This is a genomic window from Bacillus sp. RIT 809 (assembly GCF_016892495.1).
Taxonomy (GTDB): domain Bacteria; phylum Bacillota; class Bacilli; order Bacillales; family Bacillaceae_G; genus Bacillus_A; species Bacillus_A cereus_U.
In genome coordinates this window covers 230,686-288,356 of the sequence record NZ_JAFEMR010000001.1, presented here as the reverse complement: position 1 = coordinate 288,356, position 57,671 = coordinate 230,686, and the positions used below count along the sequence as shown (strand labels likewise).

Genomic DNA, 57,671 nt, shown 5'->3' with positions numbered 1-57,671 from the left:
ATTGCGAATGATGAATCATCCATACAATGAAATTCAAAGTTTAGAAGCATTAATTTTTTCTATCATGAAAGAAAAAGAGCAGTATGTAAGAAAGGGAATGGAGCGAGAAACAGAATATTTACTGCAAGAACATTGTTCGTTTATTCTTTCTGAAAATGAAAAACATCTTATGAAATATGAAGAAGAATTAACATCACCACTGTCACTTTCAGAGATAGTTGAAAAAAAGGAAGAGTTAACTGAAAATAAAAATCGCGCGGCTAGTAAAGAATCTGATGTGAGAAATGAATTTATAAAAGGTTTACAAGCCATATTAGATAACGCGTATTTAATGCCATTTGAAATGAGAGAATTGGCAAATGAATATTTAGAAACGAAATTAACGAAGTTTAAAGTTGGTTTGTTATTTGCGAAAGGAAAGACGGAGCAAGAAAAACAGAGACGTGTAGATGCTTTTTATTCTGCTCTTCAAAAGACTGTTGAAACGCAACTTGATTTTCATGTGAAAGAATTTATTGTAGCCTTCTTAAAAGAAGAAGGGTTATTTACAGAAGAAATAGGGAAAGACATATATGCGTTAGAGATTGCTTTCGGACCGGAAGTGTTGGCTGAAACAATTAAACAAGGGGCTGGATTTACCGGTGATTACTTACTTCTTTATACTGCTGACGTTGCAAATGAGTTAAAGAAAAGATACTTTATGAAATCTCAGCAAATTTTCGGGAAAAGTACGGGTATATTGCAGAAGAAAGTGAAGATAGAGATTGCTCGTATTGAAGAAGAAATTGAAAAATACACGATGTTACAAACAGCAAAAGAAACGAAATTACAATACATTAAGAAGTATGAGGAATATGAGATCTATTTAGGAGATATTTGGAATGAACATGTTTCTATACCAGATGAATTACAAATAGACGAAATATTACAAAGTAAAAAACAAATTGTTAGTGAGAAGTTTACACTACAAGAGCAAGAAATTGTAAATGACAACGTAGCGGCTAGTGAAGAAGAGATTAAAGGAACGAAAGCTTTAAATATTCAGCGTATATTAGAAAAAGTGAAGAAAGCTGAAACGATATTAGATCCATTGCCTACAATGAAACATTTACAGCAAGAAGTAGTTGGAAAAAGACAGCGTGTAGAAACGAAGCAATTTACAGTAGCGTTATTTGGAGCTTTTAGTGCTGGGAAATCATCATTTGCTAACGCATTGCTTGGTGAAAAGGTACTTCCTGTATCGCCAAACCCAACGACAGCAACAATAAATCAAATTTTGCCAGTTACAGAAGAGAAACCACATGGAACGGTAATTGTCCAGTTTAAATCAGAGCAAGCGCTGTTAGAAGATATGAAAGCTGTTTATAAAATGTTTCACTATGAAATTGCTACATTGGAAGAAGCGTTAACGCAAATTGATAAAATTATGAAATATCCTTCACCAAGCGGGAAGCAAAAAACAACATTTAGCTTTTTACGAGCGGTACAAAAAGGATATGAGGCAGTTGCTAATCATTTAGGGGAACAAGTACAAGTTACGTTAGAGGAGTTCTCTGATTATGTAGCTAATGAAGAAAAATCATGCTTTGTTGAGCATATGGAGCTTTATTATGATTGTGCTTTAACAAGGCAAGGAGTAGCGCTTGTAGATACACCAGGGGCGGATTCTATTAACGCTCGTCATACGGATGTTGCATTTCAGTATATTAAAAACGCAGACGCTATTTTATTCGTAACATACTATAATCATGTTTTCTCTCGCGCAGATCGTGAGTTTTTAATTCAGCTCGGTCGTGTAAAGGATACATTTGCACTTGATAAAATGTTCTTCTTAATAAATGCTGCCGATTTAGCACAATCCGAAGAAGAACTTGAAATGGTAAAAGGTTATATTGCGGATCAGCTCTTACAATACGGTATTAGAAATCCACGTTTATTTGCAATTTCAAGTTTATGTGCACTTGAAGAAAAGCAAGGGAAAAGTATTGATAAAGAAAAGTATGGTATTTTACAAAACTCTGGGATTGCTAAGTTTGAAGAATCATTTACGTCCTTTATGATGAGGGATTTAATGCTTGTATCTGTGCACGCTTTATATAGTGCATTGCAAGGAGCGAATCAGCTTCTTGTAAATATGATAAATGGCGCGAAGCAGGGAAATGATGAGAAAGAGAAGCAAACAAAAAAATATGAAGCAGAGCGTGATCAGCTACTTCATATTATTTCATCATATAGTGTACTTGCTGAAGAGCAAGCAATGCAAAATGAAGTGAAAGAATTGCTTTATTATGTACACCAACGTCTATTTTTACGCTATAACGATGTGTTTACTGAATTTATTAATCCGGCGTCGTTACGAACAGACGGGAATGTAAAAATGCAGTTGCAACAATGTGTAATGGAATTAGTTTCATTTATTCAACATGATTTATTACAAGAAATGCGTGCGACATCATTACGTCTTGAAAAATGGATAGATGAAGCGATGAAGCGTGCAAAGGATGAAATTGTTGTGAATTGCAAAGTGGAAAATGAATCGATTTCTATGGGTGGAACAGTGGATTATGGATATAAAGTTATTACACATAAAGAGCCGTTTCCTTCAATAGAAATAAAAGATTTTAAAAAGGCACTGGCACATTTTAAAAATGAGAAAAGCTTTTTTGAAAAAAATGATAAAGCTTTTATGCAAGAAGACGCTAAAGGAGTGTTAGAACCTTTCGTATCAAACTATGTAGCTGATGAAGAAGATTTATTCGTTCATCACTATAAGCAAGAGTGGGATGCAAAATGGAACCTATTCCAAAAAGTGATGCAGCAAGATGTTGAGAATTATTATGAAAGTATATTATTCGCTTTAGCTGAAACAATTGATGTATCACTATATGAACAAAGTAAAGAAGAGCTACAAAAGCAGTTAGTAGAAATTGAAAAAGAAATTTATATTAAATAGCCGTTATGAAAAAAAGATTCGTTCAATTTTCTTTTGTAGTACAGTATCTAAAGATTTTACAAACCCTGCAAACTCATCAGTAGAAATCATATGGGTAAGAACTAAGCGTCTGCCGTCTGGTGTTTCACCGCATAAGACGAATGAAGAAAACTCATACGTTTTGTTTTCTACTACTAATTTTGGATAGGAATATGTGTCGCTCTTCTTTTTCTTTCCATCAATAGAGATGACGTTGCATTTTTTCTCATTGTTGTCCATGGTGAATCCCTCCTTTCTATTATCTATGGTAGACAAGGGGGGTTTAGAACAATAGGGAAGGGGGAATTTTTATGTCTGTTGTAGTAGAGCGTATTTCGAAAGAAGCTATACCGAAATCTTTATTGCTCCTTGCTGATCCAAGTGAACGCCAAATTGATGCATATGTACAGAGAGGGTTTACGTATATAGCTAAACAAGAAGAAAGCATTATCGGTGTATATGTGCTTTTGGAAACAAGACCAAAGACAATGGAAATTATGAATATTGCGGTTGTAGAACATATGCAAGGAAAAGGTATTGGTAAGGGGTTATTGTTGCATGCAATAGAAAAAGCTAAAGAATATAATATGTACAAACTTGAAGTTGGTACAGGTAATTCTAGCATTTCACAACTTGCGTTATATCAAAAATGTGGATTTCGTATTTTTTCTATTGATTTTGATTACTTTTCAAAGCATTATGAAGAAGAGATTATTGAAAATGGAATTGTATGTCGTGATATGATTCGGCTTGCAATGAAATTAAACAAATAAGTATAAATTATTAGGGGGAAGAGAAGATGGAAGTACATAAAGCAATTACAGCACATTCTCGTAAACAAAATGAGATTGTAAAAATATTTTTACAATTAGATGCGCAACGCGAAGCAGCAATTGAGGCTGCGATCGCACTTGCATCAAATGGAAAACATTTCTCAGTTGATGCAATTAATATGGTAACAAAGCAAATTAATGACCTTGCAAAACGCGGCGTTGCGCCGCAGCGTAAACTTGTTACAACAGATATGGTTATGGAGTATGTAGGTCGCGTGAACGAGAAAGAAGGGCGTTAAGGATGATTGTTACAGTCGAATGGTTGCGTGAGCATTTAGAAGATGAACATGTCCGTATAGTCGATTGTCGTTTTGATTTAGCGAATCCAAATTGGGGTAAAGAGAAGTATGAGGAAGAACATATTCCCCATGCGTTATATTTTGATTTAAATTTAGATTTATCAAGTTCTGTAATAGAGCATGGTGGTCGCCATCCATTACCAAATATAGAGCAGTTTGCAGACAAGCTTTCACAGGCTGGGATTGATGAACATACGACAGTAATTGCGTACGATAGTCAAGCTGGTGCAATGGCTTCTCGTTTATGGTGGTTATTAAACTATGTAGGACATGAGAAAGTGTATATATTAGACGGTGGATTTCCAGCTTGGAAAGAGAATGGATTACACACAACGCCGAATATCCCAGTTATTGCACGAAAACCTTTTATACCGGAAATACAAGAAAATATGCTTGTAACGATGGAAACGGTCAGAGAGAATATTCATGCAGGTATAGATATTACGTTAATTGATTCTAGAGAGCCGAAACGTTATGCAGGTGCGGAAGAGCTCGTTGATCCGAAGGCAGGGCATATTCCGACGGCAGTAAACTATTTTTGGAAAGATGGAATTGTAGAATCGGGACACTTTAAAAACGAAGAGGAACAGCAAGGGCGTTTCCAAAATCTTGATAAAGAGAAGGAAACAATCGTATATTGTGGTTCTGGTGTTACAGCGTGTCCGAACATAGTTGCATTAAAATTAGCTGGTTTTCAAAATGTTAAATTGTATACAGGTAGCTGGAGTGATTGGATTTCTTATCCAGAAAATCAAATTGCAAAAGAAGAAGATTAATCACTTGCATGCAAAAATAATTTGTATTAAAATAAGGTCACAAGCAAGAGATTGCTTCAAAAATATTATATTTTACACATTGGAAACAATGTGATAATATAACGACAAGTAAATAATACATCCTGCGGTGTGCGTAACTTATTTATGTCTAAAACCGATGTTAGTTTTACGGAAGCTCAATATTTAGTGACCATCATCAAGCCTTCCTTGTGGAGGAAGATGTACGGTAACTGTGAGGGCATCCACCTGCGAGTAGCGGGTTTTTGGACATTTACGAGGAACGGCACTTGCGGGGGTCTTATTTCAACTAACATTATATAAAATTCCTACGGTGTACGTAGCTTGTGTATGTCTTAAACCAATAAGTATAATATGGAAGTTCAATATTTAAATGTAGATAGCAGGCCATCTTTTTAAGAAGGAAGTTACAAACATTTGTGAGAACATCCACCTGTGAGAGCAGGTTTATGGACATCTATAGATAACGGCATATGTGGGACTATATAAAAAACCTTACGTTTTATACGTAAGGTTTTTTTGTTGAATAAATATGCTCATGTTATCTCGATTTACCTGTAAAGTTTCCATAATAAATATAGCACTTGCGGTCTTCATCAATTTCTCTTGAATCTAGGGTGAATTCCAAATGTATTCCATCCCGTTGAATATATATAATATCTGAATGGAGAGAGGGTAAGAGGTCCTCGTAATTCCACACATCTTTACTTTCTATCATAATTGAGCTTGCTTCCTTTAGTTCTCGAATTTCAAAACCTATGTGCGAGTATGTAGGATCTGAAGGGTCGTTGAAAAAAACTTCTTTTTGTATATATAACACTGCTGTCCCGTCTGGATCTACTGAAGTTGCAGTAACGACATATGTATTTCCATCTTTTATAAAATATTCACAAGTCATGCGCGCGACAATTTCAGAATTAGAAATATTTGCGTAGTTCCATAAAGCCGGATACCCGTTAGTTTCATCATTGAGCCGATATTCCAATCGCATTTTATCCCTCTTCTTCCTTTTTCTTCTACTTTATCATGACATCTTATATAATAGAAATATAATTTAAAAAGGGGAGTGCAAAGGTGACAAAAACGAAATGGCTAGTAGGTGGTGTTCTGACATCTTTAATGACGGGCACTTTATTTGGCTGTGCGCAAGATATTCCCCCCGAACCGAATGATAATAGTTGTTCTGATTGGGATTGGGATGATGAGCTTGGTGTTTGGCAGTGTGATGATAGTAGTTCAGGTTATCGTGGACATTACTTTTATGGTGGTAAATACTATCAAAATAAATCCACTTTCAAAAATTCATCAGCGTTTAAAACTTATCAATCTTCGGCCGAATTTAAAGGTGGAATTGGAAGCGGTTCAAAAGGTGGATTTGGAGGTTAAAATATGTCGCAATACATAAAGAAACGAAAAGGATTTTATTCGAATTATCCGCATTTCTGGTCGGATTTATATGAATGTGAGTATAGTTTGTTTCATGTTTTTCCAATAACAGAGCAAACGATGAAACAATTACAATTAGCAACTGAACGAATGGGGAAAATATTTTTTAAGACTGCTAGACTTCTTCGGGATTTATCTAATGAACAGCTTCTTGAACTTGGTTTTCCAGATGCAAGCTTGCCTTTTATTAGACTGAAAGGAATGTATCCTGAATCTGTTATTTCACGATTTGATTTTGCTTTAACAGATGATAATCGTATTAAAATGCTTGAGTTTAATAGTGACACTCCAACTTTTATTGTGGAATGCTTTCAAATGAATGGAAAAGTTTGTGGGAAATTAGGCTATGATGATCCAAATGCAAATCAAGAGCGCTTACTTTCTTCCGGTATTACAAAAGCCGTAATGGAGTTTACAAAAGGAATGGAAGATCCAAATGTTGTTTTCACAGCTCATCATGAACATATAGAAGATTGGAATACGACTATGTATTTGAGTGGGCTATGTCATGTTGAAAATAAAGTGATGCCAATGACAGAACTTAGAATTACAGATGATGCTTTAGTAGATAGAGATGGTGTACCGATTGATGTTTTGTATCGCCAAACATATCCAATTGAAGACTTAATTGAAGATCAAGATCCCGAAACGGGGGATTTGGTGGGAGTAGAACTTTTGCAACTTGTAAAAGAAGGAAAGCTTTTTATTATAAATCCTTTGTCGGCCTTTTTAATTCAGCCGAAATCAATTCAATGTCTTATTTGGGGATTAGCAGAAGAAGGTGCTTTTTACACAAGTGAGGAACAAAAGTGGATTAAAGAATATATGCTTCCTACATATTTTGAGCCAGATTTATTTTTGGGGAAAAGTCCTTTCGTTCAAAAACCTTCGTTTGGTAGGGAAGGTGACACGATTACGATTCGTGATAAGGATACAAATATTATGATTCGAAATGCACATGAAACGTATAAATCGTCACTTCCTATATTTCAGAAATATACAGAGCTTCCAGTTGTATTTTTGGAAACTGAAAAAGGAATTGAGAAGCTGTCGTACGTGTTTGGGGCTTTTTTAATTGCTGGAAAAGCGAGCAGCATCGGTATACGTGCCGGAGAAAAAATTACGGGAAATGAATCGTATTATTTACCGGTAGGTATTAAGAAGGAGGAAAATAAATGATTAATTTTTTACTATATTTAGCAGTATCACTTGCACTTTTATGTATCGGTCTTTTTCTTATGGAAGTGACAACGAAAGTTAAGGAATTTAAGTTAATGGCTCAAGGGAATAAAGCGGTAAGCTATGTACTTGGAGGAAGATTACTTGGTCTTGCTATCGTTTTATATTCAACGGCTGCTAATTCTATTTCAATTCTTGATATGGTTTCATGGGGAGCTGTTGGGATATTAGCTCAAATTATTGTCTTTTATTTAGCAGAATGGCTTACACCACGTTTTAATATTAATAAAAGCCTTGAAGAAGATAATCAAGCAGTTGGTCTTTTCCTTATGTTTTTATCACTTTCCATCGGAATTGTAATTGCTGGTTGTGTAACATATTAAAACCCTTACATTTTAACGTAAGGGTTTTATTTTTCATGTGCTAATTTTTTGCAATATGTGCTTAATTAATTTATCCCGCTATTTGTGGGCAGTAAAACTTCCACCTCAAAATTCAGCTGGAGCAAAGAAGTTAGTTGGGAGATTAACTGCCCGTAAAAGCCTGATTGGTGAAGGCTAATAATCAGTGGGCGATGAACAAAACCCCCACTGATTAAAGTTTCACTTTATGTAGCCGAACGCTGAGAAGGATGCGTATTAGTGTACTAAACTCGAGATAGTTGTTGTAATAAGGAAAAGTTTCCATACAAAGTGTTGACATCTATTTTAAATAGGAGTAACATTTTCTATATAATTAAAATAAGTCTCTGTTAGGTGAGGCTCCTGTATAGAGAAATGCTACTGCCCAAAAATGTCGAGAGACGCCAATGGGTCAACAGGAATGATCGAATTAAGGTTTTTCTTAACGTAGCTGGTAATGAACCTATGCTATACAGTGCTAAAACTCGGCGAGGGAGAGGTCCGTAGATTTCTAATTATATTATATTGGGAATCGCTTATTTGTGTATGCAATGACCTTTGCTCTCTTATGAGTAAGGGTCTTTTTTGTTACCAAGCTATGAGTAATTTCATAGTATAGATTATAACTAAAAAATTAAAGAGGAGGTGAGGAGCATGTCAAATTCTGACTCGGTTCCGTTACCCATATACTTCAAATCAAAAATATATGATGTAGGCAGGAAACGACTTGTTCCTCCCTTTATATTTATCATAATGTAGCGTTTATTCGAGGATTTAAGCGCTAGACACTTTCACGGTGAAGTGGATAAATTGAGAAACAAAGCGTTTCTTCCTATGTTGTAAAGGAGGAGACGATAATATGTTATATGTAAATAAAAGTGTGGGTAACACTCCGTATAAATTAAGTAAAAAAGCAATGAAAGAACAAACAATGCTTCAAAAAAATAAAGATTTATTAATTGAAATCGCAACAAGAGATGTAAAATCTGTATTTGCGTATTTTAAAACAACAAGAGACGGACTATCTATGAAAGAGGCACAAAAACGTATTCAAGTATACGGCCGAAATGAATTAACTTCAAAAAGGGCGCGTATTGCGGAAGTAATGATGAAGCTAAGTGGAATGATTCCAGGTCTTTCAAAACAAAATGTGCATGATGAATTACAATGTGAAACAGTTACTGTTTCTAGAGTAGTTGGCTGTAGCGTAACAGGACTAAACAGTGAACTAAAAATGATGAAATTACCAGTACAAGAGCTTGTACCTGGAGATATGATTTTTCTTGCAGAGGGCGATACAGTGCCAGCAGATGTACGTATTATTTATGCAAATGATTTATTAGTAAATGAATCTATGCTGACAGGAAACGATGCTAGTATTGAGAAATTTGAAAGTTGCTATCATCTTGAACGTAAACGATTTATTCCATTAAAACGGATGAAAGACTATAATCCACTTGAACTTGAAAATGTATGTTTCAAAGGTACGTATATTGTTGACGGAAATGCAAAGGCTGTAGTTGTTTCGACTGGTAAAAATACGTATTCAGGAATACTTCATACTTGTTGCGGTAGAATGTCTTAATGTGTTAATGATGCTAAATATACAAAAACAATGTATAATAGACAAAGTTGAACAAAAACGTAGAATGGTAATCTATATATAACCTTACGTGATAACGTGAGGTTATTATTTTTTGTTAGTAGGAGAGGAATTATGAAAAAAGTATTATTAGTTGATGGTATGGCACTATTATTTCGTGCTTTTTACGCAACAAGTGTATATGGACAATTTATGAAACGACAAGATGGTACCCCGACGAATGGGATTCATGGTTATATGAAGCATTTATTAACAGCAACACAAGCAATCGAACCAACGCACATTGTAACGTGCTGGGATATGGGAAGTACGACATTTAGAACGGAATCTTTCTCGAATTATAAAGCAAATCGTGCAGCACCGCCGGAAGAATTAATTCCGCAATTTGATTTAGTACAAGAAATGACTGCGAAATTATCTATGCCTGTAATCGGTATGAAAGGTTATGAAGCGGATGATTGCATCGGTACGCTTGCAAAACAATATTGCAATGAAGCGGAAGTTTATATTTTGACAGGTGATACAGATTTACTTCAACTTGTTGATACGAATGTTACAGTTATGCTTCTTCGTAAAGGAATTGGAAATTACGAGTATTACACACCGGAAAAAATCATGGAAGAGAAAGGTGTAGAACCTTGGCAAATCGTGCATGCGAAAGCTTTCATGGGAGATACAAGTGATAATTATCCAGGTGTAAAAGGTATTGGTGAAAAAACAGCGTATAAGCTTATTCAAGAATACGGCACAGTATCGGCAGTACTAGAAAATATAGCATCATTAACGAAAGGGCAGCGCACAAAAATTGAAAGTGATTTAGAGAATTTAAATATCTCTTTACAATTAGCGCAAATTCATTGTGAAGTTCCAATTTCATGTTCGTTAGAAGAAGGGTTACACACAATGAACGAAGAAAAACTACGATTCGTTTGCGGCGAAATGAATTGGGGAAGACCTGAAATATTGATTAATATGCTTTAAAGGGTATGGAAAGGTAGATCAAACATAATTTTGATCTATCTTTCTTTTTTTGTTCACAAAGTTGTCAGAATATAAACTCAGTTTTCATATGAAGTTCAAATGGATTTCACAACAATCAATTATTATAAGTCTACACAGATAATTACTTATCTTTTAAATAAACCATCCTTTGATAAGTTATTTGTAATCGTTAAGGAGGAAACTGACAATGCGAAAAAAAGTGAGAAAATCTTTTAAACAATTATTAATAGAAAATAAACAATCACTATTAAGTAATAAAGAAAATATGAAAGAAATTGAAGAACGGATTGAGAAACGGCATGTGTCGTATAGTGGTGCTAATAATTAAATAAAGTAAAAAAATTTAACTTTATTTAAATTAAAAATTTTCAAATCGCAATATATTTGAAAACAGAATATGTAGATGATATTAATACACCTTGTTGGATTAATGTAAATGTATTTCAATCTATTTTTATTGATGGTTGCTAGTATGGAATAGAAATCGATGGAAATAGCGATTTACCAAATGAAAGTTCAGGAAATACATTTCATGATATTCAAGTGCAATGTAGACAACAAACGAAAAAAGCGTAGCCTATGGCATGAAAAAGAGATTGTAGTTTGGTTTAAATCAAACTACAATCTCTTTTATTTATTTGAATTAATTCCACCAAATCCAAGGCCCGAAATATTTTCGTATGTTCCGAGGAGTAATTCGTATAAAGCGTTCACCGTCAAAGAAGCAACTTAAGTTTGGTAAAACACGCTCTATATTTGGTGGGAGGAAAGAGACGATGTTTTCGTTACTTACAATTGTTATTGTTATAGGTGGTTCGGCAGGAGATGTTTGAAGTTGTAAGGAAATATTAGCGGTGTTTATAAATTTATTGTTTACTGGCTGATCCATTACTTGTACTGTGAATGACACAATAATTACTTCATTTGGTTCAAAGTTAGTTGCAACTAGGAATCCGAAATTTGGATCAGCTAAAGGAAGTGATATGCCGTCAACTATAACGGATCTGCCAATAAATCGTAAACCTGCAGGAATGGTGTCTTGTAAAGAAATGTTTGTAATTGAAAATTCCGAGGTATTCGTAATATGCACCGTATAATCAAAATATTGGTTTAAATAAGCTGAGCTAACGGAAGCGTTTTTAAGCACAGTTGCAGTTATAAATTGAACTGGTATGCGAACAATGTTCGAATTAACGATGAAAGTAATAATCGGATCCTGTGGCGTCAGTTGGAAAGCAGCTGTAACTGTTGCAGAATTGATAATTGTACTGTTTGAAGGGATAGAAGTTACGAGAACTTTAAATGTTATAGTTGCTACTCCATCTGCAGGTAAAGCTCCGATATTAATACCAGTGTCTGGACGGATATTTGGGATTTGGGTACCGTTAATGGTTACGCTATTTTCTATAAATGTTGTACCAGCTGGAATCATATCTAAAACGGAAGTATTTACTGTAGGAATTGGGGAATGATTAAATACGTCTAGTGTGAATGTAATGATATCTCCTGTAATAGTAATAGATTTGTTAGCGATTTTTGCAATACCAACCATTGGATCCACTATTGTTGTTGTGACGACATTTGTTTGTTTGGTCATTGTAATAGGTGGTTCATTCGGATCAATGGTAACAGTATAGGAAACAGAAGCATCGTTATTGATTGCAGATTGAAGAGTCGAAGAAGATATTGTTATTTGGAACGTAATGATAACAGATTCATTAGGAGCAAGATTTCCTAATGTAATACCATTTTCGGGATTTGCATTAGGCTGATTGATTCCGTTAATTGTAACACTGCTAGTAACGAAGGTTGTATCTACTGGTACGGTGTCTATGGCAAGAAGATCTTCAATCGTCACATTACCGCTATTAGAAATTGTAATTGTATACGTTAAAGTTTGACTAGGTAATGCATTCGTGGCATTAACAGATTTTATGGCAACAACATTATCATTTTGGACAGTTGTTGTGACAGTATTTGTTGTAGTCGTATTTGTAACAGGTAAGTTATTTGGGTTGACTATATAGCTAAAAGTAGTAATTGCTTGGTTGTTGAGTTCATTTGGTGTTGGAATAGAAGTCACAGTTACTTGGAATGAAGCGATAGCACTTTCGCCTACAATTATAGTACCAATTGGTATGCCGCTTACTGGATTAACTCCCGGAAGAGTTTCTCCGTTTACAATGACGCTATTTTCTATAAACGTAGTACCTTGAGGAATAATATCTTGAATGATTACATCATTTGCTGAAACATTACCAGTTTGATTTAGTGTAATCGTATACGTTAACGTATCACCGACCGTTGCAAATGCAAGGTCAACAGCTTTGTTACTAGTCAAATTTGCGTGATTAATTTCTGTTACGGCAGCTGCTGAAATAATAGTTTCGGTAATAGGCGGTCGATTCGGTAACGTGTATTCATATTCAATTGTACTCGTGTTAGAGATTGGATTTATTTGCGGAATCGAAGTAACCCGTACTTGGAATAGAATAGTTGCTGTCGTATTAGGCGGAATGTTATCAATTTGTATACCGCTAAGTGGGTTGTCATTTGGACGAGCGTTGCCATTCACAATAACACTATTCTCTATAAAGCTCGTATTTGCTGGAATGATATCTGTAACAATAATGTTTTCCACTTGTATATTTCCGTTATTTATGATGGGAATTGTATAAGGGATGATAGTTTGTAGGTCAGCGTATTGGATTGGCGTTGTTTTTGTCGCAATTACATTAACAGAAATAACTTCAGTGAAGGTAATATTACTAGTCGATATTTTTTCTTCACCATTTATTGTATAACGAGAAGTTGATTGATTTTGAATGTGATCGCTAGCTGGAAGAGCTACCACGGTAACAGAAAATGTGACTGGGATAGAAATGTCAGGAGCAATCGTTCCTACAAGTATACCGGCACTTGGATTGGCGTTAAGCTGAGGAATATTATTTACTAAAACGCTACCGTCTATAAAGGTTGTTCCATCAGGAATATTGTCTGTAAATACAACAGCAGTAGCATCCGTATTCCCTGTATTCGTTAAAGTTGTTGTATAAGTTAAAATGTCACCAATTGTTACAGAAGTCAAATCAACAGTTTTAAGTGAAACGATATCAGCATCATTAATTTGAACGAAAGTAGTATTGGAAGTAGTAGATTTTTGAATTGGTGCAAAGTCAGGGTTGAAAATAAAGTCGTAGACGATGTTTGCAGTATTAGGTGTTGGATTTACAGCTGGCAAATTCGTAACGGAAACTTGGAATGTTATTGTTGTCGATTGACTTGACGCGATATTAGGAATGGAAAAGCCGATATTCGGATCTGCTGCAGGAAGTACCGTATTGTTAACTATTATGCTTCCTGGAATAAATACTGTTCCATCCGCTATAGTATCTGTAAAAAAGATGGAGTTAGTTGTAGTGGATCCGTTATTTTGAATGAATACTGTATATTCAATTGTTTCATCAATATTAGCTAATACTTTATTAGCGGATTTTGTAGCGATAAGAATAGCATCAATAAATTGTATATTTGTACTATTGGAAGAGGTCGTTTCTGAAATAGGTGGTAAGCTTGGGTCTGGTTTATATTCATAGTGAATGACGGCGATATTATTAATGTTATTTTGAGAAGGTATAGAGACTACATTTACTTGGAACGTAACAATAATCGTATTATTTGGAAGAATTATATCAAGGGCGATTCCGGTAATTGGATTTTCGTCAGGTCTTGGTATGCCATCCACAAGGATGCTATTTGGAACGAATGTGGTCCCAGCTGCAATTGCGTCAATTAGGAGAGTATTTGTAATAGGTACTGTACCAGAGTTTGTAACTGCGACTGTATATGTGATGATTTGACCGATGCGTGTAATGGATCTATTGGCGGATTTAATTGCACTAACATTTGCCGTCCGCACTTCAGTGTTTACTGCATTTGATAACGATCTACGCTGAATAATTGGAGAACTAGGGTCAATTTGGTATTCATACGAAGTGTCTGAAATATTAATGACTGTATTGCCCGAAGGTATACTTGTAAGTTGTACTTGGAATGAAATAGTGACTGTTTCATTTGGTTGTATCGTGCCGAGAGTTACTCCGTTTTCAGGATTCGCGCCAGGCTGAATCACATTATTTATTGATAAGCTATCTTCAATGAATATAGTACCTTCTGGAATGTTATCAATGAACACAGTATTATTAGCTGGAACGGTTCCTATATTTTGTAGTGTATTTGTATAGGTAATATTTTGCCCGATTGATATGAAAGTTACATCAGCACTTTTAACAGAAATAATATTTGCGTTTTGAAGCGATGTTGTAACAACGTTAGAATTTGCAGAGCGATTCACTGGTGGGGCTGTAGGGATACTTACATATTGGTAATTTGCAGATGATTGATTTACAATTTCGGTTTCAGTAGGTGGATTATTTGTTTGCACTTGAAATAGTATCGTTTTGGAACTGTTTGATGGAATCGTTTCAATCAGTATTCCATTTTCTGGATTTACACCTGGCTGAAGGATACCGTTAATTGTGACACTATCGGGAACGAATGTAGTCCCAGCTGGAATAGAATCTGTGAAAATAATATTTATTGCGTCAACATTGCCGATATTTTTCACTTCAGAAATATAAAGTATAGTTCCACCAATATCTACAGTTATTGGATTGGATGTTTTTGTAATTGTCAATTGTGCTTGCACGAAATTTGTAATGACGATATTACTTGTAGATGTTTCAGTAATAGGCGGTTGCCCTGGGTCTGGTTGAATTGTATATGTTGTATTGGATTGATTTGTAATCGATTCTTGCGAGAATGGATCGTTAATAAGAATTTGGAACGAAATAAGGTGAGTAGCGTTTGCTGCTAGGTTAGGCAAAGTAACACCTACATTTGGATTGGCACCAGGTATAGCTGTTCCGTTAAGTGTAAAACTATTTTCTACGAATGTAGTACCATCTGGAGTAGAATCTAAAAATGAGAGATTAGTTGCTGAGATATTTCCGTTATTTTCTAATGTGATCGTGTAGGTCAAAATATCGCCCGTTGTTGCTTGTTGTACATTGACTGCTTTTAAAGAAAGGATAGTCGCATCTGAAATTTGTGTGAAAGCTGGATTAGACATAATTGTTCGAGAGATGATTGGAGTAGTTGGATCGGCGATAAAAGTATAGTCAATACGGGCTGTATTAGAAATTGGATTCACACTTGGAATGAATTGAACGATAACTTGGAATGTGACGGTGACGATTTCTGATGGCGCAATGGCGTTTAATGGTATTCCTACGTTTGGATCGGCGCCTGGAACGGAAACGGTATTAATGGTCACGCTATTAGGAATAAATGCAGTTCCTTCTGGGACCAAATCTGTGAAAATAACTGTATTTGTAGTTGTATTTCCGTTATTTCGAACGACTACTGTGTAAGTGATTGTACCGTTTGTAGATTGTACGAGAGAATCTGTATTTTTAGTTGCGGATAACGATGCATCAACGACAGCTGTATTCACCGTATTAGATGAGGATGTTGCTGTAACTGGAGGTTGACTCGGATCTACAATATACGTGTAACTTGTAATGGCTTGATTTATAATCGCCCCTTGCGGTGGAATAGAACTAGCAAGAAATTGGAACGTAATAGTAGCAGAATCACCTGGTGCGATAATACCAACTGGAATACCGAGAGTTGGACTTGCATCTGGAAGCGGAATTCCATTTAACGTAACACTATTTGGAACGAATACTGCACCTACAGGAACTCCGTTAATGAGTAATACAGAATTTGCAGGGAAGTTTCCGGTATTCGTTAATGTTGCTGTATACGTAATTACATCTCCGATAGATACAATTGTTCGATTTGCTTCTAAAACAGTTGTAACAGTAGCGTTATTAATTTGTGTTGAAGCGCTATTAGAACTTATTGTGCCTGTAACAGGAGGAGCAGTCGGATCAACAATGAATGCGTATTGAATAGATGCAACGTTTGTAATTGGGTTTGAAGGTGGAGTAGATGTAACTATGACTTGGAAAGTAACAGTTAATGAACTGTCTGCGTTAACGGTTCCAATATTAACTCCGTTATTTGGATTTGCCCCTGGAATGGTACTTCCATTTACAGAAAAACTATTTTCAACAAAAGTCGTTCCAGCTGGAATAATGTCTGAGAAATTTAAATTCGTAGCGTTTGTATTTCCGTTATTTTGAATAAGCACAGTATAAGTGATTGTATCTCCGATGTTTGCAAAGGCTGTATTAGCAGTTTTTACGGCCGAAAGTATTGCTGAATTAATAGAAGTAACGAACACATTGGTTTCCACATTACCAGGTTGAGCCTGTAATGAATTGCCTACGTTATATTGGAAGTTAACAAATCCTAAGTTTTGGAGTTCAGGTGTGAAAGTTGTTGGATTGCTTACAATTTGAACTTGGAATACGATTGTTACGATTTGATTTGGAGTTATTGTATTTATGCCAACACCGTCAATAATAGAAGCGGATGGTAATGGAGTACCATCAACAATAACTGATCCTGCAACAAATTGTGTCCATGTCGGTAAAGGGTCTGAGAAAATAACGTTGTTAGCAGGAATATTTCCTGTGTTGGTTATAGTAGTTGTATACGTAATCGTATCACCAATAGTGGCAAAAGTTTTATCTCCTATTTTAATAGTAGTTAAAATAGCACTTTCAATTTTTGTTGTAACGTTGTTAGAAGTAATGTTTTTTGAAACTGGAGGATTTGCTGGATTAACGATATGTTGAAAGCTAACGCTAGCCTGATTGGTAATTGGATTTATAGGCGGAATTTCATTTGCATTAATATGAAATGCTACGATGACAGATTGGTTTGGCGCGATATCACCAATTGGAACGCCTGTAATTATGTTTGCATTTGGGATGCTAGTTCCGTTAAGTGTAAAACTATTCGGTTCAAAGGAAGTTCCGTCTGGAATAAGGTCGGTAAAAATAACATTAGTTGCACTAACATTTCCGCTATTTGTAATTGTAACGGTGTAGACAATATCCTGCCCGATATCTACCGTAGATACATTTGTGCTTTTTTGTGCTGTAAGAATAGCGGTATTAATTTGTGTTGTCGTTGTATTAGATTGATTGGAAGTTATAGTAGGTGGCTGGTTAGGATCAACGACATAATGATATGTGCTAGAAGCAGAATTGGTAATTGGATTAAGTGTTGGAAGTGTAGTAACAGTTGCTTGGAATGTGACAATTGCCGCATTACCACCATTAATTGAACCAATATTTACACCGGTAGATAAATCGGCATTTTGGATGGTTTGCCCGTTAACTGTGAAACTATTCGGAACGAAAGTTAAATTGCTATCAAGAATATCAATAATGGTTACATCAGTTGCAGTTGTATTCCCTGTATTAGGAAGGTTAAGTGTAAATGTTATTGTATCACCAACATCCGCAAAAGTAAGGTTTGCTGTTTTTGTGCTAATAATATTTGCGTTGTTTATTTGAAGAAGTGTAGTGTTGGAGCTAGCTGTATTCGATACCGGCGGGTTACCTGGATCAACAGTAAACTCATACGTCGTTGATGCTGTATTCGGTGCTGGATTTATAGGTGAAATACTGTTAACTATAACTTGAAAGACGATACTATATATTTCAGTTGGTGGAAGTGTTGCAAGTACTACCCCTGTATTTGGATTCGCATCAGGTTGTAAAATGCCATCGACAGTTAATGTGCTCGGGATAAATGTAAGCCCAGATGGTAATACATCTGTGAATATAATGTTAGTAGCATCGGTATTACCCAAATTCGCAATAGAAGTAGTGTAAAAAGCAGTTTGCCCGATATCTGCATAGGATACACTTTCATTTTTCGTCATAGATAATATTGCTTCTTTAATTTGAGTTGAAACAGGATTACTAATTGAAGTTTCCGCATCAGGTGGTGAGACTAATTGGTACGATGTCGATGAGAAGTTTACAATTGGGTTTTCAGTTGGTAATGAGGTTATGGTCACTTGAAATGAAACAGTTACTGTAGTCCCAGCTGTGATAAGTCCGATATCTACACCATTCGCAGGATTTGCTCCCATTTGAGGAACACCGTTAATAGAAAATGTGTTTGCAATAAATGTAGTTCCACTCGGCATTGTATCTGTGAAAATAACATTTTGTGCGGATGAGTTTCCATTGTTTGTTAAAGCAACAGTATAAGTGAGTGTGTCTCCGATGCGGCTAAAGGATTTATCGACTTGCTTTGATGAAAGAATTGAAGCTGTATTAATTGTAGTGAACACTGTGTTTGAAATAACAGTCCTTGAAACAATAGGGGCATTTGGATCAGCGATAAATGTGTAAGAAGCACTAGCGGAATTGGCAATAGGATTTTGAACAGGTGTAGAAGTAGCGGTCACTTGAAATGCTATAGATATTGAGTTGTTAGGAGCAATTGCTCCAATCGTTATACCTGTATTAGGATTAAGACCAATTTGCGTGATGCCATCTATTGTAACGCTATCAGTAATAAACGTTGTACCATCTGGTATAAGATCAGTGAAAGTAATGTTAGTTGCATTTGTATTACCACTATTCGTTAAAACGGTCGTATAGGTAATGGTATCACCAAGTGTTACAAGTGTTTGATCGACTGATTTTACCATCGTTATCATAGCGTCAAGTACAGGGTTTGTAACGATATTAGTTGAAGTAGAAGTTGTAACAGGAGTTCCGTTTGGATCAACAGTATAAGAATATAAAATTGTGTCATTACCCATAATCGAATTTGAAGGAGGAACAGAAATAACATTTACTTGAAAAGTAACAGTTACTGTTTCGCCAGGTGCGATATTTGGTATATTTACTCCAAGTGCTGGTTGTGCGCCAAGTTGCTGGATACCATTTATTGTGAACGAATTGGGTATAAATGTAGTGCTAGCCGGAATAGCGCTTGTAAATGTTACATTTGTAGCTGGTGTATTTCCTGTATTCGTAATAGTAGTTGTATACGTAACTGTATCACCAACAGAAATAATAGATTTATCAACACTTTTTGTTGTAGTTAATATTGCGCTATTTATTGTCGTAGTAACGGTATTAGATGAGGCTGTTTGTGTTATAGCGGGTTGACTTGGATCGACAATATGCTGAAATTGTATAGAACTAGAATTAGAGATTGGATTTATACTTGGAATGTTTGTCACAAGTACGTTTATCGTAATAGTAACCGTACCACCTGGATTTATATTTCCAATCTGAATCCCGCTCGCTGGGTTGCCTATTTGCTGTGTACCAGAATCACTTGTAAGAGTTCCGGATATAAATGTCGTTCCGTCAGGTAAAGTATCCGTGAAAATTATATTTTGTGAAGTGACATTTCCTGGATTACTTAATGTAATTGTATAGGAAAGTGTATCGCCGATCGTTGCAAAATTTTTATTTGCAGATTTAACTGTTACAATTTCCCCAGAATTTATTTGTGTCGAAACAGAATTGGATGTTGTACTTCGTGAAACAAGTGGTAAATTAGGTCCTGTCATAAATTGATAATTAATAGAAGCACCGTTTACAACCGGTGAGTTTGGTCCCCCAGGCCCGATTGTGAAAATTGGATTTGGAATGCTAACTACTTGCACGTGGAATGTGACATTTATAAAATCTCCTGCAATAATATCCCCAATTGGTATCCCGTTCGCTGGATTTACCCCAGGTAATAAAACTCCACCTACTCGAACACTATCTTCTATAAATACTGTATTATTTGGAATCGGATCTGTAAAAATGATATTAGTAGCAGTCGTGTTCCCTATATTGTCTAATAAAACTGTATACGTTAAAAATGAATTTCCAGGTGCTACGTCAGAAAATAGACGATCCACACTTTTTGTTGCTTGAATAATTGCTTCGTTAATTTGAACTAAGACCGGATTACTAGTAGCCGTTTCTGTAATAGGCGGCTCGGTAGGGTCAACGATGATAGAGTATGTTGTGCTTGATTGGTTCAATGTAGGGTTTGAAGATGGTATTGAACCGACAATAGCTTGGAAGCTAATGGTTGTCAATCCTCCAACTGGAATTGGGTCTAAAGGAACCCCGCTATCTGGTCTAAATCCAAGTTGTGGGATGGTGTTAATTTGTACGCTATCAGGAACGAATGAAAGTTCAGGTGGTAATATATCTATAAAAACAGGTGTGTTTGCAGTAGTATTTCCGCTATTAGTGAGAGTAGTTGTATACGTAATTGTATCGCCAATAGCAGCAAATGCACTACTCGCAATTTTTGATGCGATAACAGAAGCGGAATTTACTTGTGTAAAAGTTTTATTGGATTGAACTGTTCGTGAAACAGGCGGTTCGTTTATATCTACAATAAAACTATATTGAAGCGATGATTGGTTAGGGATTGGATTAGGATTTGGAATCGCTGTAATGTTTACTTGAAAACTAAGTGTAACTATTGAATTGGTAGTAATATTTCCGATGTTAATACCGTTTTGTGGATTTGCATTAGGAATGGTTGTTCCATTTACCATAAAACTATTTGGAATAAACGTTGTACCATTTGGAATTAAATCTGTAAAAATAACATTGTTTGCGGTAGTATTACCGGAATTAGTAACGGTTGAAGTGAAAGTAAGTGTATCTCCGATAGTAGCGAATGTTGAATTGACAGTTTTATTTATAGATAGAGTAGCATCAATAATTGGGGTAACCGTCGTATTCGTAATTGTACTACCAACAGCAGATGATTGGTTTGGATTCACTGTGTACTCATAATTTACAAGTGCATTATTTGTTAATGTTCCACTAGGCGGTATTGCTAAAATTTTTGCTTGAAAACCAATAAATACAGTATTACCTGGGGGAATATCTGCTAAGTGAACACCAAGTGATGGATCTAATCCTGGCTGCGGAACGTTATTGATAGTTACAGAGTTTTGGACAAATGAAGCGCCTGCACCAAGTCCATCTGTTAAAACTGTAGCACTAGCAGGGATATTTCCTGTATTTGTAACTGCAATCGTATAGGTGACGATATCTCCAATTGCAGCTGTCGGTGTATTCACTGACTTAGTAGCGATGATCGTAGCATTGTTAATTTGCGTTGTTATTAAGTTGCTTAACGCATTGGCGGATGCTGGAGGTAAGTTAGGGTTTACGATATATTGGTACGTTGTATTACTTTGGTTCGGGATTGGATTTGGATTAGGGATGGAATTCACTTTTATTTGAAACGAGATTATAGTATTTGCATTCGGATTGATTGGATCAATTGCAATTCCGTTTGCTGGATTTACATTAGGGAGTGTATTCCCATTTACTGTTACACTATTAGGAATAAACGATGTCCCGTTTGGAATTACATCTGTAAATATTACAGTTGATGCAAGTGTGTTCCCACTATTCGTTAAGGTAGTCGTGTACGTAATAATATCATTTACGTTAGCAAACTGTTTATCTGCAGATTTTGTAGCGGAAATTGAGGCGTTATTAATAGTTGTCTGTACCGTGTTAGAAGTCACCATCTGCATTACAGCTGGTTTGGATGGATCGTACGTGTATTGGAATGTAGTGCCTGATTGATTAGTAATGGGATTAATGGATGGAATAGCTGGTACATTCACTTGAAAGGAAACAGTACGTGAGGAGTTTGCTCCAATTGTACCGATGGAGATGCCGTTTGCTGGATTAACATTAGCTACAGGCACATTATCAATTGCTACACTATCTGGAATGAAAAGTGTACCACTTGGAATGACATCCGTAAAAATAACATTAGTAGCCGGAATATTTCCGTTATTTGTTAGTACAGTTGCATACGTAATGCTATCACCGACATCAGCAAAGTTTGTACTTGTTAATTTATTCGCTACGATAGTAGCAGTATTAATTTGTGTAGTTACTATATTGCTAGTAGCGTTTCTAACAAGAGCAGGTAAACTTGGATCAGCGATAAAGCTATATTGAAGTGAAGCGCTATTTTGAATTGGATTTGGTGAAGGTATCCCATTTGCACTAATTTGGAAGACAATTGTTGTAATTCCGCCTGCTGGAATTGTACCAACTTGAAGACCGGCACTTGGATCTGCTCCTAGCTGTAAAGCACCACCTATAAAAATACTATTTGGTACGAGAGTAGTTCCAGGAGGCAATATGTCGGTAACAACAACAGTATTTGCTGTAGTATTGCCAAGATTAGCTAAGGAAATTGTATATGTGATTGGTTGCCCGACATCGGCGATAGTTAAATCTACCTCTTTGACAATAACTACATTTGCTAAGTTAATTTGTGTACTTACAGTGTTACTTAAAGATGTTTCTATAGTTGGTGGATCGCCCGGATTTAGAATAAAGCTATACTGTGTACTAGAGGAATTTATTGTTGGGTTTTGTGTTGGTAAAGAGGTGACAGTTACTTGATAAGAGACGGTAAGTGAGCCGTTAGCAGGAATGGAAGGTAACGGAACACCGATATTTGGATCTGCGTTATTTTGGAGTACACCATTAATAAGGAAAGTGTTTGGGATAAAGATAGTGCCATCGGGATTTGTATCTACGAAAGTTGGACTATCAGCAGAAACACTTCCTGCATTCGTTAAAATAACGGTATAAGTTAATATATCCCCAACGGTAGCGAACGCTCGATCCACTGTTTTTACCGAAATGACATTTGCATCATTTACTTGAGTAAATGTAGTGGTTGAAGTTGTGTTTGCACTTACAGGGGAAGCGTTTGGATCAACGATAAAGTTATAGGAAATGGAAGCGCTATTTGAAATAGGGTTAGGATTTGGAATACTAGTTATTAATACTTGGAATGAAGCTGTAATGGTAGTGCCAGCGTTGATACTGCCAATATTGATGCTAGCTGGTGTAACGCCCGGCTGAGTAACACTGTTAATCGTAACACTGTTTGGCACAAAGGAAGTACCATTCGCAATGGAATCCGATAGTAATACATTGTTCGCTGCAACGTTTCCGTCGTTTGTAACAGCAAAGGTGTAAGTTAATACATCTCCAACTTCCGCAAATGTTTTATCTACAGATTTAATAGCATGAAGATTTGCTAGTCTAATTGTTGATGTAACAGAATTAGAATTTGCTGTTTTTGAAGTCGGTGGCAGGCTTGGATTTACAGTGTAAATATAAGAGGCGAAAGCGTTATTAATGATAGGATTTTGTGCAGTAATATTGATGACTGTTACTTGGAAGGATAAGGTGAAAGTAGCTCCGCCAGGAATTGTGCCGATAGGTAAGGCAACGAGAGAATCTACATTTTGCAAGACACCGTTTAGCGTTACAGTACCTAGAGTCAATATCGTTCCGTTTGGAAGTGGATCTGTTAGTTGAACGTTATTAGCCACCGTATTTCCGCTGTTTGTAATAAGGATTGTATAACTTATAGTTTCGCCAATTGTGGCAAATTGTTTGTTTGTAGATTTTGTTAATGTTAAATTCGCATTGTTAATTTGAGTGGAAACGAGATTGGAAGAAATGTTTTTTGTAACGGGTGATTGGCTAGGGTTGACGGTGTATTGATAAGAAGCGCTTGATCCGTTAGATACGACATTTGACGCGGGTATTGTGTTAACCACTACTTGAAATGAAACGTTTTTCGTCGTGCCAGTTGGGATGGATCCTATGTTCACACCATTAGCGGGATTTGCTCCAACTTGTGTCGTGCCATCTATTGTTAAACTGTTTAAGACAAAAGTAGTGCCAGTGGGAATGATATCCGTAAAAATAACATTGTTCGCAGTCGTATTACCTGTACCTACAAAGGAAACTGTATAGGTCAGTGTATCGCCAATATCAGCAAAGTTTTTATCCACTGCTTTCGCCATAGTTACAGTAGCATTATTGACTTGAGTAGATACGGTATTGGTCGTATCAGATCCATTTACTACTGGTTGGTTTGGGATAGGAACGTATTGGTAAGTTGTCGTACCACTATTTAATATTGGGTTTGTTTGAGGAATAGTCGGGACAGTTACTTGAAATGTAATAGTAGCGGTAGAATTTGCAGCGATGGTTCCAACTGATATGCCGTTTGCGGGATTCACTCCAGCTTGAGTAACGCCGTTAACAGTGACACTCCCTGGAATAAAAGTAGTCCCGCTTGGAATCGGATCCGTATATATAACGTTCGTTGCCGCAATATTTCCTACATTAGCTAGGGAAATACTGTAAGTTAACGTTTCGCCAATATCGGTAAAGAGTTTGTTAACTGATTTTGTTCCATTAATATCTGCGAGGTTAATTTGTGTTCCGGCAGAGTTGCTTGTTGCAATACCGTTAAAAGTCGTTCCCCCAGCAATTGGTGTATATTGAAATGTAATAGTAGCGGTGTTAGAGATAGGGTTTTGGCTTGGAAGAGAAACGACAGTCGCTTGGAAAGTTATTGTACGAGAAGCATTATTATTAATTGTCCCTAAGGATATACCGGCGATAGGATTTGCGTTTGTTTGTGGTACGTTATCTATCGTTACGCTTCCAGGTATAAAGGAAGTGCCGTTAGGGAGAATGTCTATAAAAGTAACGTTATTTGCGGGAAGAAGCCCAGTGTTAGGGACAGTAACTGTATAAGTAAGAACATCCCCAATTGCAGCAACACTTTTATTCACGCTTTTCGTTGCTTGTATATTAGGTGAATTTATATTAATTTGTAAGCCAACTGTATTCAACATATATGCATCGCCGTTAGTTGTTAAACGGATTGCAGCGGAGACTTGGGAATTTGTTAAATAAGGAGAGATATCAATAGAAGTAATATCCCAGCCTTGTCTACCAGCGGAGATGTTTGTACTTGTAGAAGCACTTTGATTTCGCGTTCCAAATGTACCTGTTGTATCTAAGTTTCCTGCAGCATTATTAATTTGAGAACCAAAGAAATTATTAACAGCGTTATTTGGCCCGGATAAAGCATTTAATGAACTGAAATTTGGTCCAAATAATGCTTGATCCCCAGTTAAATCAGCATCCCCTTCAGTAGAACTTATAAATAATCTCCCGCTTACAGGTCCCCCTGCAGGTGTTAAAAACCCTGAGACAGATACATCTGCACTACCAGTTTCTACAGAAACACGGTTACCAGCTACGTAAATTGTTAAATTTCTTGCGGGTAAGGAACCGTTTTGATAAGCGACAATGAGCGTCCATCCAGAAGAATTGATAGCCCCGTTAGAAGCATCTAAAGGATCAACAAGTCCAGGGACAGAGCCGGTTGTATAAGATCCAGATCCAGCAGCTTGAACGAGTGAGGTTACATCTGCTGATCGTGTATAAAATCCAAATGTGACAGATCCAGAAACGAAAGTTTGATTTGAAGCTGTAACAGCTGAAGGGGTAATCGAGTATGTTGACACAGGTGTTGTAAAAGAAACTGGGTTTCCTAATACACTCGTAATGTTTTGATCACGAGATAAATAGTTCCCACCCCAAACGAGTTCGGCGTAAAGAATAGTGCTCCCAGCAGGGACATTCAAAATAGCGGTAGAACTATTTTGTGTATAGTTTAATGTTGTACCGGCAGGAAAAGTAGTTACTTGTAAAGCGGTATTCGTAGTTACGAATGCACCAATTGCCCCGATTGTACCAGCACGGTTTTGATTACTAATTTTACTTAAACCGAGTGTGTTTCCTGTAATAGCGAGTGCGCCGTTAGTGGTGGTAGAAAATCGATTCGTAATGGGCATGTTGTCACCTCATTTACATTATAGTCTTGGTCAAAATAGGATATGTGTATGACAGATAAAGGGAAACATGTACAAGTTGATTCGGAAAGAATGATTCAAACGTCTAAATGTGGAGATGGAGAATGATTGAATTGAAAATTAGAGTGGAGCGTCTTAAAAAAGAAAATATAGAGGATATTGTTGCATTATCTTCTTATATTGGCTGGGATTATAATACAGAAGAAATTGAGACTATTTTTAACTCGGGTATTGTATACGGTGTGTGGAATGAGAGAAAAGAGCTTATTGCAAGTGCGGCAATTATAGTATATGGAGAGACATTAGCGTCTATCGGAATGGTGATTGTACATCCAGATTATAAGGGAAGAGGAATTGGAAAGGTAATAACAGATTCATGCATTAAGAGTGTAGTAGCGCAAACTTCAATTATGCTTATTGCTACGGATGAGGGAAAGCCTTTATACGAAAAACTCGGATTCAGGGCTGTGAGCTATGTTTCTAAATACATATGTAACTCGTACAATGCGAATTATAAGTGTGTAGGAAATGAAGAGTATATTATGAATTATAAAGAGTGTGATTTAGAAAAGATAATAAAAATAGATGAAGGTGCATTTGGGACGAGCCGAAAAAAGTTTTTAAAGCGGAGAATTATGCAAAGTGAACAGTGTATCATTATAAAGGATACAAAACAAAATGTATTAGGATATGGTATAAGTATACAAACGCCAGAAAATAAAATAATAGGGCCGGTCATTGCTAAAAATGATGTGATGGCAATAGATATTGTTCATTATTTAGCAAAAGGGCATAATGGTAAATTAAGAATTGATGTACCAGAAGGAAAGAACGATTTTATGAAAGAGTTAGAGATTGCTGGTTTTCGAAAGGTGAATATGCCGCCAATTATGATGAAAAATAGCAATCGATTATTAAAAAGGAATAATGAGTTATATAGCATTGCAGCGCAAATTTTTGGATAAAAAAGAATCCTTTTCATGTAAGGATTCTTTTTTATGGTAAATTTACTCACGATATTGGTCATGAGTTGGTTGAAAGAGGTCTTCCTCGATAGGTCTTACCATAGAAAAATGATCAACGTTATAATGGCCGTGTAGAGTTTTATTATGGTGTTCGATAATTTGCTGTGCCGACAATACGTTAGAATCAGTTGTTGAATGACCGTTTTTAATTAATGTAACATCAAAGCCTTGTACAGTTGCTGTCCTAACAGCGGTGTCAATGCAATGTTCTGTTTTACAGCCACCTATAACGAGATGATTAATCTTCTCTTCTTTTAAAAGTTCATACAAAGAAGTACCGTAGAATGAATTTGTTGCTGCTTTATTAATGAATATTGCAGATTGAGGTGCTTTAATTTGATTATGTACTTCAAAGCCCACGCCGCTACCAGAAGCAACATCGGTATCTCTTACGAAAATAATAAGGGCATTTGAATCTATTGCTTTCTGTACAGCTGTATTTAGTGTAGCTAATAGCTCAGTTTTACGAAAAACTTCATTTTCTTGTTCATTTCCATCAATAAGTTCTTGCTGAGCATCGATAATTAATAGTGCTTGTTTCATCGTGTCTCCCCTTTAATATAAAATAAGTGCCACTGTACATATTCCTTCATGTTGTAAGGAAATCCTCCATTGTTAACGAAGTAGACGATTGCTTTACAAAGTTGTCAAAGAAATTTCATTCTCATAGAGTATAAAAACATGTATGATAGGAAGTGGAGAATTTTTGAGTAGGTGGGAATATCATGCAAACAGTAGAAGATTATCTTTCATTCTTACATACGAAAGGATTTAAATTATCAGGGGAAGCACACGGATTTATTATGTTTGGACAAGGATATACTGGTGCATCTGATGGGATTGTGAACGTAGCAATAGAAGCGACGATTAAACATCAGTTACAGTTTGATGGCAGTTATTTTGTTGCGTTATTAGAACGATTGAAAGAAGAAGAGATTACAGATAAAAAAAGCGCTAAGGCTTTTATGCGGAAGTTACAAGCGTAACTTCACGCAGCCCGCGCTTCTTTTTTTGTTTTTGAAGGTAATTCAACAAAAATCATACCTAGGAAAATACATAGACACCCAATAATAGCAGAAATAGAAAGCTGTTCATTTGCTACTAGAACGCCTGTTAATGCTGCAAAAACAGGCTCCATTGCGAAAATAATGGCTACTCTCGTTGGAGAAGTGTGTTTTTGTGCAGATGTTTGAATGAAAAAGGCAATTGATGTCGCAAACAGGGAAGTTAGAAATAGAGCGAATAAAAAGGAATGATTTGTCCATAGTGATACTGAAAATAATTTTTCCCAATCTTCAAATAAAAAAGCGCAAATAGAAGAAAATATACCGACAGCTAATACTTGAGAAGTGCTTAGTAATAAAGGTGATATTTTCTTAGAAAAGAAACCGTTAACAAGAATATGGGCAGCGAAAGCGACTGCGCAACCGAGAACGAGTATATCTCCAATGTTTAATTGAAAAGAATCACCAGCGGTTAATAAATATAAACCTGCTGTTGCTACAGTAATACCAAGTGCAATGAAAATTGTAGCCCGCTGCTTTAAAAAGATAAAAGACAAGATTGGGACCATAATGATACTAAGTCCTGTTAAGAAACCGGCTTTTGAAGAGGTTGTATAGAGTAAACCAAATGTCTGTAATAAATACCCAACACATAAAAAAAACCCAACAATTAGCCCAGCAAGACTGCTATGTTTTATATCTTGTTTTGAAGTTTTTTGAGAGAAAATAATTTGAACGAATAATAAAATAATTCCAGCGAATAAAAAGCGAATAGCATTAAAAGTAAATGGTCCAACAAAAGACATAGCATTTTGAACGACAACAAACGTAGCTCCCCAAATAAAAGAGACGAATAATAATGCGAGAGGAGCAATCCACCCTTTTTTCACACTCATACCCCCGTTAATTTTGTGAAATAGCTTTTCTAGCTAATTCATCAGCGACTTTATTTTGACTACTTGGAATCCACTTAATAAAAAAGAGATCGAAATTTTTTATGTACTGCAGTGCTTCTTCTAGAAGCGGTGCAAACATTTTATTTTTTGCGTATTCTTTTTCAACAGCCCGTTCAACAAGTTGGGAATCTGTACGAAAAGATACAATGCTATAATTATGCGCTGCGCAATACTTTAATGCTGCAAGTAAAGCGTGGTATTCTGCTTCATGGTTGGACATTGTTCCAAGTGGTAATGACAATTGTACAGGTGGCTGTACCCCTTTAATAAAAACCCCGGCGCCAGAAGGTCCAGGATTTCCTTTTGATGCACCATCGATATATACTTCAATCAAAATGAGAACCTCCAGTTATAAGGTTATCCCCTACTTGAAAATTTTTTTAGAAGTAGGGGATAGAGTACTTATCCCGCTATTTGCCGGGCAGTAAGACTCCCACCTCAAAATTCGGCTAGAGCAAAGAAGTTAGGTGGGAGGTCAACTGCCCGTAAACGCCCGATTGGTGTGGGCTAATAATCAGTGGGGGATGAACACCCCCCACTGATTAAAGTTTCACTTTATCCAATTGTAATGCTATAACGACATGTAAATGTTTCATTCGCTTGTAACGATTGAATTCCTTTTTTTTCTTTAAAATCTTTTGCTTGCTTTACTTCATCAGCAATTCCGTACCAAGGTTCAATACATAAGAAAGGTGCGTTATCTCCTGGTGTCCATACGCCGACAAATGGGAACCCATCAAATGCTACTTTTACAAATTTATTATGTTTATGTGAGCGAATAGAAATTTCATTCGTATTGATATGTTCAAAAATAAGCGCGTCATTTTTGAACATATCATATGTAAGTGGCAATTCTTTCGTATTTTCAGCGATTAGTTGCTTTTCATTTGAAAGAAAAGGACCTTCTAATATGCTAGTTTCTAAACGTTCAGATCCGTTAAATGATAGATGATAATCTGTAAATGATTCACCCTCTAATAAAGGACAGTTGAATCCAGGATGTGCTCCGATTGAAAAGAACATCTCTTTTGAAGAGGGATTGTTTACTTCATATGTAACATGTATATTTTGTTCGTCTACTTCATAAGAAACGAGTAATTCAAATTCATATGGATATTTTTGTAACGTCTCTTCATTACTAGTAACGACATAAGTGATTTTTGTTTCACTTTGTTCTTTAACAGAGAACGAAAGATCACGGGCAAAACCATGCTGTGTTAATGAATAAGGTTTATCTTCTACGTAGTATGTATTCTCTACTAATCGACCGACGATTGGAAACAAGATTGGTGCACGACGTCCCCAATAAGTAGAATCACCTTGCCATAAATATTCTGTGTTGTCTTCTTTTAAGCGAACGCTTTGTAATTCTGCACCTTTGTCAGAGATGGAAACGATCACTTTTTCATTTTGAATTGTTGCTGTCATGAAGTGAAACCTCCTAAATCTTTCATAATGTTTTATTATACGTTGTCCGAAAGAAAAAAGGTAGTAAATGATAGGAATCTATTGACGAAAGAGTACCTATTGCGTAAAATATAATCTTGTTGCTTAAAAACGAATAACGTGGTTCGAAACCATCCCACGTAAAAAAACTAAGGAGATTTTGTCATGAATATAAGAACATTAGTCGGTAATGGTATTTTAGCGGCATTATATATTGCTGTTTCTATGCTTATTCAGCCATTTGGCTTTACGAATGTACAGTTTCGTATTTCAGAGATGTTTAATCATCTCGTTGTCTTCAATAAGAAAGCAATTTACGGGATTGTATTAGGTGTATTTTTAACGAATCTCTTTTTCTCACCTATGATCGCTTATGATTTAGTATTTGGAGTAGGGCAATCAATTCTTGCACTACTTGCAACTATTATTTCTATGCGCTTCATTAAAGGTGTTTGGGCTCGTATGATTTTTAATACAGTTATTTTTACAGTCACAATGTTTATGATTGCAATTGAACTTCATCTTGCATTTGATCTGCCATTTTTATTGACATGGCTAACATGTGCAGTTGGTGAATTTGTTGTAATGGCGATTGGTATGCCTGTGATGTACTGGATTAATAAGCGAGTGCAATTTGAAAGATTTATGCAATAGATGAAAGAGCTGTCCTTACTTAGGATGGCTCTTTTTGTATGTGATTAAATTGTATATAATACTGTGACTCTTGGTCAACTATCCCCACTGTGATGAAACGTTTCAGTGGGGGCTTGAGTTAGAACTCTAGGTCTTTTCATCTATCGCTAGACAGTTTGACGCTCTAGAATTCATGCCACCTTACGGTAACACCCCAAGTAAGTTTTTGGTTGGTACTAGAAACGAACAATCGTTTCCCCACTTGCACCACCCTTTTGAAAAAGAGCAGTTCTTCCTTATGGAAGAAGCCACCACTCAGATGAATCCGGCGTGTGCTACAAGCCCCGACAAGTCGAGTACACATGGATGGTTGACACACCCACTAAGCTATGCACGAAGCAACAGCCTTACGTTTTTGCACTTCTAATAGAATCGGCGTTTTCACTTTAAGATTTTCATCCAATTCTACAACTCTTGATTTTTCCAATGTATTCAACGCACCATTAATATCAGCATGGATACATTTTCCTGATTTACTTCGATACAGACCACGAGTGATTCGTTTGCCACTAAAGCGATAATGCGTCCTATCATCCTTAGACCAAACTGGAACCCTATCTTTATCAAGAAAACTAGCTTTTGAAGTATAGCTTTCTTCTTGTTTTAAAAATCGGATGCCTTCTTTTACACATTTATTCTCAATTGCTGCAATCAGTTTATGAAATGGGATTTGAACAAATTTTTGGTTATTCTTTTTTCCCATATCAGATTTTTGTTTCCAACCAGTGTTATACCCTACGACAACCGTATCTATGTTGAATGCTTTCACTTTTTTGAACAACAAACCTACAGTTTGTGAAATGTAACCATTTATTTGTTTTTCTCGTTTATGCCAAAGTGCAGCCATTTTATTCGTTACAACACGTTTGGAAAGTCCATTTTCCACATTTTTCAGTTGGAGATTACGTATCATTTTGTTGAAGTACTGGTTAATGGATTTTAATTTTTTCCCATCAATTAAAAATGCATCACCTGTATTTGTTACGCAACTTAATAATCTATCTACACCTAAATCGCAACTCAAAGCGTTACTAGTAGTCGTGGATTGTTTCTTCATTTGAGAAACGTGCATCTCATATGTGTAATGCACCTCAAAGAACCGACCTTTTTGCTTCGGTACAATCTCAATGTAGGAGATTTTTTTATTTCTTAAATTTTTAGGCATACGTATTTTAATGGAACCGAATTTTTTTCTGAATGCCACATTCATCGGAATCAGCCAATACCCGTTATCATCCACTTTTGGAACTTGATAGATTTCAATAATTCGTTTGTCAGTTGAACCGGAATAATTTGGAAACTTAGGACGCCCTGTGAAGGTTTCTGGTTTGTTTTTCCACTGTTCCAATGCTTTAAAAAAGCTCTTCACTTCTGTAAATAAGGCTCTACGAATCGCTTGAACAGAGTTTGATTGAATGCCCGAGTAATTCAAATCGGCTTGCATGGCAGTATCCACTTCTTTTACAGTAGCCATTTTATTATGATTCAAATAACTTTTTTTTATGGTGTACAATCCAACATTTCGCAATGCTTTTGAACTATGTGACATGCGCTGAAGTAAACGAAATTCTTTTGCTGTGAGACAAGCTCGTCCGATATTCTGTTTCTGCGTGAATCGTTGCATGGTTTCTCTTTTCTTTTGTTTACGTAATACTTTCACTGCTTTCTTTCTAGCCATTGTTTTCACCACCTTTCTCAGAGAGTTCATTAAAATTATTGCTTTCCTTGTGATTCAATGTACTTACGGATAGAATCTATAGGTACACCGCCCGTTGTTAAAAGACAATAACTTCGAGACCAAAACATTTCTTTCCATAGATCATGTTTTATCTGAGGAAAATCTCGTTTCAGGAAACGAGAACTAACACTTTTGTAACTGTTAATCGCTTTTGACAAATCATTATTTGGAACGAAACGGAACAAAATATGAACATGATCTTCATCGTAATTCCTTTTGGCTCAAGTAACCAAATGATTATTATCCAATTTCGTTGTCTTACGATATATTCCCTCCTTATCTACGACAGATTATATCGTAAGACAAAAAGAAACAAATATTCGCCCTCAAAAAATTGTTATGAACGAAACAAAAGTGTTTGGTCTACCTTCTGATGGCAATTCATCTCCACCTGAATTGTTGGGTTTCACCCGTAACGCAAATCAGATGGAGTCTGCTTGCCGAAGGGGATAAAATAAAGTGAGGCTTTAATTAGTCGGATAAATATAAGAAGTCTTATAAAAGGGGAATCTAGTATGAAATATAAAATACATTGGTTGTATAAAACGAAGCGTGGTTTACAAACTGAATTAACAACAGATTATATGAACATAGAAGAAGTACTTCAATTTGCGGAGGATTTTGAGAAAACAGGAAGGGCGAAAGAACTTTTATTTTTCGATGAAATGGACGCGGAATGGTCATTAAAAGAAATGAAAAAACTGAGTAAGCAAGTGGAGGAAGATCCGCAAGAAATTCAAGTTTATTTTGATGGTGGTTATGATGTACAGACGAAAGAAGCTGGGGTTGGTATATGTGTATACTATAAAAAAGGAAATACAAATTACCGAATTCGTCGCAATGCATACATAGAAGGCATATATGATAATAACGAAGCGGAGTATGCAGCATTATTATACGGGATGAATACACTCGAGGAATTAGGAATTAAATATGAAGCAGTTACACTTCGGGGAGATTCTCAAGTTGTACTGCAGCAATTAGCTGGTGAATGGCCTTGCTATGATGAACATTTAAATCATTACTTAGACCAAATTGAACAAAAAGCGAAGCAAATGAAATTAAAGCTTGTTTGTGAACCGATATCTAGAAAACAAAATAAAGAGGCACATCAATTAGCAGCGCAAGCATTAGAAGGGACGGCAATTGACAGTCATAAAGAAATAACCGAATAGAGAGGTGCAAAGGTGAATAAAAAGCAACTCATTACAGAGGTAAATGACTTATTAGAGACGTATTGCGAAGGATGTTTCTTACAGGATCATAATCGGAAAAATCATAGTAAATACTATGCCCATTCTTTTTGTATACGGCAATGTACGGTTGGAGAGAAGTTGAAAAAGTATGGGGAGCAATTGTCATAAAAAACATCCAGAGAATTTTCTCTGGATGTTTTTTTAGTGCTTCGCTTCGTGTAATTGATGCTCGCATTTACTTAATTTTTTTTCTTCATTCATTAGAAATGGCTCATCTAAATCCGTTGCAACGGATTTCATGACTTCAAGCTGAGAACGAGCCGATTCTACTGCAGTAGTGGCATGCTCTAATGTGTCTGGATCCATTGAAATTGTTGCAGAACCTACCATTTTTTGTGCAGTTTCTACACGGAATTTTACTTCTTCAAAATCATTTACATGTGACCCCATTGTTATTGCCTCCTTTGGATTTTGCGCATTTCACATAGTTTTTGCTCTGTAAAACGGAAATATACAAAGGAATAACAAAGGAGGTTACCAAGTAAGGTAACCTCCTGTCATATGTGGGATTAAAGTTTTGCTACGTTAGCAGCTTGAGGTCCACGGTTTCCTTCAGTAATGTCGAAAGATACTTCTTGACCTTCCTCTAAAGCTTTGTAGCCGTCGCTTTGAATAGCAGAGAAATGTACGAATACATCTTCAGAGCCTTCCATTTCGATAAATCCAAAACCTTTTTCATTGTTAAACCATTTTACTTTTCCTTGCATGTCACAATTCCTCCTAAAAACGATTCCTTTTTTCATTTAGTGAAATTCATTTTAAAAAATAATATAAATAAAAAATGCTATTTTCTCGAATATTCTGCTAAATGATTAATTTAAATATACACGAATTGGTAGAATTTAGTCAAGTAAGCGCTTTGAAATTTTTGTATTTTTAAATAATTCTTTCTCGAATTTTTAAAAAGGTATAGGACAAGCCGAGTATGTAATATTCTTAAGTGAATGCTGTACATAATGAGGTGAAAGAATGGATGAGTCTTATTTATTAGATAATGAAGGAATGAAAAATAGAGGCGACATACCGAATTGGGTTGCAAAAGAATTTCAAAATTTTTCGAGTGTCGTGTTAGAACCAACTTTTCCGTGTTATTTCGGTTTAACAGCTTTGAAAAAGAATGAACTTCGTTATTCATTTCTCTCTCATAATGATTGGGGGCATTTACCCAATACAATGTTATCTTTTTTAGAGTTAATGAGAGAGCGGCCGATTGTAAGAAGGGGCTTTTTTCTTTTTGTGGAACCGGAATGTGAAGAAAAATCAATCGAATATTATCGAGATTATTTTTGGAAAGTACTACAATATTTACATGAACAAGATAATCAATTATGGCCAAAGCAAATCCCGAAAAATCCAGAGCATTATTTATGGGAATTTTCATTTGGTGGTGAACCAATATTTTCATTTGGGAATGCGCCAGCTTATAAACAGCGAAAGACTAGGCATTTAGGAAATTCTCTCGTTATTGGATTCCAGCCACGAACTATTTTCGATGGCTTAGAAGGAGATCGTCCTAAAGGGTCGTATTCAAGACAAATGGTCCGTGAACGAGTTGAAAAGTGGGATCAGTTGCCGAAACACCCTAACATTAGTCACTACGGCGATCCTAATCATCGTGAATGGAAACAATATTTCATAGGGGATGATATTGAGCCGATTAAAGGTAAATGTCCTTTTCATCATAGAGTAGAGAAATAAGAGCCATCAACAGGATGGCTCTTTTGTATATTTTGGATAAAAAAGGGTACTGTATTAGTGAATAATTTTTATGAAAGCTAGTCTATTTTCTATATTTACATCATTACTTAATAGTAAAAGAAGTAGAAAGGATAGAGCGATGTTTGGAGCAATTATACAACAAATAGTATTAGGTATTTCATTAGCTGCGCCTGTAGGTCCGATTAATATTGAAATGTTAAAAAGGGGAATTGAACGTGGATTTTGGCATGCATGGATTGTTGGAATTGGAGGAATGACTGCTGATATTTTGTTTATGCTTCTTATTTATTTCGGTTTATCTTCTGTGTTTATGTATACATATGTACAAGCTTTTATGTATTGCACTGGGTTTTTCTTGTTGTTTTATTTAGGGTTTCAAAGTGTGAAACAAGGAATTTCTCACTCTAATATGGAATATAAACAAGAAGAGATAGGTGGACTTAAACAATCTTTTATGGCAGGATTTTTTATCGCGATATCCAATCCATTAAATCTCGTTTTTTGGTTTGGCATATACGGAAGTACACTTAGCTCTTTGCTTACAAAAGTAACGAAACAAGAAGCTTTTTTGTACAGTCTTTGCATTATTGTTGGTATTATTTTGTGGAACTTAAATATTGCTTTTTCTGTACATTTCGGAAGAACTTTATTAAAGCAAAAAGCACTTGGCTATATTACAGCCGGAGCAGGTATTATTTTAGTAGGATATTCTATCCATTTTGCATACAAAGCTTTACAGTTGTTCATATAAGATTGAAGGGGAGATTTTTATGTATCGAACCACTATTGACGGAAAAGAAATTATCATCACTTTAGCACCAAAAATCCGAAAAGAAATTACTGATAGGAATCCACTATATGAAGCGGTATTTAAAAATGCAGCAAGGTTGCTGCAAACGAAACAACCAACGTTTGCGGTAAACCATGAAGTATTTGGGCTTATTATTGGAGAAGTACAAAGGGGTGAAGTAACAGTGTTTGCAGTAGAACACATTATCCCAAAGCAAAATATATTTGGTCCGAACACTTTTTTCTCGACAATAGAACAGCAGGCAAATTTGTAAAGTGAATAGAATAAGAATAAAATAGAAAAGAAATAGTCGTAACGATATGTTGCGGCTGTTTTTGTGGAGAAGGGGGAAGAAAGATGAAGAGAGTGGTAAAGGAGTTCTTTTTGCAACATGATATTGTTATTATGTATAGTGTTCTATTAATTTTTATCCTTATTTTAAAAATGCAATTTTTTACATGGATCGGTATGTTAGCGTGTGTGTTGGGGATTGTTTTTTATACGCTTAACGAATATATGACACATCGTTTTTTATTCCATTTAAAGCCGCCTAAAAACGCACTTTTATTAAAAATGTTAAGAAGATTACATTATGATCATCACGTCTATCCAGATGATTTGAAACTTTTATTTTTGCCTATATGGTTTAGTATACCTAGCTTTACTATCTATTTACTTATATCATATGGTATTACAAAAAGTGTTACTGTTACACTTTCATTCGGAATCGGAATGATTATCATGCTCCTCGTTTATGAATGGAAACATTATATTGCACATAAGCCAATTCGTCCCTTCACTAAGTTTGGAAGATGGCTAAAAAAACAGCATATATTACACCATTATAAAAATGAAAAGTTTTGGTTTGGTGTTTCAAATCCAGTATTCGATTTTATATTTGGAACGCTTAAAGATGGAAAAGACGTTGAATTAAGCGAAACAGCTCGTAATTTAGAAAAGGAGACAAAGACAGAAGTAGTGCGATAAGCACTACTTTTTTTATCCCGCTATTTGCGAGTAGTATGACTCCCACCTCAAAATTCGGCGAATACGAAGAAGTTAGGTAGGAGTCATGCTGCCCGTAACCCCTCCACGCTGATTAAAGTTTCACTTTATTCTGTTTTAACGGGAATAAAAGTTTAATCGAATCAATCAAATTTTATGTTGAAAAAGTATATTGAAAATTTAGGAGAAAATGACGAAAAATGTCTATCGAAAAATCTTTGCAGGAATGTACGGATTGTCTAAAATGAAAATAAGTTTCTGAATATTTATAAAATTTAATCTTTAGGTATGCAAGGAGAAATTTTATTTTAAGTTAAGAGAGGGGACCAGAGAATGAAACGAGATGATACGTCAGCACGTAAGTTACAAAATGAGGTGAATTATACAGAAGTTGTTCAGTCGGAAGAGTTTCAATTGTTATTAAATACGAAAAAGAAGTTTATCATTCCGATGAGTATTTTCTTTTTAAGTTTTTTTATTACATTACCTATTTTAACATCGTATTCAAAGGTGCTTAATACACCGGTATTTGGTGATGTTACATGGGCGTGGGTATTTGCTTTTGCGCAATTTATAATGACATGGGCATTATGTATGATTTATAGCAAAAAAGCAGAATCCTTTGATGAAATCTCGCGAAAAATTCTGCAAGATATGCAACAAGGGAGGGGCTGACTTTGAATACAACCGCCTTTGCGCTATTTTTAATTATCGTCCTTGGTACACTTGTTATAACTTATTTCGCATCGAAAAAAACGAAAAATGCGAGTGAATTTTATACGGCTGGAGGGGGATTAACTGGTTGGCAAAATGGCCTGGCGATTGCCGGGGATTACATGTCTGCTGCGTCATTTCTTGGCATCGCCGGAGCGATAGCTTTAACAGGATTTGATGGGTTCTTTTATAGTATAGGTTTCTTAGTTGCTTACTTAGTTGTATTATACCTAGTTGCAGAACCGCTTAGAAATTTAGGGAAGTATACGTTAGCGGATATGATTGCGGCGCGTTTTGATGCGAAAAAGGTTCGTGGTATTGCAGCACTTAATACGATGACGATTTCGATTTTTTATATGATTGCACAATTAGTTGGTGCGGGTGCACTTATTAAATTATTATTAGGAATTGAATATACGACATCCGTTTTAATCGTTGGTACACTAATGACAGTTTACGTTATTTTTGGAGGTATGACTGCTACAAGTTGGGTACAAATTGTAAAGGCTGTACTACTTATGGCAGGTACATTTATTATTTCTGTTATCGTTTTCTCCAAATTTAATTTCAGTGTGACAGAAATGTTCGCTCAAATGAAAACAGCTACTCCATTGAAGGAATCGTTTTTAAATCCAGGAGTAAAGTATAAAGATGGTCTGGATACACTTTCTTTAAATTTAGGACTAGTTCTTGGTACGGCAGGATTACCGCATATTCTTGTCCGCTTTTTCACAGTACGTGATGCAAAAACTGCACGTCAATCAGTTGTGTACGCTACGTGGTTAATTGGTGCATTTTATATTATGACGATTTTCTTAGGATTTGGCGCGGCGGCGTTTGTAGGGAATGAGGCAATTATTCAAGCAAATCCAGCCGGTAATATGGCAGCACCTTTATTAGCTAAAGCATTAGGTGGAGATTTCTTATTCGCATTCGTATCGGCGATTGCTTTTGCAACAATTTTAGCTGTAGTAGCAGGTCTTGTATTAACAGCGGCTTCCGCATTTGCTCATGATTTTTATAACGAGATTATTCGCAAAGGAAAATCAACGGAAAAAGAGCAAGTTTCAATGGCTCGTTATGCGTCTATTGGAGTAGCGATAGTATCTATTATACTTGCTTTATTTGCGCAAACATTAAACGTAGCATTTTTAGTATCACTAGCATTTGCAGTTGCAGCGAGTGCAAATTTACCAGTTATATTATTTACAATATATTGGAAGCGTTTTAATACAACGGGTGCAATTTGTGGTATGATTGTTGGTCTTGTATCAGCAATTGTTCTTGTTGGGTTAAGTCCAAACGTTTGGAATCCTGTGGTAGGGAAAGCTATATTTGTTGGAGAGGCGATATTCCCATATACGACACCTGGAATTGTTTCTATTCCGCTTGGATTCCTTGCAGCATATTTAGGAACTGTTTTCTCTAGTAAGAAAGAAGATGCAGCAAAGTTTGATGAAATTCTTGTGAAATCTAATACTGGTCATGGTATTAGTGATGCTTCTTCACATTAAAAAAAGAGGAGCTTTTCGAAATATAAGAAAAGCTTCTATTTCTTTTGGCATTTTCTTATAAAGTGAAACTTTAATCAGTGTGGGGGATTGTTCATCCCCCCACACTGATTATTAGCCTTCACCAATCGGGCGTTTATGGGCAGTTAATCTCCCACCTAACTTCTTTGCTCCAGCTGAATTTTTGGGTGGGAGTTTTACTGCCCGTTAATGCGGGATAAATATTACTTTATTTCTGGTAGGATTTGTCTTGTGTTTGTGGAATGAAAATAGGCAGGGAGAAATTTAACTCATCATGGCACCAGCGCAGCTTTGTGAAAAATAAGTTGTTATGGAAGGTGGAAGAAATGATGAAGACAAAACAAACCGATGAATTATTAGCAAAAGATGAGCAATATGTTTGGCACGGAATGCGTCCTTTTAGCCCAAGTAGTACAATGGTAGGGGCAAAAGCAGAAGGGTGCTGGGTTGAAGATATACAAGGAAAAAGATACTTAGACGGTATGAGTGGTCTTTGGTGTGTGAATAGTGGATACGGAAGAAAAGAGCTCGCAGAGGCAGCTTATAAGCAATTGCAAACATTATCATACTTTCCGATGTCACAATCACATGAGCCAGCAATTAAGCTCGCTGAAAAGTTAAACGAGTGGCTTGGTGGAGAGTATGTTATATTCTTCTCTAATAGTGGATCAGAAGCGAATGAAACAGCTTTTAAAATAGCAAGACAATATTATGCTCAAAAAGGTGAACCGCATCGTTATAAATTTATGTCACGTTATCGTGGTTATCACGGAAACACAATGGCAACGATGGCAGCGACTGGACAAGCACAGCGTAGATACCAATATGAGCCATTTGCGTCAGGGTTTTTACATGTAACGCCTCCAGATTGTTACCGCATGCCAGAAATGGAATCGCAAAATATTTATGATGTAGAATGCGTAAAAGAAGTAGATCGTGTTATGACATGGGAATTAAGCGAAACAATAGCGGGATTTATTATGGAGCCAATTATTACAGGCGGAGGTATTTTAATGCCGCCACAAGACTATATGAAAGCTGTTCATGAAACGTGTCAAAAACACGGTTCGTTACTTATTAGCGATGAAGTTATTTGTGGTTTCGGGCGTACAGGAAAAGCATTTGGATTTATGAATTATGACGTTAAGCCTGATATCGTTACGATGGCAAAAGGTATTACGAGCGCATACTTACCATTATCAGCAACAGCTGTGAAAAAAGAAATTTACGAGGCATTTAAAGGAACAGGGGAATATGAATTCTTCCGTCATATTAATACATTTGGTGGAAATCCAGCGGCTTGTGCATTAGCGCTTAAAAACTTAGAGATTATGGAAAATGAAAATTTAATTGAGCGCTCTGCCCAAATGGGTTCACTTTTATTAAATCAATTAAAAGAAGAAATTGGGGAACATCCGCTTGTTGGTAATATTAGAGGGAAAGGGTTATTAGTTGGAATCGAACTAGTAAATGATAAAGCGACGAAAGAACCAATTGATAACGACAAAATTGCAAGTGTTGTAAATGCTTGTAAAGAAAAAGGACTTATTATTGGGCGTAACGGTATGACAACAGCGGGGTATAATAACGTTTTAACATTAGCACCGCCACTTGTTATTTCAAGTGAAGAAATTGCTTTTGTTGTTGGAACGTTGAAGACAGCGATGGAACGTATTTAATAAATAGAACGAGAGGAGCGAGCTGTAATATAAGGCTCGCTTTTGTTTACTAGGAGGAGCTTTTAATGGAGAAATATGATCCTAACAAACATTATCACATCGGATATTATGAAGACGGATATGATTTAGAAGTGACAGCGTACAAAAGAATAAATGAGCCAGTTTGGGATGCTTATATTCCAAAATATGAGGCAGACGATTTTTATAAAAAGGTGGAGGAAATGAAACTTGGGGAATATATAGATGACTATGGCATAAAAGTATATTCATTTCGTGATGATATCGATGATGAAGAAGCACGAACTATTTTTGAAAAATGGTTAAAGACGAATGAGATTGTTTAAAGGTGAAACGAAAAAGGAGATTGCTATCTTATAAGATAGCAATCTCCTTTTATTATAGTAAACTTATTTACTTGCTTTCATTGCTTTATCTTTTGCACCAAAAGTGTATTTTAACATTGGTGGTGTAATCATCGTAGTTAAAATAACGACAATAACGATTGCTGTAAAGTAATCTTGTGCTAATAGGCCAGAAGAAAGTCCTGTTCCTGCGATGATAAGTGCAACTTCACCACGAGAAACCATACCAGCACCGATAATTGCAGAAGACTTTGCATCAAATCCAGTCATTCGTGCACCGAATCCACAACCGATTAGTTTTGTGAATACAGCGATTACTGTTAATGCTAAAATGAACCAAATTTGATCACCAATACCGTCAAATGTAATATTCATACCGATGCTAACGAAGAATACTGGTACGAACATAGCATAAGCGATTGGTTCTACTTTCTTTTCTACTTCATGTTTGTAGTTCGTTTGAGAAATAGCGATACCAGCTGCGAAAGCACCGATAATACCAGCAATTCCTAATAGTTCGCCGAAATATGCGAATGAGAAACAGATGATAAGTGCTGCGCTAACGATAGACTCAGATACGCGTAGTGGTGATAACCAACGCATAATCGCTGGAACACCTTTCCATCCGATTAAAATAATAGAAGCAAAGAATACTACTTTCTTCAAGATAACCATTGTTAAATTCACATCATCTGTACCTAAGAAGCTCATTGCGAATGCTAATAAAATAACAACAAGAATGTCATCAAATACAGCTGCTCCAAGCATTGTTGTACTTTCACGTGTTTTCATCTTACCTAAATCGCGAAGTGTTTGAACGGAAATACTAACACTTGTCGCACATAGAAGTAATCCTAAAAAGACAGCGTTCCCTTGTTCCATGCCCATAACAAGACCGGCAACGTAACCACCTACAAATGGAAGAACGATACCTCCAATTGCGACTGCTAAAGAAGAATTACGGTTTTCATTTAATTCTTTTAAGTCTGTTTCAAGTCCAGCCATAAACATTAAAAGAATAACCCCGACATTACTTAATTGCGTTAGAAGTTCTGAATTCTCAATCCAACCTAATAAAGCTGGACCGATAACGATACCGACAATTAATTTACCCAGTACAGAAGGTTGACCTAATCTAACACTAAGGTCACCAGCGAGCTTTGTACTTAATAAAATAAGTGCAATTTGAAAGAAAAATTCGAATTCCATCTGATCCTCTCCTCATCATTTTTAGTTTTATCATACGATTTCTCGGAATTTGCCTAATGAAAATATGTAAAAAACCATTAAACAAAGGGTCTGATTACAAGTTCTTTTGAACTTGTAATTTGAACCTGTAATCAATATATAATAAAATTTATAAAAAATCAATGAAAAAATAGCAGATTTTCATGATAGGATTCGATTTAGGTATGGAGGGAATCACTATATAATAAGAAGAAATAAGGCTACATTTATAATGAATTGGAGAAGGGCATATGTTATTAAACAAACGTTTTACAATTGGAGAAATGGCAAAAATGCATAATATAGCGGAATCTACATTACGCTACTATGATGAAAAAGGAATTTTTCATCCGTCCATTGTGGACCCGCAAACGAATTATCGCTATTACACAATTGATCAGTTTTCACTATTAGATACGATTAAATTTTTACGCCAATTGAATATCCCGTTAAAGGAAATAAAGAAATATATTGATGAACGAAATCCGTCTTATGCGCTGAGTTTACTTGAAAAACAACAAGAAATGATGCTGAAAAAGCAAAGAGAAATCGAGTATGCTTTGGCAAAAATGGAACATAAAATCCATTTAATGAAGAAAGCGACGAAATCAGAAGCGAATCAAATTATTTATAAAACGATACCGAAGCGAAAAATAACAGCAATTGCAGTTGCACCAAATACAACGGATGATATGTTTGAATATTATATCCATTCGCTACAAAAAAATATGAAGCAAATTGATAATAGTTTATTTTCTGGAGATATCGGTGTAACAGTTTCCAAAAAAGCATTACTTCAAAATGAGTTTCAAGCATATAACAGTGTGTTTATTTTATTGGATTACATGCCTTTTCAATTGCATACTTCAGATGAAATAAAAGAAGGAATATTTGCTTGTTCTTATCACCATGGACCATATGAAGAAACAGATGCAACGTATACGAAATTATTAAATCACATTGATAACGAAGGATACGAAGTATGCGGAGATGCGCTTGAGCTTGCGTTAATTGATTGGTCTGTAACAGAAAATCCGAGGGAGCAAGTAACGGAAATTCAAATACCTGTTGTTAAAAAATAGGCTTATATATTTTTCGATTCTCTATTGACCTTCAAGTAACTTGAAGGTTTAAACTGTGAACAGAGCATTGAAAAAGGAGCATTTATATGATGGAAACAACAGAAAAATTAAGAGAAAAACCTATTAAAAGTTTATTTATCACTTATTTAATACCAGCTGTTCTTGGGATGGTATTAATGTCGGTTAATATTGTGATTGATGCGGTCATGATTAGTAGAGGAGTTGGAGCGAACGGTTTGGCTGGAGTAAACGTAGCTATTCCAGCGTTTTCAATTTTCTTTTCTATTTCATTATGGATTGGAATGGGCGGAGCAACGTTATATTCCATTGCACTAGGGGAAAATAAACTGGAAAGAGCAAGGTCTATTTTTACTCAATCTATGACAGTGGCAGTTATTATCGTAGGTGTTTTAGCGGCTATTTGCTTATGGAGAATAGAAGATATAGCATATCTATTCGGTGCAAATGAAGTGATTTTGCCATATGCGTTAGACTATTTACAAGTGTTATTAACATTTGGAATGATATACGTTTTAGAAAATATTTTAAGCACATTTATACGTAACGATGGAAATCCTAATTTAGCAATGGCAGGCCTTGTCGTAACGGCTGTATTGAACATAGTGTTTGACTATATCTTTATTTTCATCTTTGGATGGGGCGTAACAGGTGCTGCCTCAGCAACTATTCTTTCGGCGGCAATTGGTTTCCTTGTATTATTAACTCACTTCTTTAGAAAAAGTAGTGTTTTAAAGTGGACGAAATTCCATTTTGAATGGGATACGGTTAAACAAATTATGGTGATTGGTTTCCCAAGTTTTACAACTGAGATTACAGTAGCGATTGTAACGGTTGGTTTTAATATCGCTTTTGTTCAATATGCAGGAGAAGTAGGTGTCGCTTCTTATGCGATGGTCAATAGTATTCATGCAATGACATTACTATTATTCTTCGGTGTTGGAGCCGCATTACAACCTATTGCTAGTTTCCACTATGGTGCAAATTTACCAGAAAGACTGCGTGAAGGATTACGGTTAGCTGTAAAAACTGCAGTTGTACTCGGAGGCGTAGCAATTGTTGTCGGTTTATTCTTCGGGAAATATATAATTGGTTTGTTTGATGTTCAATCCCCAGAACTATTGGAGTTAACGTTAACAGGTATTAGTTTATTCTTTATACAATATGTATTTTTAGGCTATAACATTGTGTATGGAGAGTATTTCCAATCAGTGCGACAAACGACAAAATCAGTTCTTATTATTTTGAGCCGTGGTTTACTATTTATTATTCCATTGTTATGGATTATGCCAAAAGTATTTGGTATAACCGGAATTTGGCTCGTTATGCCAGTAGCGGAAGTATTGACAGCAATTATCGTATTTACGATGAATCGTATGAAACATCCTGTTCCGTTAAACATGGCGAGAGAGAAAGAAGCAATAGTGAAGAAAATCCCCTTGAACAAGTAAGGGGATTTTTTCATTCTTTTAAACTAATCGCAAAAGATCCATCTGTCTCCTGCACAGAAGCGAAAGCAACGTTTTTAATATTGGTAACGCCTTTCTCTTTTAACTCTGCATGTAACCACTTTTCGTTTTTATGGATTAACTTTAAGTTATCGTATTGAATTTGTGAATCAACGATAAGAGCAATTGGTAACCCTGCATACTTAACATCTATATTCATATCTTTTGGAGTCAATGGTACAAGTTCTCGCTTTGGTAAAATGCTAATGGCTCCATTCGCTTCTAAAATAGCGTATTCAATTTCATGAACACTTGGATATCCGGCGACGCGAAGATTAGAAAGCAATTCAGGGATCGGATATCTACTTTTTTGTAAGTTCTCAAAAATAATATCACCATGTTTAATTAAAATAATGGGGTGTCCGAGAATGAAACGATTTAGTTTATTGAGTAAGCTTAATTTGGTAAGAAGTAAATGCAAACATGTAATAACGACCATACCGAGAAATGCTTGTAAAGCACCAGCGACTGGTATGGCTTGAAAAGCTAAATAAGATAAAAAAATAATAGCCCCAAAATCATGAGGGGTTAGTTGTGCTAATGCAGATTTACCAAGTAGCTTAAGTGATAGTAAAAATAAGATAAAAAAGAACGATACATTAAATAAAAAGAGAAGCAAGAGGGACACTCCTTCGTGTGAAGTTGTACTTACTATTCCCGAAAGTAATATAAATATTACCTTTTATAGGATGAATTAGGGTGAATTGGAATTTGGCTGTATACAAACAAATAAATGGATATTATGATGAAGGAAGTAAAGGGAATAGGAGTATATGGATATGAGAAAGAAGAAAATAATTAAGTACATTTTAGTTGTTATAATGATCTTCGCCGTGTATGCGGGGTTTTTACAATATAACATCTATAAGCATGGGCATATGAATGCAATTGACGATGCGGATTATATAATTGTACTAGGATCGAAAGTAAATGGAACAAAACCTTCTTATTCATTGCAATATCGTATTGATAAAGCAGCTGAGTATTTAAAATCACATGATAAAACAATTGCTATCGTATCTGGAGGCCAAGGAAAAGGTGAAGATATTACAGAAGCATTAGCGATGAAACAAGGATTAATGGAACAAAATATTGCAGAAGACCGCATTATAATGGAAGACCGTTCGACGAGCACAGATGAAAATATTAAATTTTCAAAACCTCTTATCCCTGAACATATGAAAAAAGGGATGATTGTAACGAACGATTTTCATATGTTCCGAGCAAAAAAGATTGCAGAAAAACAAGGGTTGACATTAGAAGGTCTTCCGGCGAAAACACCGAAGCCAATTATTATTCAATCGAATGTACGAGAATATTTAGCGATTACGCAATATTGGTTTATGAATCGAATATAGTGAAACTCAAACTAAAATCCACCTGGAATCAGGTGGGTTTTAGTTTGAGAAAAATCTTACAAAGATGTCATGTTCATGAAAGGTAAAGCGATAGTTTCTAAAGTGGTTTCCTGACATAATGAAGGTAACAAAAAACTTTAGAGGTGAATCGGATGAAAGGAAATAATATTTTATCTTCGCTATGTTACTTTAGTATCTTTTTTGCACCATTTTTACTGCCAATTATCGTGTACTTCGTTGCGGAAGATGAAGTGAAATATCACGCAAAAAAAGCATTTTGGTCACATATTTTCCCGTACGCAATCTTATTTGGTGGATTAGCTTTATCAGGGGTATACGGTTTAAGTTTCAATCAATCTGAGAGCGTTGGAATTGGAATGGTTATAACGTATGCAGTGTTTATTCTTGTAGGAATTTATTACTTCATTTGGAATATTGTTAAAGGAATTAAAGTTTTGAAAGCAGCTTAACAACAATTGCATAATAGCATATAAATCTTTCGTTATTTGTTGATAAGTCGATATCCTTTGTCGAAACGACCGATATAATTTCATATACCGTATTAATAGACATTAAAAAAGAGTAATTCGAAAAGAATTGCTCTTTTTGTGCTTATAAGTTGTGAATAATGAAAAAGATATGTTAATTTTTCATTATGAAGAGAAAGAAGGAGTGATTTTCATGAATGAGATGATACATAAAATGGAGCAACACGTTTCAGTTCGTAAATATAAAGAAGAACCAATTTCAAAAGAGATAGTAGAAAGAATGGTGCAAGCTGCTCAGCATGCGGCTTCCTCACATTTTGTACAGGCGTATTCTCTTATATATGTAACAGATCAAGAACTAAAGGCTAAACTAGCTGAATTATCCGGGAATCGTCATGTGAAAGACTGTGCAGCATTCTTTGTATGCTGTGCGGATTTAAAACGTCTAGAAACTGCATGTGAGAAACATGGAACAGAAATTAAACATGAGGGAGTAGAGGACTTTATTGTAGCAACAGTAGATGCCTCATTATTTGGACAAAACTTAGCACTTGCAGCTGAATCATTAGGATACGGCATTTGTTATATTGGCGGAATTCGTAATAACCCGAAAGAAGTGAGTGAATTGCTTCATTTACCGGATAAAGTATATCCGGTATTCGGAATGACAGTTGGCGTACCAGATGAAGATCATGGAGTTAAGCCACGTTTACCGGTAGCGGCCATTCTTCATGAAAATGGATACGATGAAAAGAAATATGATGAATTATTAAACGAATATGATGAAACGATGAGTGCGTATTACAAAGAAAGATCGTCAAATCAAAAAAACGTAACATGGACGGAATCAATGAGCACATTTATGTCAAAAGAGAAGAGAATGCATATGAAAGAGTTTTTGAGTGAGAAAGGATTAAATAAAAAATGATTGAAAAGACAAACCTGAGATGTGGGTTTGTCTTTTTTTGGAGGAGAAATGTATTTGTTTTCGAATTGGTTAGAGAGGGAGGGGATAAAATGAAGAAAGCTTTAATCTTTTTATTTGATGGATTTGCAGAATTTGAAGTGAATATAGCGAGTTTATTTTTGACAAGTAAGGAATTCGAAATAATAACAGCAACTGTAGACGGAAAAACAGTTGCGGGAGAAGGCGGATTTTTGTGTCAACCACATGTCTCTATAGAGAATATTGAAGTAGTGGATTACGAAGTGTTTATTGTACCAGGAGGGCATATTTTTCGCCATTTAGAAAATGAACAACTGTTATCTATCGTGAAAGAATTACATAAGCAAAATAAATGGATAGCAGGCATTTGTGCAGGGACAGCTCTACTACATGCAGCCGGAGTGCTTAATAAGAAGAAATTCTCAACATCATTAACTCTAGATGAAAAACACTTAGCGCATTTACATGAATGGGAATATAAACAAAATAAAGATGTAACTGTGGATGGGAAAGTCATAACAGCAGTAGGATCTGCGTATGTTGAATTTGCTGTTGAAATTATGAAACAGCTCAATTTGTTTGATGAAGGTGAAGGTAATGAAAACCTTCACTACTTTAAAAATATAAAAACAGTATGTGGTGAGACGTTAGTTTAAGTAATAAAATCAAATAAAAAACCGAAGCTAAGAAAGTAGGACTCGCTTTCTCAACTTCGGTTTTTATTTGTTATTATATAAAATGAAAATAAAAATTAATAAATTTTTACAAAAGTGATAGAAAATGAGAATGAAATGCCAATAGTAAGTAAAAGCAGCTGCTAAAGGGGAACTGAGGAAGGAAGATGTTTATGATTTTCGATTCTGAGGAGGATTTAATTATAGCTATGAAAAAACGTGATCAAGATGCTTTGAAAGAAGTCATTGATCAATATGGAAAATTAGTTTTATACATTATTCATAAATCATTAAGTACCCCTATTGAAAAACAATATGTAGATGATTGTTATAACGATGTATTTACTGTCATTTGGTTTAATATCGACCAATTTGATATAGAAAAGGGAAACTTAAAATCTTGGATGATTGGTATTACTAAATTAAAGGCATTGGAATATAAAAAGAAAGTACATAGAGAGAACAAAATGGATAAAGACGTAGAAATAGATAAAGATAAAGGTATCCATGATAGTTATGAAATAGAACAAGAAGAAGAGATTATTGAAATAGTGCAAGATTTAAATAAAAAGGATCGATATATCTTTTTAAAGAGGTATATTGATGGGTATTCCATTGACGATATTGCAAAAGAATTAAAAGTAACAGCGGATTATATATACAACCGAATTTCTCGAGGGAAGAAAAAACTTCAAAAACTGTGGAAGGGGAGTGTGTAATATGGATAAAAGATTATTATCGATGTTAAATGAGCTCCAATATTCAGAAGAAGAAATTACACGTTTAGAGAAAGAAGCGAATGATTCTATAAATATAGATAAGTATTATGTGAGAAATGGAGAGTTATTAAAAAAATTAACTTTACAAATGTTAGAAGAGTCAATTCGCAATGAATTACAAGCTGGTGAAGAAATTGAGGAGGAACTGTTAGTAGACGAAGGATATATGGCAAATAATAAAGTAATACCAAATATATATTACGTAGGAGCTACTTTTTATTATTATATCGTTTTAACAAATAAAAGAGTGATCATGAAAGGATTAGATTGTTATTTTAAAAAAACAAATGAACATAGTATGCCAATAGAAGATATACAATCTATTTCGCAACATAAAAAATGAAAAATGTCTTTGAGATTAAATATAATAACAGCTATATACAATTTGGAAGCATTAAGTATGCACATGAAATTGCAATGATTATTATGGAGTTAAAAAAACGTGGAGTAAAAGTAGAGAAGTATACAGATTTTGAGAAAGGTTTCTACATCTTTATTAATATTTTCGTAATTGCAACAATTGGTCTTCTAGCTATAAAGTATTTAATGTAGAAAAGCGGCATAATAGCCGCTTTTTATCGTGCAATTAATATCCCAGTGAAGATTCTGTATTTTTGAAATATTTTTCTCGTGAAGGAGTCATTACCCGGATTGCTAATAAACAGGAAAGGAAAAGAATGAGTAAAGAGCTACATATCACAGTAATTTGAACGGAAAGAAATTGTGCGGATGCTCCAATTGCTAAAATGAAAAAGATTTGAATGAAATTTTTTATTGAATCAAATACGCTATCGATACGTCCTATCATATGTACTGGGATGTTATTTTGATAAAATGTTATAAATCCAGTACCAGCAAAGGAAGAAGAGATTCCAAGTAAAATGAACCCACTTGCTGCGACTGTAAATGAATTTGAAAAGGCGAAAATCACATAGCCTACTGCTGTGAAAATCATACCTAAGCCGATACAATATTGAATCGGTAATCGTTTTGCAAAGAGAGAGACAAGAAATGAACCGCAAACGTAAGCCGCACCGGTTATACTAACAAGCATGCTATATTCTGTGTCTGACAAGGATAGTATTTGTGTTGTGAAAACAACTTCTTGTGAATCAAGTGCCATTGAGACAAGCATTGTAGCTTGAAATAAAACGAATACGAGAATAATGTAAGTTTCAGTTCGTGCAAATGAAAAAACTTGTTTCCAATCACTGCGTAATGTTTTTACGAAAGTAGTTGTTTGCTCTTCGTTTTGTTCGGTTTGTAATGTAATATTTGGTAAGAAGTAAATGAGAATGGTAGAAAGTAGAAATGAAATTGAGTTGCAGTAAATAACAAAGTTGGTTGAGTATGTAGTAAGAAGTGCCCCAGCAAGAGCCGGACCGATAATAAAAGCCCCATTTGTACACAAGCTATTCCAAGCATTAAATTGAGCACGTTTTTCAGCTGGTATGAGCATTGTTTTATAAGTGAATGAAGCTGGATCGAAAAATGATGTAGCAATGCGAGTCAAAAAGATAAAAATATAAATTGCCCAAATAGAGTCAAATAGTGGAATACAGCCGATGAGAACTGCTCGAATAATATCTGTGATGAGCATAATTGACCGTTTATTTAATCGATCTACAATACTACCAGACCATATTTTTGTAACAACGGTGGCAATTGGCCCGACAATCCATAGGCCTGCTACAGCAGCGGGAGAGTTTGTACTATTTAACACCATTAAGTTTAGAGCTATGAGGTACATAAAATCACCTAAACGAGAAATGCCTGTGCCCGACAATAATAATAGTTTATTTTTCATGTGTATATGGACCTTTCTTTCATTGTTTTTTTATCCCGCAGGAAATAGCGTATTCTTCCTCTGAGACTGATTGACGAGCGGTTTTGCTTTCCCAGCGTAATAAAACTTGTGAGATCTCCCAAGTGAGTTGTTGTAATTCCTCTGGAGTTAAAAATAAATGAGATACAATATGGCTCCCTGTATTTGTTCCTTCCGTGCCTGCTTCTTCAATATAGAAGTGAGCAGATTTTGCTTTATAGTACTTTTCAATAATCCCCCGTTTTTCCTTTGTATCTACTAATTCAAGTAAGCCTCCGTCAAATAAAATTTGGATGTGATAGTGAACGCTACCAGCAGATTTATTTAGTTTAGTAGATACTTGTTTTGCAGTGAGTGTTTCGTCTTTTAAAAGGTGAAGAATTTGAATGCGAGTTGCATTGGAAATTAGCTTTTGTTGTTCTGCTGAAATGGTAAGTCGATCCTCAAACATTTTGTTAGCTCCTTTCTTATAATCTAAATTTATTGTACGTTCTAAAAAATTAGAATGTAAGAGAAATAAATCGCCTTTTTCTTGTAAATTTCGACATAAATAAAAATGGCATGTACATATACATGCCATTAAGTGATAGTAGATTCTTCACTAAGCTCCCCATGATAAAACAAGAAAAGCCATATAAAACTAACGGAAATACAGCATATAGCTAACAGGCTACCAATAACTTGCGGAGAAAGAATTTCTAAAAGCCATCCTGTTATAAACATAGATAACTGAATAGGAGATCCGTAAATGGAATAATGAAATGAAAAAACTTTACCAATCATGTTTTCTTCTGTATACATTTGTAGCAATGTCGTATCAAGTGGAACGATGATTCCTCCTGCTATACGCATACAGAGTAATGTAATGATACCGATAATAAGTTGATCGGATAGAATGAATCCGAGAAAGAAAATTCCTTGTAGTAAATAGGCCCAACCAAATGCTCTTTTCATTTTGTCTTCATTTTTAGATATATACAGGTTAACGAGAAGGCTACCAATCATAAGGCCAGCCCCTTGAACCGTATATAAAATTCCAATGTTAGAGTGGAAAATTCTTTCGGCATAGATTGTTAAGAGTAGTTGATAAGCACCTCCAATAATTCCCCATGAAATTCCGACGAGAATTAATGATAAAATAATTTTTCTTTGTAATATGTATGTATAACCATCTTTTATATCAGTAAAAAATGCTTTTTTCATGCTAAAAGCGTCACGAGAAGGGATCTTTATTTTATAAATAATATAGGCTGAAATAAAGTATGATAGGCTATTAATAAAAAAGGCAATCTCGATACTTAAAGATTGTGCAATGAGCCCACCTAAAGATGCTCCCATAATAGACATAAAACCATTGATTGTACTAGAAAGAGAGTTAGCGGTTACTAAATGCTTTTGATGTACGATATTTTTTAGGGTTGATTGCTTAGCAGGCTCGAATAAGCAAGAGAGTACCGCTAAACATATATTAGAAACGAAAATAATTTCAATCTTGTAGAATGCTAATAAATAAGTGAGGACGATAATTCCTCGTAAAATATCGGTAAAAATCATAATTTTCTTTTTTGAAAAACGGTCTACAATTCCGCCTATGAATGGGCTCAGAAGAAGTTGAGGTAACCCTTTGCTCATAAAGGTGAGTGCTAACATAAATGAAGATTCTGTTATGCTATAGACGAGTGTTAATAAAGCGACAGTATGAAACCAATCCCCAAGTACACTTAATGTTTGACCATAAAATAGTCTTTTGAAGTTTGTATTTGTTTTAAGAAGCCTGTAATAAGAAATTGACATGAAAAATTAAACCTTATCTATAAGTGATGCCTGTACTTGTTTTTTCCATTCACTTAAATACATTTTCTCTGCTTTAGGTAGTCCAACAGGTAATTTTGCAATAAATTCTAAACTGTTTCCATCAGGATCATTAAAATATATAGAGGCGTGTGCTAGCTCGGGAAAAACGATTGGCTCAATTGGCTCCATTCCAAAGTCTTTTCGCACTGGAATTCCTTTCTGTTTGAGCCAGTGTATCGCGTTTTCTAAATCGTGTAAGCTTACTTGGAAAGCGATATGTCGTAAGGATGGATGATAATTAACTTTGTATTCTTTTCCTTCCCAAAGACCAATCCAACTTGCATTTTCTACAATCCAAAAGAAGGCGATATCTTTGTCTCTTTTATATAATTTGAGCCCCAGTGATTCATAAAAAGGTATCGAAATTTCTAAATTACAGACAGGTAAATGTGCTTCATAAAGACCTTTAATCATTATAATCCTCCTTAGTAAAAATGTTTCTTATTTTATATTAAACGATGCTTTGTTTATTGAAATCACTTAAAAGAAGGATATTAATTCATACGAAAGTATGAAAAAACAGCTCAAATATGAGCTGTTTTCGTATAGTTTTTAGTTAACATATTTTATTCATTTAGGGTTTAGCGAAAAGGATACGTATTATATTTAAAACCCTCCGCCGCCACCCCAACAGCTACATCCGATAATGATTAGAAGGATGAATAGCACGATGAGTAAAGCAAATCCACCGCCGAAACCAGCGCAACTACCACCAAAGCTCATGTTTTTTCCTCCTTTTTAGGAAATTAATCTATATAACTAATGGATTACTTTATAAGATATGTTTTTATTTGGAAAAGGAGCAAGTCTTACTTCTAATTAGACAAGAGCCTTTGATCTGATTTAAATATGATATTCACTTTGTTTCATAGCGCTTTTTTGAAAATGGTAAAACAATATGGAAGTGGTATGTAACTTACAATTACATTAAAATTTCTTTCCATAAATATAAAATTTGTAAAAAAAACCATTTTTTTATTTTTTTATGAGTGAAAATGTACTATAATTTTACAAGTAATATTATGGGAAAAGGGAGTTTTAGTATAGAGATGGAGATGGGACAATTACACAATAAAATAGAACACAAAAAGAAAGAGTTAATTCAACTTGTTGCTAGGCATGGATTAGATCATAATAAAGTTTTGTTATTTAGTCGAGATTTGGATATACTAATTAATAAGTTTATGAATATAAAAGACAAAGTATATAAGTGATTAATCTTTATTTTTTTATATTAGGATTATTTATTTGTAAAGGGGAGAACATTTATGGAACACTTACAAGAAGAGTTGTATAAACAAATAAAAGAAGAAAAAGGTGCAGTTACTACATTTTTAAAGAGCGGAGTAAGAATAGTAGGGGAAGTAGTTGGAGTAGATAGATTTACAGTCTTAATGTTAGTAGATGGAAAACAACAACTTATTTATAAGCAAGCAATATCAACAATTATGAAATAAGACACTCAAAATGAGTGTCTTATTTCATAATTAAATGGTTACTGTTTGCATGCTTCAACATCAATGCCAGCAGCGATTAATTTTTTTTCTCCGTCTTGTTCAATGATTTTTTGTAATTTAGACAAGAAAGAGTCAAAATCTGTATGTTTACCAACTTGGAAAGTCATTTTATGCTCAATTGGTAGCCAAGTATCAATATCAGCTTCGTTATGCTGAATTTTCACTTCAAGTTTATCAAGCGCGTTAGCAACTTTTGCTTCATACGTTTCTTTCGCTTCGAACTCCATCCATAAATCGTATAATTCTTCACCAAGAGAACCTTCTAGTGTATGTTTAATATTTAAAATAGCCTTTTGCTCATTTTTTTGTTTTTGTAATTGTAATTCACGGCTATTCATTGTATCAAAGGCAGGAATATCGCCCGCTTCTGCTTCAACAAGATCGTGAATTATGACCATTTTAAGTAATTTTTCTATGTTTACTTTTTGATCCAAATAAGGCTCAACTAAGATAGCCATTAAGGACATACGCCACGTATGTTCAGCGACACTTTCTTGACGTCCGTTAGAAATCCAACTATGACGCATTTCATATTTTAGTTTTTCTGCTAATGCAATGACTTGCAAAATTTTATGTTCCATCGTGATCCTCCTCATATTTCCATACTATAATTCTAATATGGAAATGAAATGTGTCAATTTTATGAGTATATTGCGATAAATAGATGATAAGCGTATAATGAATGTTATATGTGAAAACGCATTATTAAAATAAAAAAATGTTTTATAAAAATGAAAAGGAAGGGCAGGAATATGGGAGACGAAAATCAAGTATTAGCTAGACCACAAAGAAAAAAAAGGAAGTTTGACATTTCTAGCCCAATTGGCATTATAGTAGGTTTTGCGATTGTAATAGCGGCAATCATGCTTGGCGGCGGTGGAATAAAAGGTTTTAAAAACTTCTTAGATGTTTCATCTATTTTAATCGTTATAGGAGGAACAACAGCGACAATCGTTGTGGCATATAGATTTGGAGAAATAAAAAAATATACGAAAAGTATTTTTACTGTTTTACATAGAAGAGAAGAAGATTTAGAACAGTTAACGGATTTGTTCGTTGATTTTTCGAAAAAGTCTAAAAAACACGGCTTACTTTCTTTAGAAGTTGATGGAGAGCAAGTAGACAATCCTTTTATTCAAAAGGGAATTCGTTTAATGTTAAGCGGCTATGATGAAGCGGAATTAAAAGAAGTGTTAATGAAAGATGTTGAAACTGAAGTGTATGAGTTAAGAAAAGGAGCGACATTATTAGATAAAATTGGTGATTTCGCTCCAGCATGGGGCATGATAGGAACATTAATTGGTCTTATTATTATGTTGCAAAACTTACAAGATACCTCACAAATTGGTACAGGGATGGCAGTTGCGATGTTGACGACATTATATGGATCTTTGATTGCAAATATGATTGCAATACCGTTATCTGAAAAGGTGTATCGCGGTATTGAAGATTTGTATACAGAGAAGAAGTTTGTAATAGAAGCAATTTCAGAGCTGTACCGAGGACAAATTCCTTCCAAATTAAAGTTAAAACTTGATACATACGTATATGAAACGAAGATAAAAAAAGAAAAACGAGCAGCCTAGTAGTTTGAGGAGTGGTATGATGAGCAAGCGACCGCAAAAAGGATCGCCTCGTTGGATGACGACTTTTACTGATTTAACGATGTTATTGCTAACTTTCTTTGTATTACTAGTTGCGACTTCAAAGCAAGATACAGTAAAATTATCAAAGATGCTTGAAAAGTTCAGTGACGCGGAGCAAGTAAATGCAAAAGTAATGGAAAATACAATACCAGATATTTCACATGAAAAAAATGATGAAAAAGCAGTTTCAAAAAAGCGCATGGATGAATTGTATAAAAAGTTAAAAGCATATGTGGATAATAATGGTGTTAGTCAAGTGAATGTATATCGAGAAGATACAGGTGTTAGCATCGTTATAGTAGACAATTTAATATTCGATACGGGTGATGCGAATGTTAAGCCGGAAGCGAAAGAAGTAATTAGTCAATTAGTAGGGTTCTTCCAATCGGTACCAAATCCAATTGTTGTAGAAGGACATACAGATAGCAGACCGATTCATAATGAAAAATTCCCTTCCAACTGGGAATTATCTTCAGCACGTGCAGCTAATATGATTCATCATTTAATTGAAGTGTATAATGTGGATGGTAAAAGGTTAGCAGCGGTAGGGTATGCAGACACAAAACCAGTAGCACCAAATGATTCACCACAAAATTGGGAGAAGAACC

General features: G+C 35.3%; 52 protein-coding genes, 2 other RNA genes, 3 pseudogenes and 2 riboswitches (2 of these 59 only partly in view). Of the genes and pseudogenes, 38 read left to right on the top strand and 19 right to left on the bottom strand.

Going from position 1 to position 57,671, the window contains the following annotated elements:
• On the top strand, positions 1-2,953 hold the 3' portion of the coding sequence (locus JTF23_RS01405; RefSeq protein ID WP_204207941.1) for a dynamin family protein. It extends 707 nt beyond the left edge of the window; only the last 2,953 of its 3,660 coding nucleotides appear in the window; its start codon lies off the left edge, out of view; its stop codon occupies positions 2,951-2,953.
• Positions 2,954-2,956: 3 nt separating this feature from the next.
• Here the strand turns inward: JTF23_RS01405 and JTF23_RS01400 are convergent, their stop codons facing one another.
• Positions 2,957-3,211: a DUF3931 domain-containing protein gene (locus tag JTF23_RS01400; protein ID WP_000369740.1), complete on the bottom strand. Its 255-nt coding sequence runs from the start codon at positions 3,209-3,211 to the stop codon at positions 2,957-2,959.
• 71 nt (positions 3,212-3,282) lie between these two features.
• On the opposite strand from JTF23_RS01400, the gene JTF23_RS01395 reads away from it, so the two are divergent.
• The 5 genes from JTF23_RS01395 to ssrS (JTF23_RS01375) all read left to right on the top strand — a co-directional run bounded on the left by JTF23_RS01395 (position 3,283) and on the right by ssrS (JTF23_RS01375) (position 5,383).
• The gene (locus JTF23_RS01395) at positions 3,283-3,744 is read left to right on the top strand and encodes a GNAT family N-acetyltransferase (RefSeq protein WP_204207940.1); all 462 of its coding nucleotides are present in this window, start codon (positions 3,283-3,285) and stop codon (positions 3,742-3,744) included.
• A gap of 26 nt (positions 3,745-3,770) precedes the next feature.
• The gene (locus JTF23_RS01390; protein WP_002149260.1) at positions 3,771-4,043 is read left to right on the top strand and encodes a DUF2533 family protein; all 273 of its coding nucleotides are present in this window, start codon (positions 3,771-3,773) and stop codon (positions 4,041-4,043) included.
• A gap of 2 nt (positions 4,044-4,045) precedes the next feature.
• Complete coding sequence (locus JTF23_RS01385) at positions 4,046-4,879, top strand: sulfurtransferase (protein ID WP_204207939.1); 834 nt, start codon at positions 4,046-4,048, stop codon at positions 4,877-4,879.
• A 116-nt stretch (positions 4,880-4,995) separates the two neighbouring features.
• A non-coding RNA gene (gene ssrS, locus JTF23_RS01380) (6S RNA) lies at positions 4,996-5,178 on the top strand.
• Positions 5,179-5,199: 21 nt separating this feature from the next.
• Positions 5,200-5,383: non-coding RNA, 6S RNA (gene ssrS / locus JTF23_RS01375), on the top strand.
• Positions 5,384-5,438: 55 nt separating this feature from the next.
• On the opposite strand, the gene JTF23_RS01370 is transcribed toward ssrS (JTF23_RS01375), so the two are convergent.
• Positions 5,439-5,888, bottom strand: coding sequence for a hypothetical protein (locus JTF23_RS01370; protein WP_204207938.1), 450 nt, complete (start codon positions 5,886-5,888; stop codon positions 5,439-5,441).
• Positions 5,889-5,971: 83 nt separating this feature from the next.
• Here JTF23_RS01370 and JTF23_RS01365 point away from each other — a divergent pair, with 83 nt between their 5' ends.
• The 7 genes and pseudogenes from JTF23_RS01365 to JTF23_RS01335 form a co-directional block, all read left to right on the top strand.
• Positions 5,972-6,283 carry a hypothetical protein gene (locus JTF23_RS01365; RefSeq protein WP_002158538.1) on the top strand — a complete coding sequence of 104 codons (312 nt, stop codon included), beginning with the start codon at positions 5,972-5,974 and terminating at the stop codon, positions 6,281-6,283.
• 3 nt (positions 6,284-6,286) lie between these two features.
• Entirely contained in the window at positions 6,287-7,522 is a 1,236-nt protein-coding gene (locus JTF23_RS01360; protein ID WP_131231675.1) for a glutathionylspermidine synthase family protein, read from the top strand.
• Positions 7,519-7,905: a DUF350 domain-containing protein gene (locus JTF23_RS01355; RefSeq protein ID WP_002117799.1), complete on the top strand. Its 387-nt coding sequence runs from the start codon at positions 7,519-7,521 to the stop codon at positions 7,903-7,905. Before JTF23_RS01360 ends, JTF23_RS01355 begins: the two co-directional genes overlap by 4 nt.
• Before the next feature lie 357 nt (positions 7,906-8,262).
• Positions 8,263-8,428: riboswitch (M-box (ykoK) riboswitch) on the top strand.
• A 354-nt stretch (positions 8,429-8,782) separates the two neighbouring features.
• Positions 8,783-9,508 (top strand): P-type ATPase actuator domain-containing protein, encoded by a 726-nt coding sequence (locus JTF23_RS01350; protein WP_204207937.1) that lies wholly within the window; start codon positions 8,783-8,785, stop codon positions 9,506-9,508.
• 132 nt (positions 9,509-9,640) lie between these two features.
• Positions 9,641-10,507, top strand: a complete 867-nt coding sequence (locus JTF23_RS01345; protein ID WP_078173021.1) for a 5'-3' exonuclease — start codon at positions 9,641-9,643, stop codon at positions 10,505-10,507.
• 208 nt (positions 10,508-10,715) lie between these two features.
• A complete protein-coding gene (locus tag JTF23_RS01340; RefSeq protein WP_002158534.1) occupies positions 10,716-10,856 on the top strand; it encodes an FbpB family small basic protein in 141 nt (46 codons plus the stop codon).
• Between the two features lie 29 nt (positions 10,857-10,885).
• Positions 10,886-11,101 (top strand): annotated as a pseudogene (locus JTF23_RS01335) (hypothetical protein); the annotation flags it as partial.
• Positions 11,102-11,171: 70 nt separating this feature from the next.
• Here JTF23_RS01335 and JTF23_RS01330 read toward each other — a convergent pair.
• Positions 11,172-26,204 carry a DUF7507 domain-containing protein gene (locus tag JTF23_RS01330; protein ID WP_204207936.1) on the bottom strand — a complete coding sequence of 5,011 codons (15,033 nt, stop codon included), beginning with the start codon at positions 26,202-26,204 and terminating at the stop codon, positions 11,172-11,174.
• Positions 26,205-26,326: 122 nt separating this feature from the next.
• Between JTF23_RS01330 and JTF23_RS01325 the strand changes: the two genes are divergently transcribed.
• Complete coding sequence (locus tag JTF23_RS01325; protein WP_204207935.1) at positions 26,327-27,187, top strand: GNAT family N-acetyltransferase; 861 nt, start codon at positions 26,327-26,329, stop codon at positions 27,185-27,187.
• A gap of 42 nt (positions 27,188-27,229) precedes the next feature.
• On the opposite strand, the gene JTF23_RS01320 is transcribed toward JTF23_RS01325, so the two are convergent.
• On the bottom strand, positions 27,230-27,790 hold the full coding sequence (locus JTF23_RS01320) for a cysteine hydrolase family protein (RefSeq protein WP_002158529.1): 561 nt from the start codon (positions 27,788-27,790) through the stop codon (positions 27,230-27,232).
• A 182-nt stretch (positions 27,791-27,972) separates the two neighbouring features.
• Here JTF23_RS01320 and JTF23_RS01315 point away from each other — a divergent pair, with 182 nt between their 5' ends.
• On the top strand, positions 27,973-28,233 hold the full coding sequence (locus JTF23_RS01315; protein WP_204207934.1) for a DUF6123 family protein: 261 nt from the start codon (positions 27,973-27,975) through the stop codon (positions 28,231-28,233).
• Positions 28,234-28,235: 2 nt separating this feature from the next.
• Here the strand turns inward: JTF23_RS01315 and JTF23_RS01310 are convergent, their stop codons facing one another.
• From JTF23_RS01310 to JTF23_RS01300, 3 genes are all read right to left on the bottom strand, one after another.
• Entirely contained in the window at positions 28,236-29,141 is a 906-nt protein-coding gene (locus tag JTF23_RS01310) for a DMT family transporter (protein WP_204207933.1), read from the bottom strand.
• A gap of 13 nt (positions 29,142-29,154) precedes the next feature.
• Positions 29,155-29,541 (bottom strand): reverse transcriptase-like protein, encoded by a 387-nt coding sequence (locus JTF23_RS01305; RefSeq protein WP_002149250.1) that lies wholly within the window; start codon positions 29,539-29,541, stop codon positions 29,155-29,157.
• 221 nt (positions 29,542-29,762) lie between these two features.
• Entirely contained in the window at positions 29,763-30,635 is an 873-nt protein-coding gene (locus tag JTF23_RS01300) for an aldose 1-epimerase family protein (RefSeq protein ID WP_204207932.1), read from the bottom strand.
• 132 nt (positions 30,636-30,767) lie between these two features.
• Positions 30,768-30,812: riboswitch (PreQ1 riboswitch) on the top strand.
• Positions 30,813-30,818: 6 nt separating this feature from the next.
• Here JTF23_RS01300 and JTF23_RS01295 point away from each other — a divergent pair.
• The gene (locus JTF23_RS01295; RefSeq protein ID WP_204207931.1) at positions 30,819-31,307 is read left to right on the top strand and encodes a QueT transporter family protein; all 489 of its coding nucleotides are present in this window, start codon (positions 30,819-30,821) and stop codon (positions 31,305-31,307) included.
• Positions 31,308-31,668: 361 nt separating this feature from the next.
• Here JTF23_RS01295 and JTF23_RS01290 read toward each other — a convergent pair whose 3' ends face one another.
• Both JTF23_RS01290 and tnpA read right to left on the bottom strand, forming a co-directional pair.
• Positions 31,669-33,024, bottom strand: coding sequence for an RNA-guided endonuclease TnpB family protein (locus JTF23_RS01290; protein WP_204207930.1), 1,356 nt, complete (start codon positions 33,022-33,024; stop codon positions 31,669-31,671).
• 35 nt (positions 33,025-33,059) lie between these two features.
• Positions 33,060-33,296: pseudogene (gene tnpA / locus JTF23_RS01285) on the bottom strand (IS200/IS605 family transposase); the annotation flags it as partial.
• A gap of 303 nt (positions 33,297-33,599) precedes the next feature.
• On the opposite strand from tnpA, the gene JTF23_RS01280 reads away from it, so the two are divergent.
• Both JTF23_RS01280 and JTF23_RS01275 read left to right on the top strand, forming a co-directional pair.
• A complete protein-coding gene (locus tag JTF23_RS01280) occupies positions 33,600-34,259 on the top strand; it encodes a ribonuclease H family protein (RefSeq protein ID WP_204207929.1) in 660 nt (219 codons plus the stop codon).
• Between the two features lie 12 nt (positions 34,260-34,271).
• Positions 34,272-34,448 carry a zinc-finger domain-containing protein gene (locus JTF23_RS01275; RefSeq protein ID WP_033714188.1) on the top strand — a complete coding sequence of 59 codons (177 nt, stop codon included), beginning with the start codon at positions 34,272-34,274 and terminating at the stop codon, positions 34,446-34,448.
• A gap of 33 nt (positions 34,449-34,481) precedes the next feature.
• Here the strand turns inward: JTF23_RS01275 and JTF23_RS01270 are convergent, their stop codons facing one another.
• Together JTF23_RS01270 and cspB are read right to left on the bottom strand one after the other, a co-directional pair.
• Positions 34,482-34,730, bottom strand: coding sequence for a DUF2564 family protein (locus JTF23_RS01270; RefSeq protein WP_002158521.1), 249 nt, complete (start codon positions 34,728-34,730; stop codon positions 34,482-34,484).
• A gap of 119 nt (positions 34,731-34,849) precedes the next feature.
• Positions 34,850-35,047 (bottom strand): cold shock-like protein CspB, encoded by a 198-nt coding sequence (gene cspB, locus JTF23_RS01265; protein ID WP_002011904.1) that lies wholly within the window; start codon positions 35,045-35,047, stop codon positions 34,850-34,852.
• A gap of 262 nt (positions 35,048-35,309) precedes the next feature.
• On the opposite strand from cspB, the gene JTF23_RS01260 reads away from it, so the two are divergent.
• The 8 genes from JTF23_RS01260 (at position 35,310) to JTF23_RS01225 (ending at position 42,123) form a co-directional block, all read left to right on the top strand.
• Positions 35,310-36,038, top strand: coding sequence for a YqcI/YcgG family protein (locus JTF23_RS01260; RefSeq protein WP_204207928.1), 729 nt, complete (start codon positions 35,310-35,312; stop codon positions 36,036-36,038).
• Positions 36,039-36,177: 139 nt separating this feature from the next.
• Positions 36,178-36,810 carry a LysE family transporter gene (locus JTF23_RS01255; RefSeq protein ID WP_016104364.1) on the top strand — a complete coding sequence of 211 codons (633 nt, stop codon included), beginning with the start codon at positions 36,178-36,180 and terminating at the stop codon, positions 36,808-36,810.
• Between the two features lie 19 nt (positions 36,811-36,829).
• Positions 36,830-37,123 (top strand): hypothetical protein, encoded by a 294-nt coding sequence (locus JTF23_RS01250; RefSeq protein ID WP_002011898.1) that lies wholly within the window; start codon positions 36,830-36,832, stop codon positions 37,121-37,123.
• Positions 37,124-37,206: 83 nt separating this feature from the next.
• Positions 37,207-37,836, top strand: a complete 630-nt coding sequence (locus JTF23_RS01245) for a sterol desaturase family protein (RefSeq protein ID WP_199715120.1) — start codon at positions 37,207-37,209, stop codon at positions 37,834-37,836.
• A 351-nt stretch (positions 37,837-38,187) separates the two neighbouring features.
• A complete protein-coding gene (locus tag JTF23_RS01240; RefSeq protein WP_002158517.1) occupies positions 38,188-38,529 on the top strand; it encodes a DUF485 domain-containing protein in 342 nt (113 codons plus the stop codon).
• Positions 38,530-38,531: 2 nt separating this feature from the next.
• Positions 38,532-40,082 (top strand): solute symporter family protein, encoded by a 1,551-nt coding sequence (locus JTF23_RS01235; RefSeq protein WP_002201091.1) that lies wholly within the window; start codon positions 38,532-38,534, stop codon positions 40,080-40,082.
• Positions 40,083-40,429: 347 nt separating this feature from the next.
• Positions 40,430-41,779 (top strand): aspartate aminotransferase family protein, encoded by a 1,350-nt coding sequence (locus JTF23_RS01230; RefSeq protein WP_002158515.1) that lies wholly within the window; start codon positions 40,430-40,432, stop codon positions 41,777-41,779.
• 65 nt (positions 41,780-41,844) lie between these two features.
• On the top strand, positions 41,845-42,123 hold the full coding sequence (locus JTF23_RS01225) for a DUF3986 family protein (RefSeq protein WP_002201090.1): 279 nt from the start codon (positions 41,845-41,847) through the stop codon (positions 42,121-42,123).
• 63 nt (positions 42,124-42,186) lie between these two features.
• Here JTF23_RS01225 and JTF23_RS01220 read toward each other — a convergent pair whose 3' ends face one another.
• Positions 42,187-43,350: a cation:proton antiporter gene (locus tag JTF23_RS01220; RefSeq protein ID WP_002201089.1), complete on the bottom strand. Its 1,164-nt coding sequence runs from the start codon at positions 43,348-43,350 to the stop codon at positions 42,187-42,189.
• A 269-nt stretch (positions 43,351-43,619) separates the two neighbouring features.
• Here JTF23_RS01220 and JTF23_RS01215 point away from each other — a divergent pair, with 269 nt between their 5' ends.
• Complete coding sequence (locus JTF23_RS01215; protein ID WP_078181277.1) at positions 43,620-44,450, top strand: MerR family transcriptional regulator; 831 nt, start codon at positions 43,620-43,622, stop codon at positions 44,448-44,450.
• Positions 44,451-44,536: 86 nt separating this feature from the next.
• Positions 44,537-45,919, top strand: coding sequence for an MATE family efflux transporter (locus JTF23_RS01210; RefSeq protein ID WP_078181278.1), 1,383 nt, complete (start codon positions 44,537-44,539; stop codon positions 45,917-45,919).
• A gap of 10 nt (positions 45,920-45,929) precedes the next feature.
• Here the strand turns inward: JTF23_RS01210 and JTF23_RS01205 are convergent, their stop codons facing one another.
• Positions 45,930-46,595, bottom strand: a complete 666-nt coding sequence (locus JTF23_RS01205) for a DUF421 domain-containing protein (RefSeq protein ID WP_002201086.1) — start codon at positions 46,593-46,595, stop codon at positions 45,930-45,932.
• Positions 46,596-46,755: 160 nt separating this feature from the next.
• Between JTF23_RS01205 and JTF23_RS01200 the strand changes: the two genes are divergently transcribed.
• The 6 genes and pseudogenes from JTF23_RS01200 (at position 46,756) to JTF23_RS27650 (ending at position 50,773) form a co-directional block, all read left to right on the top strand.
• The gene (locus tag JTF23_RS01200; RefSeq protein WP_002201085.1) at positions 46,756-47,334 is read left to right on the top strand and encodes a YdcF family protein; all 579 of its coding nucleotides are present in this window, start codon (positions 46,756-46,758) and stop codon (positions 47,332-47,334) included.
• A gap of 152 nt (positions 47,335-47,486) precedes the next feature.
• The gene (locus tag JTF23_RS01195; protein ID WP_002158508.1) at positions 47,487-47,804 is read left to right on the top strand and encodes a magnetosome magnetite crystal formation protein family; all 318 of its coding nucleotides are present in this window, start codon (positions 47,487-47,489) and stop codon (positions 47,802-47,804) included.
• A 211-nt stretch (positions 47,805-48,015) separates the two neighbouring features.
• Positions 48,016-48,750: an oxygen-insensitive NADPH nitroreductase gene (gene nfsA / locus JTF23_RS01190; protein WP_204207927.1), complete on the top strand. Its 735-nt coding sequence runs from the start codon at positions 48,016-48,018 to the stop codon at positions 48,748-48,750.
• An 89-nt stretch (positions 48,751-48,839) separates the two neighbouring features.
• Entirely contained in the window at positions 48,840-49,424 is a 585-nt protein-coding gene (locus JTF23_RS01185) for a DJ-1/PfpI family protein (RefSeq protein ID WP_033710417.1), read from the top strand.
• A gap of 185 nt (positions 49,425-49,609) precedes the next feature.
• On the top strand, positions 49,610-50,161 hold the full coding sequence (locus tag JTF23_RS27655) for a sigma-70 family RNA polymerase sigma factor (RefSeq protein WP_252187984.1): 552 nt from the start codon (positions 49,610-49,612) through the stop codon (positions 50,159-50,161).
• A gap of 1 nt (position 50,162) precedes the next feature.
• Positions 50,163-50,773 (top strand): annotated as a pseudogene (locus tag JTF23_RS27650) (PH domain-containing protein).
• A 34-nt stretch (positions 50,774-50,807) separates the two neighbouring features.
• Here the strand turns inward: JTF23_RS27650 and JTF23_RS01175 are convergent.
• The 5 genes from JTF23_RS01175 to JTF23_RS01155 all read right to left on the bottom strand — a co-directional run bounded on the left by JTF23_RS01175 (position 50,808) and on the right by JTF23_RS01155 (position 54,623).
• The gene (locus JTF23_RS01175) at positions 50,808-52,028 is read right to left on the bottom strand and encodes an MFS transporter (protein WP_204207926.1); all 1,221 of its coding nucleotides are present in this window, start codon (positions 52,026-52,028) and stop codon (positions 50,808-50,810) included.
• A 19-nt stretch (positions 52,029-52,047) separates the two neighbouring features.
• The gene (locus JTF23_RS01170) at positions 52,048-52,497 is read right to left on the bottom strand and encodes an ArsR/SmtB family transcription factor (protein ID WP_033717978.1); all 450 of its coding nucleotides are present in this window, start codon (positions 52,495-52,497) and stop codon (positions 52,048-52,050) included.
• Between the two features lie 128 nt (positions 52,498-52,625).
• The gene (locus tag JTF23_RS01165) at positions 52,626-53,840 is read right to left on the bottom strand and encodes an MFS transporter (RefSeq protein WP_204207925.1); all 1,215 of its coding nucleotides are present in this window, start codon (positions 53,838-53,840) and stop codon (positions 52,626-52,628) included.
• A gap of 6 nt (positions 53,841-53,846) precedes the next feature.
• Entirely contained in the window at positions 53,847-54,314 is a 468-nt protein-coding gene (locus tag JTF23_RS01160) for a VOC family protein (protein WP_204207924.1), read from the bottom strand.
• 192 nt (positions 54,315-54,506) lie between these two features.
• A complete protein-coding gene (locus tag JTF23_RS01155) occupies positions 54,507-54,623 on the bottom strand; it encodes a YjcZ family sporulation protein (RefSeq protein WP_000007805.1) in 117 nt (38 codons plus the stop codon).
• 272 nt (positions 54,624-54,895) lie between these two features.
• On the opposite strand from JTF23_RS01155, the gene JTF23_RS01150 reads away from it, so the two are divergent.
• Entirely contained in the window at positions 54,896-55,114 is a 219-nt protein-coding gene (locus JTF23_RS01150) for an aspartyl-phosphate phosphatase Spo0E family protein (RefSeq protein ID WP_002086516.1), read from the top strand.
• A gap of 54 nt (positions 55,115-55,168) precedes the next feature.
• The gene (gene hfq / locus JTF23_RS01145) at positions 55,169-55,357 is read left to right on the top strand and encodes an RNA chaperone Hfq (RefSeq protein ID WP_078180501.1); all 189 of its coding nucleotides are present in this window, start codon (positions 55,169-55,171) and stop codon (positions 55,355-55,357) included.
• 38 nt (positions 55,358-55,395) lie between these two features.
• On the opposite strand, the gene JTF23_RS01140 is transcribed toward hfq, so the two are convergent.
• Complete coding sequence (locus JTF23_RS01140) at positions 55,396-55,998, bottom strand: HD domain-containing protein (protein ID WP_131231692.1); 603 nt, start codon at positions 55,996-55,998, stop codon at positions 55,396-55,398.
• A gap of 171 nt (positions 55,999-56,169) precedes the next feature.
• Between JTF23_RS01140 and JTF23_RS01135 the strand changes: the two genes are divergently transcribed.
• On the top strand, positions 56,170-57,003 hold the full coding sequence (locus JTF23_RS01135; RefSeq protein ID WP_078180504.1) for a flagellar motor protein MotP: 834 nt from the start codon (positions 56,170-56,172) through the stop codon (positions 57,001-57,003).
• A 19-nt stretch (positions 57,004-57,022) separates the two neighbouring features.
• On the top strand, positions 57,023-57,671 hold the 5' portion of the coding sequence (locus JTF23_RS01130) for an OmpA family protein (RefSeq protein WP_204207923.1). The gene runs 29 nt beyond the window's last position; the window shows 649 of its 678 coding nt (coding positions 1-649); the start codon lies at positions 57,023-57,025; its stop codon lies beyond the right edge, outside the window.

Bases quoted from the DNA above. Each gene is read 5' to 3' on its own strand.
- JTF23_RS01400 (WP_000369740.1), bottom strand. From the start codon at position 3,211: ATGGACAACAATGAGAAAAAATGCAACGTCATCTCTATTGATGGAAAG.
- JTF23_RS01395 (WP_204207940.1), top strand. From the start codon at position 3,283: ATGTCTGTTGTAGTAGAGCGTATTTCGAAAGAAGCTATACCGAAATCT.
- JTF23_RS01390 (WP_002149260.1), top strand. From the start codon at position 3,771: ATGGAAGTACATAAAGCAATTACAGCACATTCTCGTAAACAAAATGAG.
- JTF23_RS01385 (WP_204207939.1), top strand. From the start codon at position 4,046: ATGATTGTTACAGTCGAATGGTTGCGTGAGCATTTAGAAGATGAACAT.
- JTF23_RS01370 (WP_204207938.1), bottom strand. From the start codon at position 5,888: ATGCGATTGGAATATCGGCTCAATGATGAAACTAACGGGTATCCGGCT.
- JTF23_RS01360 (WP_131231675.1), top strand. From the start codon at position 6,287: ATGTCGCAATACATAAAGAAACGAAAAGGATTTTATTCGAATTATCCG.
- JTF23_RS01355 (WP_002117799.1), top strand. From the start codon at position 7,519: ATGATTAATTTTTTACTATATTTAGCAGTATCACTTGCACTTTTATGT.
- JTF23_RS01350 (WP_204207937.1), top strand. From the start codon at position 8,783: ATGTTATATGTAAATAAAAGTGTGGGTAACACTCCGTATAAATTAAGT.
- JTF23_RS01345 (WP_078173021.1), top strand. From the start codon at position 9,641: ATGAAAAAAGTATTATTAGTTGATGGTATGGCACTATTATTTCGTGCT.
- JTF23_RS01340 (WP_002158534.1), top strand. From the start codon at position 10,716: ATGCGAAAAAAAGTGAGAAAATCTTTTAAACAATTATTAATAGAAAAT.
- JTF23_RS01330 (WP_204207936.1), bottom strand. From the start codon at position 26,204: ATGCCCATTACGAATCGATTTTCTACCACCACTAACGGCGCACTCGCT.
- JTF23_RS01325 (WP_204207935.1), top strand. From the start codon at position 26,327: ATGATTGAATTGAAAATTAGAGTGGAGCGTCTTAAAAAAGAAAATATA.
- JTF23_RS01320 (WP_002158529.1), bottom strand. From the start codon at position 27,790: ATGAAACAAGCACTATTAATTATCGATGCTCAGCAAGAACTTATTGAT.
- JTF23_RS01315 (WP_204207934.1), top strand. From the start codon at position 27,973: ATGCAAACAGTAGAAGATTATCTTTCATTCTTACATACGAAAGGATTT.
- JTF23_RS01300 (WP_204207932.1), bottom strand. From the start codon at position 30,635: ATGACAGCAACAATTCAAAATGAAAAAGTGATCGTTTCCATCTCTGAC.
- JTF23_RS01295 (WP_204207931.1), top strand. From the start codon at position 30,819: ATGAATATAAGAACATTAGTCGGTAATGGTATTTTAGCGGCATTATAT.
- JTF23_RS01290 (WP_204207930.1), bottom strand. From the start codon at position 33,024: ATGGCTAGAAAGAAAGCAGTGAAAGTATTACGTAAACAAAAGAAAAGA.
- JTF23_RS01280 (WP_204207929.1), top strand. From the start codon at position 33,600: ATGAAATATAAAATACATTGGTTGTATAAAACGAAGCGTGGTTTACAA.
- JTF23_RS01270 (WP_002158521.1), bottom strand. From the start codon at position 34,730: ATGGGGTCACATGTAAATGATTTTGAAGAAGTAAAATTCCGTGTAGAA.
- cspB (WP_002011904.1), bottom strand. From the start codon at position 35,047: ATGCAAGGAAAAGTAAAATGGTTTAACAATGAAAAAGGTTTTGGATTT.
- JTF23_RS01260 (WP_204207928.1), top strand. From the start codon at position 35,310: ATGGATGAGTCTTATTTATTAGATAATGAAGGAATGAAAAATAGAGGC.
- JTF23_RS01255 (WP_016104364.1), top strand. From the start codon at position 36,178: ATGTTTGGAGCAATTATACAACAAATAGTATTAGGTATTTCATTAGCT.
- JTF23_RS01250 (WP_002011898.1), top strand. From the start codon at position 36,830: ATGTATCGAACCACTATTGACGGAAAAGAAATTATCATCACTTTAGCA.
- JTF23_RS01245 (WP_199715120.1), top strand. From the start codon at position 37,207: ATGAAGAGAGTGGTAAAGGAGTTCTTTTTGCAACATGATATTGTTATT.
- JTF23_RS01240 (WP_002158517.1), top strand. From the start codon at position 38,188: ATGAAACGAGATGATACGTCAGCACGTAAGTTACAAAATGAGGTGAAT.
- JTF23_RS01230 (WP_002158515.1), top strand. From the start codon at position 40,430: ATGAAGACAAAACAAACCGATGAATTATTAGCAAAAGATGAGCAATAT.
- JTF23_RS01225 (WP_002201090.1), top strand. From the start codon at position 41,845: ATGGAGAAATATGATCCTAACAAACATTATCACATCGGATATTATGAA.
- JTF23_RS01220 (WP_002201089.1), bottom strand. From the start codon at position 43,350: ATGGAATTCGAATTTTTCTTTCAAATTGCACTTATTTTATTAAGTACA.
- JTF23_RS01215 (WP_078181277.1), top strand. From the start codon at position 43,620: ATGTTATTAAACAAACGTTTTACAATTGGAGAAATGGCAAAAATGCAT.
- JTF23_RS01210 (WP_078181278.1), top strand. From the start codon at position 44,537: ATGATGGAAACAACAGAAAAATTAAGAGAAAAACCTATTAAAAGTTTA.
- JTF23_RS01200 (WP_002201085.1), top strand. From the start codon at position 46,756: ATGAGAAAGAAGAAAATAATTAAGTACATTTTAGTTGTTATAATGATC.
- JTF23_RS01195 (WP_002158508.1), top strand. From the start codon at position 47,487: ATGAAAGGAAATAATATTTTATCTTCGCTATGTTACTTTAGTATCTTT.
- nfsA (WP_204207927.1), top strand. From the start codon at position 48,016: ATGAATGAGATGATACATAAAATGGAGCAACACGTTTCAGTTCGTAAA.
- JTF23_RS01185 (WP_033710417.1), top strand. From the start codon at position 48,840: ATGAAGAAAGCTTTAATCTTTTTATTTGATGGATTTGCAGAATTTGAA.
- JTF23_RS27655 (WP_252187984.1), top strand. From the start codon at position 49,610: ATGTTTATGATTTTCGATTCTGAGGAGGATTTAATTATAGCTATGAAA.
- JTF23_RS01175 (WP_204207926.1), bottom strand. From the start codon at position 52,028: ATGAAAAATAAACTATTATTATTGTCGGGCACAGGCATTTCTCGTTTA.
- JTF23_RS01170 (WP_033717978.1), bottom strand. From the start codon at position 52,497: ATGTTTGAGGATCGACTTACCATTTCAGCAGAACAACAAAAGCTAATT.
- JTF23_RS01165 (WP_204207925.1), bottom strand. From the start codon at position 53,840: ATGTCAATTTCTTATTACAGGCTTCTTAAAACAAATACAAACTTCAAA.
- JTF23_RS01160 (WP_204207924.1), bottom strand. From the start codon at position 54,314: ATGATTAAAGGTCTTTATGAAGCACATTTACCTGTCTGTAATTTAGAA.
- JTF23_RS01155 (WP_000007805.1), bottom strand. From the start codon at position 54,623: ATGAGCTTTGGTGGTAGTTGCGCTGGTTTCGGCGGTGGATTTGCTTTA.
- JTF23_RS01150 (WP_002086516.1), top strand. From the start codon at position 54,896: ATGTACTATAATTTTACAAGTAATATTATGGGAAAAGGGAGTTTTAGT.
- hfq (WP_078180501.1), top strand. From the start codon at position 55,169: ATGGAACACTTACAAGAAGAGTTGTATAAACAAATAAAAGAAGAAAAA.
- JTF23_RS01140 (WP_131231692.1), bottom strand. From the start codon at position 55,998: ATGGAACATAAAATTTTGCAAGTCATTGCATTAGCAGAAAAACTAAAA.
- JTF23_RS01135 (WP_078180504.1), top strand. From the start codon at position 56,170: ATGGGAGACGAAAATCAAGTATTAGCTAGACCACAAAGAAAAAAAAGG.